General features: G+C 62.8%; 68 protein-coding genes (1 of these 68 cut by a window edge). 35 read left to right on the top strand and 33 right to left on the bottom strand.

The window, feature by feature from the left end; translation table 11 throughout:
- Positions 1-813: the 3' portion of an ATP phosphoribosyltransferase gene (gene hisG, locus BRA49_RS05380; RefSeq protein WP_292384163.1), read on the top strand. 60 nt of this gene lie to the left of the window's left edge; only the last 813 of its 873 coding nucleotides appear in the window; its start codon lies beyond the left edge, outside the window; the stop codon is at positions 811-813.
- Between the two features lie 12 nt (positions 814-825).
- Here hisG and BRA49_RS05375 read toward each other — a convergent pair whose 3' ends face one another.
- A complete protein-coding gene (locus BRA49_RS05375; RefSeq protein ID WP_292384161.1) occupies positions 826-1,467 on the bottom strand; it encodes an FmdE family protein in 642 nt (213 codons plus the stop codon).
- A 299-nt stretch (positions 1,468-1,766) separates the two neighbouring features.
- Here BRA49_RS05375 and BRA49_RS05370 point away from each other — a divergent pair, with 299 nt between their 5' ends.
- Genes BRA49_RS05370 through BRA49_RS05345 form a run of 6 tightly spaced genes read left to right on the top strand, consistent with a single transcriptional unit; the run spans position 1,767 to position 5,579 of the window.
- Positions 1,767-2,414: a hypothetical protein gene (locus BRA49_RS05370; protein ID WP_292384159.1), complete on the top strand. Its 648-nt coding sequence runs from the start codon at positions 1,767-1,769 to the stop codon at positions 2,412-2,414.
- A gap of 17 nt (positions 2,415-2,431) precedes the next feature.
- The gene (locus BRA49_RS05365) at positions 2,432-3,460 is read left to right on the top strand and encodes a DUF7287 family protein (protein ID WP_292384157.1); all 1,029 of its coding nucleotides are present in this window, start codon (positions 2,432-2,434) and stop codon (positions 3,458-3,460) included.
- Complete coding sequence (locus tag BRA49_RS05360; RefSeq protein WP_292384155.1) at positions 3,454-3,984, top strand: DUF7288 family protein; 531 nt, start codon at positions 3,454-3,456, stop codon at positions 3,982-3,984. The genes BRA49_RS05365 and BRA49_RS05360 overlap by 7 nt, the downstream gene beginning before the upstream one ends.
- A complete protein-coding gene (locus tag BRA49_RS05355; protein ID WP_292384153.1) occupies positions 3,972-4,355 on the top strand; it encodes a hypothetical protein in 384 nt (127 codons plus the stop codon). The genes BRA49_RS05360 and BRA49_RS05355 overlap by 13 nt, the downstream gene beginning before the upstream one ends.
- Positions 4,336-4,788 (top strand): hypothetical protein, encoded by a 453-nt coding sequence (locus tag BRA49_RS05350; RefSeq protein ID WP_292384151.1) that lies wholly within the window; start codon positions 4,336-4,338, stop codon positions 4,786-4,788. The genes BRA49_RS05355 and BRA49_RS05350 overlap by 20 nt, the downstream gene beginning before the upstream one ends.
- A 29-nt stretch (positions 4,789-4,817) precedes the next feature.
- Positions 4,818-5,579 carry a DUF7289 family protein gene (locus tag BRA49_RS05345; protein WP_292384150.1) on the top strand — a complete coding sequence of 254 codons (762 nt, stop codon included), beginning with the start codon at positions 4,818-4,820 and terminating at the stop codon, positions 5,577-5,579.
- Between the two features lie 95 nt (positions 5,580-5,674).
- On the opposite strand, the gene eif1A is transcribed toward BRA49_RS05345, so the two are convergent.
- Entirely contained in the window at positions 5,675-6,001 is a 327-nt protein-coding gene (eif1A, locus tag BRA49_RS05340; RefSeq protein ID WP_292384175.1) for a translation initiation factor eIF-1A, read from the bottom strand.
- Between the two features lie 214 nt (positions 6,002-6,215).
- On the opposite strand from eif1A, the gene BRA49_RS05335 reads away from it, so the two are divergent.
- Together BRA49_RS05335 and BRA49_RS05330 are read left to right on the top strand one after the other, a co-directional pair.
- The gene (locus BRA49_RS05335; protein ID WP_292384148.1) at positions 6,216-6,881 is read left to right on the top strand and encodes a hypothetical protein; all 666 of its coding nucleotides are present in this window, start codon (positions 6,216-6,218) and stop codon (positions 6,879-6,881) included.
- Between the two features lie 58 nt (positions 6,882-6,939).
- Positions 6,940-7,851: a metallophosphoesterase gene (locus BRA49_RS05330; RefSeq protein ID WP_292384146.1), complete on the top strand. Its 912-nt coding sequence runs from the start codon at positions 6,940-6,942 to the stop codon at positions 7,849-7,851.
- A gap of 4 nt (positions 7,852-7,855) precedes the next feature.
- Here BRA49_RS05330 and BRA49_RS05325 read toward each other — a convergent pair whose 3' ends face one another.
- The gene (locus BRA49_RS05325; RefSeq protein ID WP_292384143.1) at positions 7,856-8,686 is read right to left on the bottom strand and encodes a restriction endonuclease; all 831 of its coding nucleotides are present in this window, start codon (positions 8,684-8,686) and stop codon (positions 7,856-7,858) included.
- A 185-nt stretch (positions 8,687-8,871) separates the two neighbouring features.
- Here BRA49_RS05325 and BRA49_RS05320 point away from each other — a divergent pair, with 185 nt between their 5' ends.
- A complete protein-coding gene (locus BRA49_RS05320; protein WP_292384142.1) occupies positions 8,872-9,900 on the top strand; it encodes a ketopantoate reductase family protein in 1,029 nt (342 codons plus the stop codon).
- Positions 9,901-9,907: 7 nt separating this feature from the next.
- Here BRA49_RS05320 and BRA49_RS05315 read toward each other — a convergent pair whose 3' ends face one another.
- Positions 9,908-10,087 (bottom strand): hypothetical protein, encoded by a 180-nt coding sequence (locus BRA49_RS05315; protein WP_292384141.1) that lies wholly within the window; start codon positions 10,085-10,087, stop codon positions 9,908-9,910.
- Positions 10,088-10,184: 97 nt separating this feature from the next.
- Between BRA49_RS05315 and BRA49_RS05310 the strand changes: the two genes are divergently transcribed.
- The gene (locus tag BRA49_RS05310) at positions 10,185-10,670 is read left to right on the top strand and encodes a flavodoxin family protein (RefSeq protein ID WP_292384140.1); all 486 of its coding nucleotides are present in this window, start codon (positions 10,185-10,187) and stop codon (positions 10,668-10,670) included.
- A gap of 17 nt (positions 10,671-10,687) precedes the next feature.
- Here BRA49_RS05310 and BRA49_RS05305 read toward each other — a convergent pair whose 3' ends face one another.
- The 3 genes from BRA49_RS05305 to BRA49_RS05295 all read right to left on the bottom strand — a co-directional run bounded on the left by BRA49_RS05305 (position 10,688) and on the right by BRA49_RS05295 (position 12,980).
- The gene (locus BRA49_RS05305) at positions 10,688-10,963 is read right to left on the bottom strand and encodes a pro-sigmaK processing inhibitor BofA family protein (protein ID WP_292384139.1); all 276 of its coding nucleotides are present in this window, start codon (positions 10,961-10,963) and stop codon (positions 10,688-10,690) included.
- 50 nt (positions 10,964-11,013) lie between these two features.
- Positions 11,014-11,562 (bottom strand): transglutaminase-like domain-containing protein, encoded by a 549-nt coding sequence (locus BRA49_RS05300; protein ID WP_292384138.1) that lies wholly within the window; start codon positions 11,560-11,562, stop codon positions 11,014-11,016.
- Positions 11,563-11,747: 185 nt separating this feature from the next.
- Positions 11,748-12,980, bottom strand: a complete 1,233-nt coding sequence (locus tag BRA49_RS05295; protein ID WP_292384137.1) for an NAD(P)/FAD-dependent oxidoreductase — start codon at positions 12,978-12,980, stop codon at positions 11,748-11,750.
- An 81-nt stretch (positions 12,981-13,061) separates the two neighbouring features.
- Here BRA49_RS05295 and BRA49_RS05290 point away from each other — a divergent pair, with 81 nt between their 5' ends.
- Together BRA49_RS05290 and BRA49_RS05285 are read left to right on the top strand one after the other, a co-directional pair.
- Positions 13,062-14,090, top strand: a complete 1,029-nt coding sequence (locus BRA49_RS05290; protein WP_292384136.1) for a DUF2341 domain-containing protein — start codon at positions 13,062-13,064, stop codon at positions 14,088-14,090.
- 14 nt (positions 14,091-14,104) lie between these two features.
- Positions 14,105-14,557, top strand: a complete 453-nt coding sequence (locus BRA49_RS05285; protein ID WP_292384134.1) for an LEA type 2 family protein — start codon at positions 14,105-14,107, stop codon at positions 14,555-14,557.
- Here BRA49_RS05285 and BRA49_RS05280 read toward each other — a convergent pair whose 3' ends face one another.
- On the bottom strand, positions 14,558-15,142 hold the full coding sequence (locus BRA49_RS05280) for a CDP-alcohol phosphatidyltransferase family protein (protein WP_292384133.1): 585 nt from the start codon (positions 15,140-15,142) through the stop codon (positions 14,558-14,560). It lies immediately after the preceding gene.
- Between the two features lie 140 nt (positions 15,143-15,282).
- Here BRA49_RS05280 and BRA49_RS05275 point away from each other — a divergent pair, with 140 nt between their 5' ends.
- Positions 15,283-16,665, top strand: coding sequence for an ATP-binding protein (locus BRA49_RS05275; RefSeq protein ID WP_292384132.1), 1,383 nt, complete (start codon positions 15,283-15,285; stop codon positions 16,663-16,665).
- 49 nt (positions 16,666-16,714) lie between these two features.
- Here the strand turns inward: BRA49_RS05275 and BRA49_RS05270 are convergent, their stop codons facing one another.
- From BRA49_RS05270 to BRA49_RS05255, 4 genes are all read right to left on the bottom strand, one after another.
- Positions 16,715-17,569, bottom strand: a complete 855-nt coding sequence (locus BRA49_RS05270) for an arsenite methyltransferase (protein WP_292384130.1) — start codon at positions 17,567-17,569, stop codon at positions 16,715-16,717.
- 15 nt (positions 17,570-17,584) lie between these two features.
- Positions 17,585-17,866, bottom strand: coding sequence for an HgcAB-associated protein HgcC (hgcC, locus tag BRA49_RS05265; protein ID WP_292384128.1), 282 nt, complete (start codon positions 17,864-17,866; stop codon positions 17,585-17,587).
- Between the two features lie 124 nt (positions 17,867-17,990).
- On the bottom strand, positions 17,991-19,166 hold the full coding sequence (locus tag BRA49_RS05260) for an FAD-dependent oxidoreductase (RefSeq protein WP_292384127.1): 1,176 nt from the start codon (positions 19,164-19,166) through the stop codon (positions 17,991-17,993).
- An 89-nt stretch (positions 19,167-19,255) separates the two neighbouring features.
- Complete coding sequence (locus BRA49_RS05255) at positions 19,256-19,756, bottom strand: rubrerythrin family protein (RefSeq protein ID WP_292384125.1); 501 nt, start codon at positions 19,754-19,756, stop codon at positions 19,256-19,258.
- 88 nt (positions 19,757-19,844) lie between these two features.
- Between BRA49_RS05255 and BRA49_RS05250 the strand changes: the two genes are divergently transcribed.
- On the top strand, positions 19,845-20,711 hold the full coding sequence (locus BRA49_RS05250; RefSeq protein WP_292384123.1) for a cation diffusion facilitator family transporter: 867 nt from the start codon (positions 19,845-19,847) through the stop codon (positions 20,709-20,711).
- On the opposite strand, the gene BRA49_RS05245 is transcribed toward BRA49_RS05250, so the two are convergent.
- On the bottom strand, positions 20,703-21,311 hold the full coding sequence (locus BRA49_RS05245; protein ID WP_292384122.1) for a flavodoxin family protein: 609 nt from the start codon (positions 21,309-21,311) through the stop codon (positions 20,703-20,705). The genes BRA49_RS05250 and BRA49_RS05245 overlap by 9 nt on opposite strands.
- 147 nt (positions 21,312-21,458) lie before the next feature.
- Here BRA49_RS05245 and BRA49_RS05240 point away from each other — a divergent pair, with 147 nt between their 5' ends.
- The 7 genes from BRA49_RS05240 to BRA49_RS05210 all read left to right on the top strand — a co-directional run bounded on the left by BRA49_RS05240 (position 21,459) and on the right by BRA49_RS05210 (position 28,346).
- A complete protein-coding gene (locus tag BRA49_RS05240; RefSeq protein ID WP_292384121.1) occupies positions 21,459-21,689 on the top strand; it encodes a hypothetical protein in 231 nt (76 codons plus the stop codon).
- Positions 21,690-21,711: 22 nt separating this feature from the next.
- Positions 21,712-21,837 carry a desulfoferrodoxin FeS4 iron-binding domain-containing protein gene (locus tag BRA49_RS05235; RefSeq protein ID WP_292384119.1) on the top strand — a complete coding sequence of 42 codons (126 nt, stop codon included), beginning with the start codon at positions 21,712-21,714 and terminating at the stop codon, positions 21,835-21,837.
- A gap of 5 nt (positions 21,838-21,842) precedes the next feature.
- Positions 21,843-22,193, top strand: coding sequence for a carboxymuconolactone decarboxylase family protein (locus BRA49_RS05230; protein WP_292384118.1), 351 nt, complete (start codon positions 21,843-21,845; stop codon positions 22,191-22,193).
- A 2-nt stretch (positions 22,194-22,195) separates the two neighbouring features.
- Positions 22,196-22,840: a peroxiredoxin gene (locus tag BRA49_RS05225; RefSeq protein ID WP_292384116.1), complete on the top strand. Its 645-nt coding sequence runs from the start codon at positions 22,196-22,198 to the stop codon at positions 22,838-22,840.
- Between the two features lie 39 nt (positions 22,841-22,879).
- Complete coding sequence (locus tag BRA49_RS05220) at positions 22,880-23,491, top strand: flavodoxin family protein (protein WP_292384114.1); 612 nt, start codon at positions 22,880-22,882, stop codon at positions 23,489-23,491.
- The gene (locus tag BRA49_RS05215; RefSeq protein ID WP_292384113.1) at positions 23,488-24,114 is read left to right on the top strand and encodes a flavodoxin family protein; all 627 of its coding nucleotides are present in this window, start codon (positions 23,488-23,490) and stop codon (positions 24,112-24,114) included. The genes BRA49_RS05220 and BRA49_RS05215 overlap by 4 nt, the downstream gene beginning before the upstream one ends.
- A 197-nt stretch (positions 24,115-24,311) precedes the next feature.
- Positions 24,312-28,346: a PAS domain S-box protein gene (locus tag BRA49_RS05210; RefSeq protein WP_292384111.1), complete on the top strand. Its 4,035-nt coding sequence runs from the start codon at positions 24,312-24,314 to the stop codon at positions 28,344-28,346.
- Between the two features lie 19 nt (positions 28,347-28,365).
- Here BRA49_RS05210 and BRA49_RS05205 read toward each other — a convergent pair whose 3' ends face one another.
- Complete coding sequence (locus BRA49_RS05205; RefSeq protein WP_292384109.1) at positions 28,366-28,956, bottom strand: site-2 protease family protein; 591 nt, start codon at positions 28,954-28,956, stop codon at positions 28,366-28,368.
- A gap of 87 nt (positions 28,957-29,043) precedes the next feature.
- Between BRA49_RS05205 and BRA49_RS05200 the strand changes: the two genes are divergently transcribed.
- Complete coding sequence (locus BRA49_RS05200) at positions 29,044-29,328, top strand: chorismate mutase (RefSeq protein WP_292384107.1); 285 nt, start codon at positions 29,044-29,046, stop codon at positions 29,326-29,328.
- Positions 29,329-29,338: 10 nt separating this feature from the next.
- Here BRA49_RS05200 and argB read toward each other — a convergent pair whose 3' ends face one another.
- The 5 genes from argB to BRA49_RS05175 are packed head-to-tail and all read right to left on the bottom strand — an operon-like array spanning position 29,339 to position 33,752.
- Positions 29,339-30,208 (bottom strand): acetylglutamate kinase, encoded by an 870-nt coding sequence (gene argB, locus BRA49_RS05195; protein ID WP_292384105.1) that lies wholly within the window; start codon positions 30,206-30,208, stop codon positions 29,339-29,341.
- Positions 30,205-31,344, bottom strand: coding sequence for a bifunctional glutamate N-acetyltransferase/amino-acid acetyltransferase ArgJ (gene argJ, locus BRA49_RS05190; RefSeq protein ID WP_292384103.1), 1,140 nt, complete (start codon positions 31,342-31,344; stop codon positions 30,205-30,207). The genes argB and argJ overlap by 4 nt, the downstream gene beginning before the upstream one ends.
- Complete coding sequence (locus tag BRA49_RS05185; RefSeq protein ID WP_292384102.1) at positions 31,341-31,823, bottom strand: CBS domain-containing protein; 483 nt, start codon at positions 31,821-31,823, stop codon at positions 31,341-31,343. The genes argJ and BRA49_RS05185 overlap by 4 nt, the downstream gene beginning before the upstream one ends.
- 10 nt (positions 31,824-31,833) lie before the next feature.
- Positions 31,834-32,820 carry an N-acetyl-gamma-glutamyl-phosphate reductase gene (argC, locus tag BRA49_RS05180; RefSeq protein WP_292384100.1) on the bottom strand — a complete coding sequence of 329 codons (987 nt, stop codon included), beginning with the start codon at positions 32,818-32,820 and terminating at the stop codon, positions 31,834-31,836.
- Positions 32,821-32,846: 26 nt separating this feature from the next.
- On the bottom strand, positions 32,847-33,752 hold the full coding sequence (locus BRA49_RS05175) for an ADP-ribosylglycohydrolase family protein (protein WP_292384099.1): 906 nt from the start codon (positions 33,750-33,752) through the stop codon (positions 32,847-32,849).
- 273 nt (positions 33,753-34,025) lie between these two features.
- On the opposite strand from BRA49_RS05175, the gene BRA49_RS05170 reads away from it, so the two are divergent.
- From BRA49_RS05170 to BRA49_RS05150, 5 genes are all read left to right on the top strand, one after another.
- The gene (locus BRA49_RS05170; RefSeq protein WP_292384097.1) at positions 34,026-34,202 is read left to right on the top strand and encodes a hypothetical protein; all 177 of its coding nucleotides are present in this window, start codon (positions 34,026-34,028) and stop codon (positions 34,200-34,202) included.
- 46 nt (positions 34,203-34,248) lie between these two features.
- A complete protein-coding gene (locus BRA49_RS05165; RefSeq protein WP_292384173.1) occupies positions 34,249-35,349 on the top strand; it encodes an RNA-guided endonuclease InsQ/TnpB family protein in 1,101 nt (366 codons plus the stop codon).
- Complete coding sequence (gene hepT / locus BRA49_RS05160) at positions 35,274-35,687, top strand: type VII toxin-antitoxin system HepT family RNase toxin (protein ID WP_292384095.1); 414 nt, start codon at positions 35,274-35,276, stop codon at positions 35,685-35,687. Before BRA49_RS05165 ends, hepT (BRA49_RS05160) begins: the two co-directional genes overlap by 76 nt.
- A complete protein-coding gene (locus BRA49_RS05155) occupies positions 35,663-35,986 on the top strand; it encodes a nucleotidyltransferase domain-containing protein (RefSeq protein ID WP_292384093.1) in 324 nt (107 codons plus the stop codon). Before hepT (BRA49_RS05160) ends, BRA49_RS05155 begins: the two co-directional genes overlap by 25 nt.
- 122 nt (positions 35,987-36,108) lie before the next feature.
- Complete coding sequence (locus tag BRA49_RS05150) at positions 36,109-36,327, top strand: hypothetical protein (RefSeq protein ID WP_292384091.1); 219 nt, start codon at positions 36,109-36,111, stop codon at positions 36,325-36,327.
- 548 nt (positions 36,328-36,875) lie between these two features.
- Here the strand turns inward: BRA49_RS05150 and ablB are convergent.
- From ablB to BRA49_RS05115, 7 genes are all read right to left on the bottom strand, one after another.
- Positions 36,876-37,712, bottom strand: a complete 837-nt coding sequence (ablB, locus tag BRA49_RS05145) for a putative beta-lysine N-acetyltransferase (protein ID WP_292384089.1) — start codon at positions 37,710-37,712, stop codon at positions 36,876-36,878.
- A complete protein-coding gene (gene ablA / locus BRA49_RS05140; protein ID WP_292384087.1) occupies positions 37,702-39,015 on the bottom strand; it encodes a lysine 2,3-aminomutase in 1,314 nt (437 codons plus the stop codon). The genes ablB and ablA overlap by 11 nt, the downstream gene beginning before the upstream one ends.
- 523 nt (positions 39,016-39,538) lie before the next feature.
- The gene (locus BRA49_RS05135) at positions 39,539-40,099 is read right to left on the bottom strand and encodes an acylphosphatase (RefSeq protein ID WP_292384086.1); all 561 of its coding nucleotides are present in this window, start codon (positions 40,097-40,099) and stop codon (positions 39,539-39,541) included.
- 123 nt (positions 40,100-40,222) lie between these two features.
- Positions 40,223-40,657 carry a type VII toxin-antitoxin system HepT family RNase toxin gene (gene hepT, locus BRA49_RS05130; protein WP_292384084.1) on the bottom strand — a complete coding sequence of 145 codons (435 nt, stop codon included), beginning with the start codon at positions 40,655-40,657 and terminating at the stop codon, positions 40,223-40,225.
- Between the two features lie 2 nt (positions 40,658-40,659).
- The gene (locus BRA49_RS05125) at positions 40,660-41,109 is read right to left on the bottom strand and encodes a nucleotidyltransferase domain-containing protein (protein ID WP_292384082.1); all 450 of its coding nucleotides are present in this window, start codon (positions 41,107-41,109) and stop codon (positions 40,660-40,662) included.
- 20 nt (positions 41,110-41,129) lie between these two features.
- On the bottom strand, positions 41,130-41,408 hold the full coding sequence (locus BRA49_RS05120; RefSeq protein ID WP_292384080.1) for a hypothetical protein: 279 nt from the start codon (positions 41,406-41,408) through the stop codon (positions 41,130-41,132).
- A 133-nt stretch (positions 41,409-41,541) separates the two neighbouring features.
- Positions 41,542-42,699 carry an RNA-guided endonuclease InsQ/TnpB family protein gene (locus BRA49_RS05115; protein WP_292384079.1) on the bottom strand — a complete coding sequence of 386 codons (1,158 nt, stop codon included), beginning with the start codon at positions 42,697-42,699 and terminating at the stop codon, positions 41,542-41,544.
- Positions 42,700-43,150: 451 nt separating this feature from the next.
- On the opposite strand from BRA49_RS05115, the gene BRA49_RS05110 reads away from it, so the two are divergent.
- Positions 43,151-43,369, top strand: a complete 219-nt coding sequence (locus BRA49_RS05110; RefSeq protein WP_082070489.1) for a hypothetical protein — start codon at positions 43,151-43,153, stop codon at positions 43,367-43,369.
- Here the strand turns inward: BRA49_RS05110 and BRA49_RS05105 are convergent.
- Positions 43,356-43,649, bottom strand: coding sequence for a type II toxin-antitoxin system mRNA interferase toxin, RelE/StbE family (locus BRA49_RS05105; protein ID WP_292384076.1), 294 nt, complete (start codon positions 43,647-43,649; stop codon positions 43,356-43,358). The two genes, BRA49_RS05110 and BRA49_RS05105, sit on opposite strands and share 14 nt — an antisense overlap.
- A 322-nt stretch (positions 43,650-43,971) precedes the next feature.
- Here BRA49_RS05105 and BRA49_RS05100 point away from each other — a divergent pair, with 322 nt between their 5' ends.
- From BRA49_RS05100 to BRA49_RS05085, 4 genes are all read left to right on the top strand, one after another.
- Positions 43,972-44,178, top strand: a complete 207-nt coding sequence (locus BRA49_RS05100; RefSeq protein ID WP_292384075.1) for a hypothetical protein — start codon at positions 43,972-43,974, stop codon at positions 44,176-44,178.
- A gap of 262 nt (positions 44,179-44,440) precedes the next feature.
- The gene (locus BRA49_RS05095) at positions 44,441-44,737 is read left to right on the top strand and encodes a glucose-6-phosphate isomerase family protein (RefSeq protein ID WP_292384074.1); all 297 of its coding nucleotides are present in this window, start codon (positions 44,441-44,443) and stop codon (positions 44,735-44,737) included.
- Between the two features lie 29 nt (positions 44,738-44,766).
- Entirely contained in the window at positions 44,767-46,200 is a 1,434-nt protein-coding gene (locus BRA49_RS05090) for an ATP-binding protein (RefSeq protein ID WP_292384071.1), read from the top strand.
- Positions 46,201-46,298: 98 nt separating this feature from the next.
- Entirely contained in the window at positions 46,299-47,210 is a 912-nt protein-coding gene (locus BRA49_RS05085; protein WP_214076871.1) for a hypothetical protein, read from the top strand.
- 221 nt (positions 47,211-47,431) lie between these two features.
- On the opposite strand, the gene BRA49_RS05080 is transcribed toward BRA49_RS05085, so the two are convergent.
- Entirely contained in the window at positions 47,432-48,397 is a 966-nt protein-coding gene (locus BRA49_RS05080) for a hypothetical protein (protein ID WP_292384069.1), read from the bottom strand.
- Positions 48,398-48,528: 131 nt separating this feature from the next.
- Between BRA49_RS05080 and BRA49_RS05075 the strand changes: the two genes are divergently transcribed.
- Positions 48,529-49,077, top strand: coding sequence for a hypothetical protein (locus BRA49_RS05075; protein WP_214076873.1), 549 nt, complete (start codon positions 48,529-48,531; stop codon positions 49,075-49,077).
- A 146-nt stretch (positions 49,078-49,223) separates the two neighbouring features.
- Here BRA49_RS05075 and BRA49_RS05070 read toward each other — a convergent pair whose 3' ends face one another.
- Complete coding sequence (locus BRA49_RS05070; protein WP_214076874.1) at positions 49,224-50,852, bottom strand: IS1096 element passenger TnpR family protein; 1,629 nt, start codon at positions 50,850-50,852, stop codon at positions 49,224-49,226.
- Between BRA49_RS05070 and BRA49_RS05065 the strand changes: the two genes are divergently transcribed.
- Positions 50,766-51,398, top strand: a complete 633-nt coding sequence (locus BRA49_RS05065) for a reverse transcriptase N-terminal domain-containing protein (protein ID WP_349680900.1) — start codon at positions 50,766-50,768, stop codon at positions 51,396-51,398. The genes BRA49_RS05070 and BRA49_RS05065 overlap by 87 nt on opposite strands.
- On the opposite strand, the gene BRA49_RS05060 is transcribed toward BRA49_RS05065, so the two are convergent.
- From BRA49_RS05060 to BRA49_RS05045, 4 genes are all read right to left on the bottom strand, one after another.
- The gene (locus tag BRA49_RS05060; RefSeq protein WP_214076875.1) at positions 51,311-51,700 is read right to left on the bottom strand and encodes a type II toxin-antitoxin system VapC family toxin; all 390 of its coding nucleotides are present in this window, start codon (positions 51,698-51,700) and stop codon (positions 51,311-51,313) included. The genes BRA49_RS05065 and BRA49_RS05060 overlap by 88 nt on opposite strands.
- Positions 51,697-52,029 (bottom strand): hypothetical protein, encoded by a 333-nt coding sequence (locus tag BRA49_RS05055; RefSeq protein ID WP_214076876.1) that lies wholly within the window; start codon positions 52,027-52,029, stop codon positions 51,697-51,699. Before BRA49_RS05055 ends, BRA49_RS05060 begins: the two co-directional genes overlap by 4 nt.
- Positions 52,030-52,124: 95 nt before the next feature.
- Positions 52,125-52,358, bottom strand: coding sequence for a hypothetical protein (locus BRA49_RS05050; RefSeq protein ID WP_292384064.1), 234 nt, complete (start codon positions 52,356-52,358; stop codon positions 52,125-52,127).
- A 355-nt stretch (positions 52,359-52,713) separates the two neighbouring features.
- A partial coding sequence (locus BRA49_RS05045) for a type II toxin-antitoxin system HicB family antitoxin (protein ID WP_292384062.1) occupies positions 52,714-52,982 on the bottom strand: 269 nt, incomplete at its 5' end.

Genomic DNA, 52,982 nt, shown 5'->3' with positions numbered 1-52,982 from the left:
GAGGCGGATCTCGAGGTCAGGCGAACCGACCGCGACTACAACCCCCGGATCAACGACCCCCGGATCGGGAAGGTAAAGATCCTCCGGCCGCAGGAGATCCCGCTCTACGTCCAGATGGGTTACTTCGACCTCGGGATATCGGGGCTCGACTGGGTGCAGGAGAGCGGCGCCGATGTCACAGAGGTCGCGAACCTCTCCTACAGCAAGACCGGGGACGGGAACGTGAAGATCGTGGTGGCGGTCCACCGCGACGAGCCTATCGACGAGGTCGCCGCCATCCGGCCGGAGAGCCGGGTGACGACCGAGTATCCCCGGCTCACGGAGCGGTTCTTTACAGACATCGGGGTCCCCGTCAGGCTCTTCCCCTCCTACGGCGCCTCGGAGGCGAAGGTCCCCGACCTGATGGACATCGTCGTCGACCTCACCGAGACCGGGAGCACGCTCAGGAAGAACGGGTTGAAGATCATCGGACAGATCATGGAGTCGCACACCGCGCTCCTTGCAAACCACGAGTCACTCCGGGATCCGGAGAAGCGTCGGGAGATCGAGGAGATCGCGACCCTCCTCCTCGGGGTGATCGAGGCCCGCCACCAGGTGCTCCTGACGATGAACGTGCCCTCGAGCGCGCTCGACCGCGTCATCGAGGTCCTCCCGGCCATGAAGAAGCCTACCGTCGGCAGGCTGCACGGCATCGACTACTTCAGCATCCAGACGGTGGTCCAGAAAGGGCTCGTCAACGGCCTCATACCGCCGCTCAAGGCCGCGGGCGCCGAGGACATCCTCGAGATCCCGATCGCAAAAATAGTGCGGTGAGGAGGAGATCCCTCACCCACGCCGGGAGTACTCCGTCGAGCAGGCGTAACAGACGAGTTCGCCGTCTTCGACCCGGACCCGGGACTCGGCGGTCATCTCGCCGCATTTTGCGCACGGCACCGACCGGAAGATCCGGGCCCGCTCCGGGATCTCGACGTCGACGTTTTGGATGGAGAAGAGCTCCTCTGCGGGCATATGAAGGAGAGCCTCAACGATGCGACCTGTCCGCTCATGGAACTCGGCGTGCTCCTTGTCGGAGGCCCGCCCCTGCATCACCCGCGCCCGGAGCGGCGCGAGGCCGGGGTCGAGTGAGTCGATGTTAAACGACGGGTTTGCCGCCACCCGAACCGCATCGCCGGTTCGGCGGTTGATGAACGTGAAGGCGTGCTTCCCGTAGTCCTTGAAGAAGAGGTTTCCTTTTCCAGCGGTGCATCCCGTCAGGACCTGGATGGCGTCGACGCCGCAGGCGTCGGTCTCGGCGATGGTGACGAGTTCCTCGTCCTCAGCCCGGCCGGAGCGGAGTCGCTCGAGGGCGGTCTCGGCCGCCCGGTATCCCAGCGCGAGGCCGGGGCAGACGTGACCATGGAAGGCGGCCGCTTCGGCGAACCGTCCGTGTCCTTCTCCCGGTGTGCCAGGGGATGTGATAGTACTCATTTGCTTACCCTGCACAGTCTGTTGTTACGAACTGGGGGATAAATCTTACGACACCGCGGCGGAGGCCGCAGACCGGCCCCTCCAGTATATATAGACCGGGGCGTTCCGGGCTGAAAAAGCGCACCTCCGGCGAAATGTTTTTGCCGCGGGATACCTGCACATTTCCCATATCCGGCCCGAACGGCAGAATGTTGACGGGGCATGTGAGATGGTTATATATACACCATCGCGTATAATGACTGCTCTACCTCAACAGCCGTCGGTCGAACCCGGCGGCTCGCGGCATGGAGGAGTCCTGGATGCCCCCACGATGGTCCGATGCAGTTCGAACGAAGGTCGACGATATCAGCCTTACCCGTACCGGTCGGGAGTCCCCGTGCTTTGAAAAGATACGAACCTCCGGGGGCGTTCTGGCACTTCTTGCCGCACTCTGCATCTTCTGTACCGTCTGCGGCTGCCTCGGTGCGTCCCCACCACCGCCGGGCGGCGGCATCACCCCCATCGATCTGCCGGAACCCTCGGAGGGCACGACCCTCACTGCGGCCCTTGCGGAACTCGACCTGCTCGGGGCTGAGGGCGGCCTCGACGTCACCGGCGCCAAGGTGCACCTGGTGCTCGGGACCGGCGCGGACCCGGACGGCCGGGCGACCTCCTGGGCGCTCGGCCTCCGGGACGGGGAGGAGGTCCGCTGGGTCACGTTCGGTATCGCGGGCTGGAAGGAGATCTCGCTCCCGGCCCCCCTGCCCGCGGAAGAGGTGAACCTCACCGCGGTTCTCCCCCCGGAGGAGCTTCTCGCGAATGAGACGCTCTCGGCCGCGATGACGGAACTCGGTGCCGACACGGTCGATATTGCGCTCGCCGAGGGGGTCTACACCGTCACCATCCGTTCGGACGCGGGGATGGAGACCCTCGTGTTCCGCTCGGACACCGGGGAGGTGGTCGTATAAGAACGGCGGACGACGGGGTGCTGTCGCTTGACTTCCTCGTGGGGTTCACGATCTTCATGCTCGCCCTGATCATGGTGGTGAGCATGGTGCCGGGGCTCCTTGCAGGCCTCGAGAGCAGCGGGATCGACTACGACGCAGTCGCCTACCGGACGGGGGTGATCCTCGTCGAGGACCCCGGCTGGCCGGTCTATCCCCCCTGGGAGATGAACGATCCGGATCATAAGGACGAGATTCAGCGGATGGGGCTTGCGGTCTCCAAGGAGACCCCGAACATCCTCCTCTCGGCGAAGGTGGAGAGGTTCTTTGAAGCGGGGTTCTTCGCCCCGGAGGACTACCGCAGCAAGGCGATCTTCGGCGACATTCCTTACTCCTACAATTTTTCGCTCAACATCTCAAACCCGGATGGGAGCTACGAGCTCAATCAGACCGGCGATCCCCTCCCCCCCGGCTACGGCTACATCCGCCGGGTGGTGAAGATCAAGGAGCCCGGGGTGGCGGAGATCGGTTATGACGACGACTACAATGATACCACACTTAACCCTTCGATCCCCCCGATGTTCACCGTCCGGCTCAACTTCAGCCAGCTGCTGAACCAGTCCGTCAGCGCCGCCTACCGGATCGATCCGAGGACCGATCCGGTGACGGTCAATATCAATATGACCGGGTATCTCATCGATTCCAACACGGGAGCGACGCTCCAGAACGTGACGTTCTGGAAGATGGACCCGACGAGGCCGAACCCGCGGTTCACCCGCATCCCGTTCTCGTACGACACGACGGACCCGGACCTCTACACCCTGCGCATCGACGGCACCCAGACCCCGCACTCGCTCAAACCGGACGTGCCGGTCAACTCCAATATCTCTCTGGTCCTGAACCCGGCGGCGACCTCGCTCTTCACCCTGGACCAGAACAGCATCCTGGATATCCGGTTCGTCTTCGATGACAGCCCTGATCAGCGGACCACGCTGAACGGCACCTACGACTATGATGACGATATCCTCCCCGTTCTCTCGACCGGGGTCCTGGAGGTGGCGATATGGTGAACGACGCGGGGCAGCTCTACACGATGGAGGGGATTGCGGCCGGGGTCATCATGCTCCTGACGGCGTATATCGTCGTCAGCACGACGAGCGTCTACACCGCGGGGGATACGCACATACCGGATATGCAGCTTGAGCAGCTCGGGAGCGACGTGCTGGCGATGATGGATACGCCGGATACCAACAGAGGTACGAGCGAGCTGGTCGGGTTTGTCAAGAACGGAACCAGAGTCATGATGGGAGGTAACACTCTCCGGGACAGGTTCCTCGCCGGCTGTAAGATGCGATCCGGAGACCCGGATGATAACCTCCGGGCCCAGGTCTACCTCTCCTACAGAACAACGGGCGGCAGCGTAAACACGACTCCGCTCTCCTCGCCGGACCCGGAGTTCACCGGGCGCGAGAACACGGTCCGGGTGACCCGGTGGGTGCAGTTGCCAACTGAGAAGCCCCCCGGCATACCTATTGATATGTCAAACACCCGCTCTAAAGCCGTCCTCGTGGAGGTGCTGTTATGGCGTGCATGAACGAAGACGGCCAGTGGATCGTCCTGATGGGCCTCCTCGTCGCGGTCGGGATGTTCTTCCTCGCGCTGATCATCAACCAGTCGGCGCTCGTCGGGCAGACGACCGCAGAGGGAGTGCTCGAGTTCTCGAAGAACGATATCCGGGACCTGCGGGAGGCGGTCTTCGACTACGTCAATGCCTCCACGACCCTGGCCCCCGGACAGTGTGCAGACATTCAGAAAGACATCGTCGCGATTTCCCTCGAGCGGAAGAACGCCGTGGTGAGTTTCTCGGCGGGCGACCCGCAGCACGTCTCCGGCCGCTGGCTCCACCCGGTCAAGATCCATTACAACAACGGGGTGACGGTATACAATGAGACCGTGTATTACTGAGCCGGCGAACGAGGATGGCGTCACCCGGCTTCTGGAGTATATCATCATCAGCGGCGTCTTGCTCGTGCTGATGATCGTGATGATGTTCACCGTCAACGCCGTCTTCATGGAGGGGCCGGCGGACAAGCTCCGCTACCACGCCTTCGTGGACATCGGGAACGGGGTCAGCACCCGGATCGTGGACCTCTACGTGATCGCGCCCGGCAACGGGACCATCGAGACGAAGTTCGACATCCCCGACAACGTCGCCGGGAAGGGTTACTTCGTGGACGTCGCGATGAACGGGACCAGCCAGGCGATCCAGGTCCAGGGCGGCAGCATCAGAAGCAAAGTCGCCATCGGCGGCATCGGGGCGACGAAGGGCGTCGTCGGCAACACCACCGGTGCAGGATGGAACGTGATTCAGTACGACTCAGGAGGGTTTCCCACATGACACTGAGAGTCTTAAGGAGGCGAATATCCGTGAAGATAAACGAGAAGGCGGTCTCCGAGGCGATCGGGTTTATCCTGATCCTCGGGATCGTCATCAGCGGCATCGGCCTGGTCACGCTCTACGGCTACCCGGTGCTCGTCAAGGAGCAGAGCAACACCGACGTGAAGAATATGGAGCGGGCGATGATCGTCATCCAGAACGATATGAAGAGCCTCTGCTTCAAGAACGTCCCCTACAAGGAGACGTCGCTCCAGGTGAGCGGGGGGACGCTCGCGGTGATCGGCGCCGACCCGTCGACGCCGGGATTCAGTATCTCCGCTAAGGATTTCGGGCCTATTGAGTTCCATCCCGGTGCATTAGTCTACCGCTCCGACCGCGGGACCGAGGTGATCACCCTCGAGAACGGTGCGGTGATGACGCGCCAGGAGGATGCGAGAGGTTCGGCTATGCTCGCCGAGCCACGATGGTTCTATGACGTCGACACGACAACGACCCCACCCACAACGACGTTCGTCGTCTACATCATGAACATCAGCACCGACGAACCGATGGCGAAGTCCGGGATGACGACGGTGAGGATGAGCCTGGAGAACATGACCATACACAAGCCTCCCGGTGATGCCGAAAGCGTCATAGTAGAGTACCCGGATGATGCCGATAACTCTGTAGCGTGGAAGAACTACCTGACCGGCAGTTCGCTGAAGATGGACGATTCGGGCGGCACCTACACCCGGTCGGATGTTATGAAACTCGTCGTAAAAGAGTACGAGATCAAGATCCACGGCATCTAACCTTTTTTGAACCCTCACTCACGCAGAAGAGGATACCCGCTCTCCGTCCTGCTTTTGCTGTACGAGATGAGAGGCGACGTTGCAAAAAAAGAATGTCAGAGATACCGGTTCTTCCGGAGCCACTCCACCTGGGGCCTCGTGTAGCGGTAGACGATATCGCACTTCTCGTCCTGGAAACTCCACGGGACGACGATCAGAACATCCCCCTCCCGGATCCAGACCTTCTTCTTGATCTTACCCTTGATCCGCCCGGTGCGGGTCACCCCGTCGAAACAGCGGATCTTGATATGGTTTGCCCCGAGCATCAGCTCGGCGCTTGCGAACATCTCCCGGTTCCTCTTGTTCGGCAGGCGCACGCGGACGATCTCCTCTCCCGCCGGCCCTCCATTGGATTCGGGTTTACGCTTCGTGGCATCCGTCAGATCATCAACCCCATATTCCAGAGTGTTTGGTCCCTTGCGTGTCCAATTTATACACCTGCTGACCTTATCAACTATTCTCCCGGGAATGTGGAGGCGACCGCAACGGCCGGTGGTCCTGCCTGTTCGGTCCGGTATCCGGGGACGATCGCCCGACACCCGGGACCACCACCGGGACGGTTATGTATGATGCCCGGGATCACTTCTCAGAAGACCCATGGCGTGCTCGGACCCGCCGCGCGGGATCTACCTCACCTACTTCATCCAGGGGCTCATCCTCCTCGCCGCAGCCTCCAGCATCACCGCAGGCGAATACTTCCTCGGGTTCTCGGCCGGCTTTGCCTTCCTCCTGACGATGGCGCCGACCCTCATGACGCGGAACCTGCGCCTCTGCCTGCCCTGGGAAGTCAACCTTTTCGTCGCCGTCTCCCTCTACCTCCACGTCATGGGGCACGTCGCGGGCTACTACATCAGCCTCGCGCCCTACTACGACAAACTGACCCACCTCGTCTCCTCGGCCACCATCGCGCTCATCGCCTTCTTCATCGTGGCCCTCGCCGACCGCCGGGGGGAGGTGCGGCTGACGATACCGGTCGCCGTCGTCTTCATCCTGATCACGACGCTGGCAGCGGGGGCGGCATGGGAGATCTACGAGTTCGTGGCCGACGAGGTCTTCGATACGGGCCTCCAGCACGGGAACACGGATACCATGGTCGACCTGATCATGGACCTCGTCGGTGCGGCGATCGTGGCCGTCTTCGCCGCTATTGCTCTTTCGCGGGCAGAGGGACAGCAGTTTATCCGGTTCTTCGCCGAACTGCCCCCCGATGTGATGCCGGCCGACGTCGTGAGCGATCCGGTCGATCAGGTTCATGGCCGGTGATCCGCCCGGCGCCGACCGGCCGGATTCTATTTATATTCATGAGGGCGAATAAAATATAGTGACCCTGAAGGCCCCGGACACACGACACCTGGCGTTGTTCATGCTCATCCTGCTCCCGTCCATGACCGGCTACATGGCCTGGGAAGCACGCGCCGTCGACGTGACCGTACTTGAGATCGACGGGGCGCCCGAAGGCATCGTCTATATCACCGACCCCCACGTCCGGCCTTCGAACATCGACCACGTCCGGGAGGTGATCGCCGAGGTCAACCGGCTAGACCCGTCGATCGTCCTGATCGGCGGCGACTTCGTCACCGGCGAGGAGTCGGACTTCGCCGCCCAGGAGGTGTGGCGGTCGCTCGATGCACCGACCTACGCCGTCCTCGGGAACCATGACTACCGTGTGGGGACCGACGGCACGGCGGGCATTGAGAAGATGCTTGCCGTCCGGACCCTGGTCAACGCCCCTGTCGCCGGGTATGATCTCTCCGCCTTGAACGACGGCTCCGCCGATACCGCGTTTGCCGACGGGCTCGCGGGGACGCTCGAAGAGAATGGCGTCCACGTCCTCAGGAACGACTACGTTCAGGTCTCCGCCGGGGGCGAAGAGGTCGTCATCGTCGGGGTCGACGATGGCTGGGCCGGGATGGCGGACCCGCCCGACGTCCCGGCGACCGACACGTTCACCATCTACCTTGTTCACGAACCGTCCTGCCGGGCCGACTGGGGCGCCGACCTCATCCTCGCCGGCCACACCCACGGCGGGCAGTTCCTCTTCCCGGTCGTGGCGCAGTTGAACGACTACGGCGTCGTCGAGCTCGCGGGGATGTTCGAGACGAACGGGACGCCGACCTACATCTCCCGCGGGGTCTGCAGCGCGGACGTCGCCGGGGTGGACCTCCGGTTCAACTGCCCGCCCGAGATCGTCCTGATCAACCCGACCGACGAGCAGCTCCAGGCCATCGCCTGACCGCCTACGGTTCGAGGATCGCACGCGCCCGTTCGGCGATCAGCAGCGTCTCCCGGAGGGAGAGGCCCGCATCGTGGGCGATCGTTGCAGCATCACCGTAGGCGACCTGTTTTGCCGTGAGGATCCCGGCGGCGGCGAGCCGGGTGGAGACCGACGGGCTCACCCCGCTGACGATGGTGACCGGGTAGGACCCGGTATCCTCGATCATCGTCCGGAGGTTCTTCTCCTCGGGGTAATCCCACCCGATATGCCCGATCCCCCGGCAGGTCGCGTAGCGTTTTGCGTGTTCAGAGAGTTTGGTGTTGCAGACGATCAGGGCACCGTCGATCGAGACGGAGCACCTCCCTGACCGGAACCCCTCCTGGAGGTCCTCGACGATCGCCCGGGCGATCCGCCCTTCGTCGAGGCCGGTCATCCGGTGATGGTTCGCGTGGTGCTTCACCTCGACGAAGAACGTGATGGCGTCCCGGTAGGCGATGGCGTCCACTTCGTGCTCCCCGCACCGGCCGGCAAGGATGCACCCGGTCTCCACGCGGTAGCCGTGCTCCCGGAGGAGGACCCGCACGAACTCCTCGAACTCCGGTTTCGGGCGGAGGAGGGCGAGCGCTCTCCGGAGGTTGGTGCGGTGGGCAACGGCAGGGCGGACAGCCCTTGCGCGGGCGCGGATCATCCGGAGGACCGCCGCGGTCCTGACCCCGTCCAGCACCTCCTCCTCGATTTCGCCGGCGATCCGGTCGGCATCCTCCTCGCCAAGGCCCATGTTGCGGAGTGTCCGCCGCACCCTCCCGGAGTCGAACGGCTGCAGGGTGCCGTCGGCCTTCGTGACATGCTTCATCAGGTACGAATACTTGGCACCGGATAAGAAAAGCGTTCGCTCCTGTCCTTCCGAGAAACGGCGCCCACCAGGCGATCGAGGTGACCCGGAGCCTGTCGATCGACGATAGCCCCGGGACGGAGGTCCGCAAGGTCGATGAAGAGCAGGGCGACCCGGTTGCCGCCCCGGGGGCGTAAGGTAGGGAGATGGTTGAGCACGTCCGCCCCATACCACCGGTTCCGGCCGGGCTTGCTCTTATCGTCTCCCGCGTCAAAGAGGTATTTGAGAGAATGGAAACGTTACAACGCCCGGTCATCCTGATCCTCGGCGCAGGGGCCGTCGGCCTCGCGGTCGCCGGGAGGCTCTCGGGAGTGGCGGGGGTCTACGCGGCCTGCCGGCCGGTGCACGCCGGCGCGATCCGGGACCGGGGCCTCGTCATGGAAGGGATCTGGGGAGACGGCACCGTCAGGGGGGTCATCCCCGTCTCCGCGCCGGAAGAGGTCCCCCCCGCGGTCGACTTCGTCGTCATCACCGCGAAGGGCACCGACACCCGGGCGGTCTGCGAGGAGTATGCCGGTATCATCCGTGGCCGGCCGACGGCAAGCCTCCAGAACGGCATCGGAAACGAGGAGATCATTGCAGACTACACCGACACCGTCATCGGCGGGACCGTGACGACGAACTTCGCGGTCGTGGGCCCGGGACACGTCCGGGTCTCAAGCGAGAGCGCCCCGATGCGCCTCGGGGCCTGGTCCGCCGGGGCTGGCGAGGCTCCCGGCCGCCTGATCGAGATCGTCCGGTCCGCCGGCATCCCGGTCGAGGCGGACGCCGATATCCGGTCGGGAAAATGGGCGAAGGCTCTCCTCAACATCGCGGTGAACCCGCTCTGCGCCCTCCTCGCGGCCCCGGTCGAGGTGGCCGCCGACGGGAACATCCGCGAGACCGTCGCCGCCCTCATCCGCGAGACTTTCGCCGTCGCCGGCGCCGAAGGGGTGCGGCTTCCCTGGGCAACCGCCGACGACTACCTCGCTCACCTCTTCTCGGTGCAGGTGCCCGACTTCGCCGCGGTCTACCCCTCCATGTACTACGACCTCCGGCTGGGCCGCCGAACGGAGATCGACCTCTTGAACGGCTACGTCGCGCGCCTCGGGGAGCGGCACGGCATCGCGACGCCGCACAACCGGTGCATCGCCGGCCTCGTCCGCTACGCTGAGGCGCACCCGGTGACCCGGTGAGGGGCGCTCACTCCCCGGCCAGTTTCGCCGCGAGCCGCCGGGCCGCCTCCCGCGCCTTCGCCTCGGTCCTCCAGAGCCCGGTTTTGCCGACGGGTCTTCCTTCCCGGTCGTAGAGCTGCACATAGTAGCCGCCGTCCTGGCGGGCGAACCGGACCTCGCCGAGGATCCCCGGGCCGTACTCCTGCATGCCCTGATCTTCTCGACGCTGGAGATATGAACGTTCCGCGCCCCGGTCACCAGGCCTATATGGGAGGAGTGTAGACAACCCGTGCGGGGTGAACGTGATGATACTCATCGTGTACTACTCCTGGCAGGGGCATACGGAGAAGGTGGCGGCGACCCTCGCGAAGCGGGTGGGGGCCGGGCTTGCCGAGATCAGGCCGGTCGCTGAGGTAGGGATGTTCAGGAAGGGAATGATGTCGATGCTTGGAATGCGGGCGCCGATTCAGCCGGTGCAGGCGGACCTGGCCGACGTCGATCTCCTGGTCGTCGCAACCCCGGTCTGGTCGCGGAAGATCCCGCCCTACGTCAACGAGTACCTCTCCCGGGTCACGAACGGCCGGGGAAAACCTTTCTCGGTCCTCGCTGAGATGGGGGGATCGGGGGGCGAGAACGCCATCGCGATCGTGAGGAAAGCGCTCGAAGCAAAGGGGATGCGGTTCGTCTCCTCAACTGTGACACTGGAGAGCGACGTCGATGCCGGGCGTATCGACCGGACGATCGAGGAGTTCGCCCGGACGATCGCGAAGGCTCCCGTGCCGGCCGTGTAAGCGGGGCCCGGCGCCCCTCACAGCGTCAGCGGTATCCCGAGGAGGTGCAGCACCACCGTGATCAAGACGCCGAAGACACCGCCGATTGCGCAGATGAGGACGGTGATCAGGTTGATCGGGATATCGGGCCGGCCGACGAGGCTCATCAGGTTGAGGAGGTTGATGAGCCAGAGCAGGATCACGCCCACGACGGCGTTGATGATGAGGCCCGTTACGCTCTTGACCAGCTTATAGAGGACATACGCGACGACGATGACCAGGATCAGGGCAAGGAGCGCGGTGAACAAGCTCATACTGCCCGTTTGGTGCGCCCGGTATTGAATCTTTCCGGGGGCGGCGGCACTCAGAGGTAACCGAGCGCTTCAAAGACCGGCTGGAGGCAGACCCCGTTGCCGGTCTTGACGCACCGGATCCCCGGGACGCCTTCATAGGCGCCCATCGTCCGGCCGTCGCCGAGCTCGACCCAGTCGTGGACGGCGATACCCTTCCCGAAGACCTCTACGTGGAGGGCGTCGGTCCGGAACGTCCCTGCGTCCCAGACCATCAGACCGTGGACCGGCCGGGCCGGGATGCCGTTGGAGCGGAGGACCTCCGCCCTGAGGAGCGCAAGGTCGGTGCAGTCTCCCGCCCTGCTGGTGAGGGTCGCGTTGAGGCCCACCGGGAAGAGGCGGGGGGTGCCGTCGACACAGGCGAACGTCGCCCGGTCCACCCGGTCGATGAGAGCGTCGGGGGAGGGATCCGCCGTGGGTGTAGAGAGAGCCGCAAACCGCTCGACCGAAGCCTCCGGGGCGGCACTGAGACCGGGGTCACCGGATCCGCCGTCGTAGACCAGGTGCCCCTGGGCGAGGAGGACGGAGAGGAGAAAGATCGCATGAATAGTGCTCCAAATCACGCTGTTGACTCAATATATTTTAATGCAACACAAAATATATCAGAGTATCTATTTTGTCACGGGCGGTTCCCGGGGAGATATGCCGTATCGCCGCGGCACCGGGAGGGAGCACCGCAAGGAGCCTCCGGGAAAGAGAGATCGTGGTAAGAAACCGGGGTCCCGGAAGGGATGCAGAACGAGCCCGGTCACCGTGACGTACGGGGGCCGGCGATATGCCGCGCGGCGAGCGCCGCGGTGGAGAACGCGGCCTGGATGTTGTAGCCCCCGGTATCGCCGTCGATATCGAGCACCTCGCCGATGCAGTAGAGCCCTTCGACGGTCTTCGACGCCATCGTTTTTGGGTTGATCCCCTCGAGGGCGACCCCGCCCCTCGTCGCCATCGCCTCATCGAACCCCCCGAGCCGGGCCACGGTGAACGGGAACTCCGCAAGGGAGGCGGCGATGGCGTTCCGGGCCTTCTTCGGGAGCCGGGCGCAGGTCTCTCCCGGCAGGACCCCGACGATCTCGAGCAGCCGCCGGACGAACCGCTCCGGGAGGGAGAGGTCGGCGAGGACGGTCTTCACCTGCCGGGCCCCGCCCGCCGCGACCGCGTCGGCGACGCGCTTTCGCACCTCCTCCGCGTTCATCCCGGGAAGGAACGTGACCCGGAGTTCGTCGCCCGGGAGGAGGGAGCGGGAGAGGTCGAGTATCCCCGGGCCCGAGAGGCCGGTATGCGTCAGCAGGAGGTCGCCGGTCTGCCGGCGGACACGCTTCCCGCCCCGGTAGACGGCGAGGGCGATATTCGCAAAGGATATCCCGGCCAGGTCGGCGAACGGATAGGCCCCGACGTAGACCGGGGCAAGCGCCGGGGCAACCTCCGTGACCGGCTGCCCGAGGGCCCGGGCGAAGGCGTAGCCGTCCCCGGTCGAGCCGGTGGCGGGGTAAGAGGCTCCCCCGGTGGCGATGACGAGCACCCCGGCCCGGACGGCCGCCTTCTCCGTCCGGACGATGAATTCATCGCTCTCCCGTTCCACGGTCCGAACCGGTTCGCCGCACCGGAGGTCCACCCCGCGGGCGGCGCACTCCGCGAGGAGGACGGCGAGGACGTCGGCGGACCGCCGGGTCTCCGGGAAGACCTTCCCCCCGGGCTCGGCCTTCATCGGAAGGCCGCGAGCGGCAAAGAAGGCGATGAGGTCCCGGTTCGTGAAGTTCATCAGCGCGGGCCGGAGGAACGCCCCGTGGTCGCCGTAGTGGGTGAGGAAGCCGGCGATCTCCCCGTCGTGGGTGATGTTGCACTGCCCCGACCCCGCGAGCAGGAGTTTTCGCCCCGGTGCAGGTTTCTTCTCGAAGAGGACCACGTTCCGCCCTTCCTCTGTGGCCCGGAGGGCGCAGAAGAGCCCGGCGGGGCCTCCCCCGATGATTACGACGGTGCTGCTCACGGTATACCGTGCTTCCTCCGGGAGCATCAGCATTGGGGTGCGCTACATGGATATAGGTCGGGGATGTAAGGGAACGCCACCATGGATAACGGCTGGATCGTTCTCATCGGGGGAGCCGTCGTGCTGCTCCTCATCGCCCCCGCGGGGGCCGTCCCGGCGCCCGCCGACGTCCTCGTCACGGATGCCTCCGGCATCACGACGACCGTCGAGACCTCCGCCCGGGAGCAGGAGATCTCGGTCGCGAACCCCTCCGGGGTCGACGGGCTTGCGGTCGCCTTCAACGCCACCTACCTCCCGGGGATGCGGCCGGACTTCGCCGACATCCGGTTCGTGGACAGGAGCGGGACCGCCATCCCCCACTGGACCGAGAACGTCACTGACGGCGCTCACGCCCGCGTCTGGCTCGCCCTCCCGGCGAACGCGACCGCGATCACCATGCTCTACGGCAACCCGGCAGCCCGGGACGCGAGCGATCCCGACGCCGTCTTCCTCTTCTTTGAGGACTACGAGCGGGGCAACCTCTCGCGGTGGTCGTTCTGCGGTTCCAGCGCCATTGTCCAGTCGGGGGTCGTCCGCGACGGCGCATACGCCGGAGATATCAACGTCTCCGAGCCCGACCTCCGGCACCTCGCGAACAACCGGGTCTGCCTTGCGAACATCTCCTCCGGGCCCATCGTCATCGAGGGCGACTTCCGGGTCAGCGAGTTCGGGCGGTGGTGCGGCTCGGGCTACCTCCAGGCCTGGAACGAGACCGACCGGCTCTACGCCTTCCACCTCCGGAACGGCTCCATGCAGCACTACGACGGCACCCACCGGAACTTCTCCGCCGATGCCCGGGCAGAGACCGATACCTGGTACCACGTCAAAGTCATCCTGGACCCCCAGAACGCCACCGAAGACGCGTGGGTGGACGGCGAGCACCTCGGGCAGGCGCCGCTCCGGTTCGCCGACGGAGCGCCGGTCCCGGCCGGGACGGTCTTCACCGACGTCGCGCTGATCGGGTCGTCCGCATGGGCCTCCGGCGACCCGCACCACTTCTACGCCGACAACATCGTTGTTGGGAGGTTTTCCCCCGTCGAACCGGTGCTCTCCTATGGAGGGAGCTCATAAAGGGGGCGAAAGGCATGCGATCTCTCGCCGTCATCGTCGCCGTCCTGCTCTGCAGCGCCGGGTGTGCGGCCCCCCCGCTCCAGGAGCCGACCGTCACCGTCGAGAACGTCACAGTCGAGAACGTCACCCTGCAGAGCGTCGACCTCTCGCTGCAGGTCACCATCGAGAACCCCAACCCCATCGGCGCCACCCTGAACCGGGTCGCGTTCAACGTCTCCTTCCTCGACGATGGGCAATGGGTCTTCCTCGCGCACGGGGAGCGGGGAGGGTTCTCCGTCCGGCCGCGGGGGACGACCACCGTCTCGATCCCGGTGACCGTCGATAACCTGCGGCTTGTCCAGGCGCTCCTCCAGGGTCTCTCGAATGGGGCGATCACGCTCCGGGTGAGCGGAACGGGCGTCTTCGACTACGGCATCGCGACCTTCGAGGTCCCCTTCGACCGGACGACGGAGGTGCAAGTGGCCTGATCAGGGGCCTGGACCTGCCGCCCCCCGGACAGCGAGGAGCCTTCGCACCGCGGTGGCGTTCGTGCCGACCGCGAGGAGGATGAGCGCCGGGAGGATGAAGCCGGTGACGAGGCCGGCGATGATGACCGCGAGCCGTTCCGGCCGGGCGAAGAGGCCGGCCCGGCACGCGATCCCAAGCCCCTCAGCCCGGGCCCGTGCATAACTGACCATCAGCGACCCGATCGCGGCGGCGAAGGCGGCCTCGATGCCCCAGGGGGTTCCTGCTCCCGCGTAGTAGACGAGGAGCCCGGCGTAGACCGCCGCCTCGGCGTAGCGGTCCAGGAACGAGTCGAAGAACGCGCCGAAGATTGAAGTGGCGCCGGTCACCCGGGCGAGCGCCCCATCGAGCGCGTCAAAGATGCACGACGCGGCAACAGTGACTCCGGCAAGAAAGAACGATCCTGAGGCGCAGAGGATGCCGGCACCGGCCATCCCGAAGAACCCGAGCAGGGTGAGGGTGTTCGGGGTCGCCCCGGTCCAGGCGACGAGGCCTGCCACCCGAGCGAGCATCCCGTTCGTCCTCGCCCGGAGATGCTCCTCGATCACCCGGCCCGCTCCCCGGGGAGGAGAACCGCAAGTGCCCCCGACCGATCCATGGCGGGGAATCGTCGTTCTCAGAGATAAGGGTGTCTCCGGGCGACGGCACCATAATGATTATATTTATAATAATTATATCAATAATCACTATGAAGTTTTATGGCAGGGAGCGGGAACTCCAGCTGATGGAGCACCTCTACGCCCGGGCCCCCTCCTTTCTCGTCGTCACCGGCAGACGAAGGGTTGGCAAGACCGAGCTGATCAGGGAGTTCTGCAGGGGAAAACCGGCCCTCTACTTCTATGTCGATGCGAACAAGAGTATCGAAGCCCTCATGGAGGAGTTCTGGAGGTTGACGGCAGAGGCGCTCGACCTCCCCGCCTACATCAGGGCCGACACTCCAGAAGCACTTCTGGAGTTCCTCTTCTCCTACGATCAGCCCCTGATCGTCGTCTTCGATGAGTTTCAGCGGTTCCTCAAGATCCACCCCTCGTTTATCTCCCAGATGCAGCGGTTCTGGGACACAAAGAGGCAGAACGCGTACCTCTTCATCATCGTCTCGGGTTCGTCGGTCGGGATGATCCGGGAGATCTTTCTCGAAGGAAACGCCCCCCTCTTCCGGCGGGCCGACAACATCCTGACGCTTCGTCCGTTCGGCCCCCGGGAGTGCCTTACGATCCTCGACGACCTGGGTGTCCGGGACCCGGCAGAGCAACTCGACCTCTACCTCCTCTTCGGCGGGACGATCTACTATTACACCTTCCTTGAGAAGTATGAGTGCACCGACCTCGATAGCGCCCTCGATCGACTCATCCTGAACGACCTCGCTCCCCTCCGCCGGGAGATGAGTGATGTTGTGATCGAGGAGTTCGGGCGGGAGCACGCGACCTACTACGAGATCCTCGCTGCTATCGCCATGGGGAAGAGAACCCAGAAGGAGATTGCCGACGTTGTTCGCCTCCCCCCGACCTCGCTCCCCCCGTACCTGCACGACCTTGTCGACCTCCTCGGGGTCGTCGATTACCGGGTCCCGGTCACCGAGCGGGGAAAACGCTCGAAGATGGGCAGGTACGTCTTTGCGGACAACTTCTTCCGGTTCTATGCGCACTACATCTATCGGAACATGAGCCTGTACGAGAGCGGCCGCTTCGACCTCTTAAAGGACCGAATCCTCCGGGAGTGGCGGGGTTTCTCAGGCCTGGCCTTCGAGGAGATGTTGCGAATCCTCCTCGCCCGTGACCTCGAGAAGGGGTACGAGGAGATCGGCCCCTGGTGGAATCGCCGGGGGGACGAGATCGACCTTCTCGCCCTTGGCCCGGAGGGGAACCTCGCCGTCGAGATCAAGAACCGCGACCTCTCGCTTTCCGAGGCGCACGGCATCCTTGCCACCCTGGAGGAGAAGATACCTCTCGTGAAGGCCCTTGTCCGGCCGACGACCACCGGCATCGCTGCCCGCACCATCGAGGGCAAGGCAGCGCTTCGGGCCGAAGGATTCTACGTTGCGGACCTCGAAGACCTCGGGATCGAGAGGTAGCCCCCCTCTCCCGGGGGACCGGGAGAGGCCCGCGTAAAAACGGAGCGGGTTACCGCGTCCCGCCGCAGGTGCAGGTGCAGCCCGCCGGTTTCCTGGCGGCGACCTTGATGCTCACGATGCTCTTCTCAAGCGACGCCCTCCCGCCCTCATTGAGGGCCACGCCCTCGAGGATCGCGGCGAGGTCCGGCTCGCTCACGATATGCTCGAGCGGGAAGACCGTCTCACCCTGGACCGTGACCTCCGTAAAGCCCGCACCGGCGATATGGCCGAGGTATTCGGTCTTGAGCAATGCTCCTGCAACGCAGCTGTTGTAGAGGAGCGCCGAGTCCCGGACCTCTGCCGGGAGCGGTGCCGCGAGCACGATGTCGGAGACCATGAGCCTCCCGCCGGGGCGGAGGGCCCGGAACGCCTCTCGAAAGACCTGCGGTTTATCGGGGGAGAGGTTGATGACGCAGTTCGAGATGACCACGTCGACCGAGGCGTCCGCCACCGGCAGGTGCTCGATCTCGCCGAGGCGGAACTCCACGTTCGTGCGGCCGCCGCGCTTCGCGTTTTCCCGCGCCTTATCAAGCATATCGTGCGTCATGTCGACCCCGATGACCCGGCCCGCCGGGCCGACCCGTTCCGCCGCAAGGAAGGAGTCGAACCCCGCCCCCGACCCCAGGTCGAGGACGACCTCCCCCTCCCGGAGAGAGGCGAGCGCCACCGGGTTGCCGCACCCGAGCCCCAGGTTCGCGCCCTCCGGCACCTGTGCGAGGTCTTCCTCCGAGTAGCCGAGCCCGAGACTCACCGAATCTGCCGTCATACCGGTGCCGCAGCACCCGGTGCTGCACCCGCACCCGCCCTGCCGGGCAACCTGCCCATAGGCGGTGCGCACCTGTTTGTGAATGTCTTCCTTCTTCATATCGATACCTCCCGGTCAGTCCTGTTCTCCTCTGCCTGCGAGATCTTCCGCCATGGGAGAGAGCAGCGTCGTCACCATGCCGTTGAAGTGGCTCGCCTTGATCAGCGTGATGCAGCAGACGTCCCCTTCCTTCTCCCAGAAGACGACCGCAAGCCGGTCGCCGGGTGCGATCCCCGCACGGTCGCGGATCTCCTTCGGGAGTACCACCTGCCCCCGTGCGTCGACGCTCACGACCGCCTCGATCGTGCAGGCCCCGGCGCAGGAGGACCTTCGCTCAACGTTTGGAGTATCTTCCATACTGCTCACGGATCAGGGTTGGCACCCTGAGCATATAGACATTCTGAATATTCAGAAATTTCTGAAAATACTGATGGCGGTGGCCACCGCCGGGGTGAAGCGGGGGGATGGACCCCCGCGGCCTTCACGCACAGACGGTCTGTTCTTCTCCCCGTTCGCTCTCGAGATACTCGTGTGCCGAGAGCGCCGCCTTCGCCCCATCCCCGGCGGCGACGATGATCTGTTTGGCCTTGACGCAGGTCGCGTCCCCGGCCGCAAAGATCCCGGGAACGTTCGTGTGACCGTTCTCGTCGATGAGGATCTCGTTGCGCTCATTCAGGGCCACGAGGTCTCCCAGGAACCGCGTGTTCGGCACAAGCCCGATCGCGAGGAAGAGCCCGTCCACGTCAAGGGCCGTCTCCTCCCCGGTCTCGTGGTCGCGGATCGTGATCCCGGTCAGGGCCGCCTCACCGTGGAGCTCCGTCACCTCATGGTTGAGGAAGGTCCGGATACCCGCCTCCTCGGCCCGGGCAACGTAAACCTCGTCGCACCGGAGGGCGCTCCGGGCGACCAGAACCACGGACCTCGCGAACTTCTTCATCTCGATGGCGGTCTGGAGTGCCGCGTTGCCGCCGCCGACGACGGCGACGGGCTTATCACGGAAGAGCGGGGCATCGCAGATCGCACAGATGGAGACGCCCCTCCCCATCAGCCGGTCCTCACCCGGGAGCCCCAGTCTCCGGGGTTCCTTCCCCGAGGCAAGAATGACCGTCCGGCAGCGGTAGACGTTCTCCGTGACCATCCGGACGACGAAGGAGTCGTCCTCTCGCTCGATGCTCCGGACGCTGTCGAGCTCGAGACGGACGTCGAGCCCCCGGACCTGCTCCTCGAACTTGTGGAGGAGTTCCCCTCCCGAGATCGTCGAGAACCCCATGTAGTTCTCGATCGCCCAGCTCCAGGCTGCCTGGCCGCCGATGTTCTCCGCTATGACGACGGTCTTCAAGAGTTTCCGGGCGGAGTAGACCGCGGCGGTCAGCCCGGCAGGTCCTGCGCCCACGATGGCGACATCGTAGACCGCCTTCCCGATCGGCGTTCCGAAGAGTTCCTTGAGCCTCTTCGTATCGAACCCGACGATCACCTCGTCGCCGAAGACGGTGACCGGCACCCCCCGCTGTCCCGAAACCCGGATCATCTCCCGGGCCGCCTCGCGGTCCTTCCCGACGTCGACGTGCTCGTACTCGACGCCGTGCTTCCGGAAGAACGTCTCGACCATCCGGCAGTAGGGGCAGCTCTCCGTTGTGTAGACCTTCACGCCTGCCATGGAAGTTGAGTATCTCAGGAGCCCTATTTATGTTATGAGGGTGACCGGCCCGCAAAACCCGGGCGCAACGGGGAAGACGAAAAAGAGAGTTACTGGATCTCGCGGAACATCCGTGCCGGAACCCCGCAGATCGGGCACTTCTCCGGTGCCGCCCCGATCTCGATGTTGCCGCAGACCGGGCAGAGGTAGATCGCCCCCACGTCGAGGTCGTTTCCTTCCCGGACGGCCTCGAGCGCCTGGAGGTAGAGGTTCGCGTGCACCTCTTCGGCCTTCATGGCGTGGGTGAAGACGATCGCGGCCTCGTTCTTCCGCTCCTTCTTCGCCTCGGCGACGAACGGGGGATACATCTCCATGAACTCGTGGTTCTCCCCCTCCATCGCACCTTTGAGGTTCTCCTCGGTGCTCCCGACGGCGTTCAAGATGAAGAGGAGGCGCTTTGCGTGGATGGCTTCCGCCTCGCTCGCCGCCCGGAAGAGTTTTCCTACCGTGGGGTAGCCCTCGGCGGCTGCTTTCTCGGCAAAGACCGAGTATTTCCTGTTCGCCTGGGACTCCCCGGCATACGCGTTCTGAGCGTTCTCATCAGTCGGCATAGATGGATCATTTCGAAAAGGGTCCTATTAAACCTTTCACCACTATCGCCGGAAACCCTATCCCGGGGGAGCGCCACTACCGGGAGGCATGCAAGGTAACCGGGTGCAGCGAGTCTTCATCCTCGTCCTCGCGCTGAATCTTGCCGTTGCACTCGCAAAAGCGATCTTCGGCCTGCTCGCCGGATCGGTGAGCATGGTGGCCGATGCCTTCCACTCGGGGTTCGACTCGTTCTCAAACGTCGTCGGGATCGTCGCCCTCTACTTTGCAGGGAGGCCTCCCGACCCGGAGCATCCCTACGGCCACGGCAAGATCGAGACGCTCGGGACGCTCGTCATCGGGGCGATGCTCCTCCTGACCGCGGCAGGGATCCTCTATGAGGGGTACCGGCGCCTCATCGTCCCGGTCACGCCCGATATCACCGCGGTCACCGTCGGGGTGATGCTCGCGACGCTCGCGATCAACATCGCCGTCTCCACCTACGAACGTCGGCGCGGCGAAGAGTACCAGAGCCAGATCCTGGTCGCCGACTCCCAGCACACCAGAAGCGACGTCTTCGTCTCCGTCGCGGTCATCGGGGGATTTATAGCCGTCAGGCTCGGGTTCCCGGCGGCCGACCCGCTCATCGCGTTTGCCATCGGCCTCCTCATCGCGAGGATGGGGCTTTCGATCCTCTACGACGCCGCACAGGTCCTCACCGACACGATGAACCTCCCCTGCGACCCGGCCCTCATCCGGGCGGTGGTGACGGACACTCCCGGGGTTGCCGGGTACCACGAGTTCCGGTGCCGGGGCAAACCGGGGGAAATCTTTGCCGATATTCATATCGTCGTTGATCCGGGCCTCCCGGTCTCCCGCGCCCACGATATATCCGAGGAGGTGGAGCGGCGGCTCAAAGAGACGGTGCCGGGGCTCGCTGAGGTCGTCGTCCACATCGAGCCCGACACCTCACGGTGAGGGGTTGCCGCCGGCAAGGAGGTGCCCGAGTTCACGCCCCTTCCGGTAGGCGGCTTCCATCACATCCGGCCGCGTGGTGATATCCTGGATAGTGTCCATATCGTTCTGGAGCACCTTGCCCCAGAGGGGGCAGTCGATGATCTCCCCGAACGCATGAGCGGTCATCAGGACCCCATCAAAGACGTTCGGGATGTTCATCCCCGCGATCGATATGAAGAGCATTTTGCGCTCTTTTCGCCGTTCGGGGGAGATGAAAGAGTGATTCCGGTGGTATTTGGCCATGTAGAAGACCTGGAACCGGTCGATGAAGGACTTGAGCCTGCCGGGGATGCCCATCGTCATCACCGGCGTCGCGACGATCAGGCCGTCCATCTCCCGGAACTTCCGGAAGATCTCCGTCATCTCGTCCTGGATCAGGCAGGTCTCGCTCCCCTTGCACTGGAAGAACTCCATGCAGGGCAGGACATCCATCTGCGCGACCTCGATCTTCTCGACCTCGCACCCGGCGTCCCCGGCACCCCGGATAGCCTCCTCGAGGAGGCGAGCGGTGTTTCCGTCGAGGATCGGGCTCCCGAGCAGCGCGATAACCTTCTTGGGCATGGTGCAGGGTTATGCACGACCCTATTAATAAGATGCGGGCTCCCCGGGTACGGGCCCGGATAACCGGACACCCCCCCCGATCCGGTGCTTGTCAGGTTGACAACTGCTAAATACCTTGAAATAATAGTAACAGTTCGGTGATTTTCTGTGGTTGAACCAGGAACCAGCAAAACAGCGAAGGCAGGAGAGAAGCCGGGCCCCGGCCGCTACATCTGTATCGACTGCGGGCGAGAAGTCCGTGTCGACAGCACCGATGCGGACCTCGTCAAGTGCCCGACCTGCGCCTGCGAAATGTATAACTGCTTCCCGATGACCCACATCCGGCCGGATATCAAGACCCCGGAAGACGTCATGAACCCCCCGGAAAGGAAGAAATAATCAGAACTATGAGGTGAGAAGGATGGTGAATGTCTCGGCAAAAGGACAGGTCTACCATTGCGAGATCTGCGGAAATGTGGTCCAGGTGATGGAGGCCGGCGGCGGAGAACTGGTCTGCTGCGGCGAGCCGATGGTGCTTGAGGAGTGATCGGCATGGAAGAGAAGAGACTCGAAGAGAAGATCGGGAAGGTTCCCGAGATCTTCAAGGAGCTGAAGCAGACCGACCCCGACCTCTATGGGAAGGTCATGGGGCTCGACCAGGTGATCTGGGCCGACGGCGCCCTCTCGAGACAGACGAAGAAAGTCATCGCGATCGCAATCGCCGCAGCACTCCGGGACGGACACGCCGTCCGGGCGCAGATGGCCGGTGCCGCGAACCTCGGCGTATCGAAGGAAGAGATCGAGGAGGGGCTTCGGGTTGCGTTCCTGCTCGCGGGGATGCCGGCCTATGTCCACGGCAAGACCGCTCTCGAGGAGTACCTGGGCAACCGCCCGAGGAGATAGTCATGGAACCCGAAGCAGTACTCCAGATGCCGGTTATCGGGGAGAAAGCACCGGAGTTCGACGCGCTGACCACCCAGGGACGCCTGAAACTCTCCGATCTCAAGGGAAAGTGGGTCATCCTCTTCTCCCACCCGGCCGACTTCACGCCGGTCTGCACGACGGAGTTCATGGCGTTTGCCGGGATCGCCGACGAACTCAAGGGACTGAACGTCCAGCTCGTCGGCCTCTCGATCGACAGCGTCCACTCGCACCTTGCCTGGACGAGGAACATCAAGGAGAAGATGGGCGTCGAGATACCCTTCCCGATCATCGCCGACCTCGACATGAAGGTCGCCAAGACCTACGGGATGCTCCACCCCGGCCAGAGCAGCACCTCGACGATCAGGACGGTCTTCTTCATCGACGACAAAGGGATCATGCGTGCCATGCTCTACTACCCGATGTCCAACGGCCGTTCCATGCCCGAGATCCTGCGGCTCACGAAGGCCCTCCAGACCTCGGACGCGCACGGCATCGCGACGCCGGCAAACTGGGAACCCGGCGAGAAGGTGATCGTCCCGGCCCCGACGACTCCCGAGGGGATCGAGAAGCGGATGAAAGAAGGCTACGAGTGCAAAGACTGGTACCTCTGCTTCAAGAAACTCTAACCTGTACTTTTTTTGCCTTCGGGCCGACATACTCAGTATATGACCATTGACGTCCTCGCGTTTGCGACTTCCCCCCGCCGCCACGGGAACTCCGAGATCCTCCTCGACTGGGTGCTCGCGGCGATGGAGGAGCAAGGGGCTGCGGTTGAAAAGATCGTCGTCGCCGAGGCCGACATCAGGCCCTGCCGCGGGTGCAACGTCTGCGAGACGCTCAACCGGTGCGTCCAGCGGGACTACATGGACTACCTCCACGACCGGATCATCGCGGCCGACTGCATCATCCTCGCATCCCCCATCTACTGCATGGGGCTTTGCGCCCAGGCGAAGGCGCTGGTCGACCGGGCCCAGGTCTTCCGCTCCCGGAAGTACGTTCTCCACCTCCCGATCGTCCCGCCGGAGCGGAAGGGGAAGCGAGTCGGGATCTTCCTATCGACCGCCGGACAGAACTGGGATTACGTCTTTGACGCAGCGATCCCATCGGTGAAGTGCCTCTTTCACGTCGTCGATATCAGGAATACGGATATCCGGTACCTGATGGTGAACGGCGTCGACGAGAAGGGCGCGATTGAGCGCCACCCGACCGCGAAGGCCGACGCAGCGGCTCTGGCTCGGGAGGTCGTCAGACACCTGCGGGAAGTGGGCGTGGCATGAGCGAGACCGTAAAAGTCCTCGGGATCTCCGGGAGCCCCCGGCGGCACGGGAACACCGAGACCCTGCTTGACGCCGTCCTCGAGGGTGCCCGCGAGGCGGGAGGCGATGTCGAGAAGGTCGTCCTCCGGCAGCTCGACTTCACCTCGTGCCGGGGGTGCAACGCCTGTCACCGGACCGGGGTCTGCGTCATCAGCGACGACCTCACGGCGGTCCTGGAGAAGATAACCGCCGTCGACGTCCTGGTCCTCGCGTCGCCCATCTACTCGATGGGGATCACGGCGGAGGCGAAGGGGCTGATCGACCGGGCCCAGTACTTCTGGGCGCGCAAGTTCATCCTGAAGAACCTCTACTTCACGGACGAACACATCCGCCACCACAAGGGGATCTTCGTATCGACCGCAGGGCTCGGGTGGGAGAACGTCTTCGACGCGGCGTTTCCGGCACTCACGGCGTTCTTCAACACCACCGGGTTCGAGTACTGGGACAACGTCATCGCAAACGACATGGACCGCTACGGCGGGGTTGGGGGGCATCCCACCGCGCTCGCCGAGGCGCGGGAGAAAGGGCGGAGTGTGGTCGTCCTCATCAGGAAAATGCAGATCGCGGAGGAGCCCGGGGCCTGATCGTTTCCTCTCCGGGGAGCAACTATCAATAACCTTTCCCGCACGCCGATCAGGGTCGGGGGTTCAGGACAGCGTGTAATAAACGAATCAAGTAGATCTTTCCCCGATAAGAAACCGGAACCATTTAATAAAACCCCATTGAATTCACCTCCAGTAGCAGTATATAATGCTCTCGAGGAGAAGGGAAGGACCTGTATGTGACCCCCGTCGAGCCACCACAAGATCCCTGCAGTATATTGCCGGAGTACCGGATACTCGACGCGATCGACCTCGGGATCCTCCTCGTCGGTGAAGACCTCACCGTCATCCTGGCGAACGCGGCCTTCCGCCGGCTCACCGGGGGCGAACCGGAACAGGTTGTCGACGAGGTCGCCGGGCGGGTCCGGAGCGCGACCGGGGACGGGATCCCGGAGTTCGAGTGCCGGCTCCGCGCCCCGGACGGAAGGGGGGAGCGGTACCGCTGCTCGGGCCGAAGGGCGCCGTCCGGCGAGGGCTGGCTGCTCTTCTTTCGCAAAACACCGGACGACTACGAGAAGATCGTCGAGTATACCGGGACGGCAACGATCCTGATCGAAGGCGACGGCACCATAACGCTCGCGAACACGGAGTTCGAGCGGCTCTCCGGGTATTCGCGGGATGAGATCGTCGGGGTAAAGCGGCTGACCGAGTTCATCGCCTCCGACGACGAGCGAGAACGGATCGCAGGGTATCACGCCCTCCGCCGACAGGAACCCGGAACCACGCCGATGAACTACTCCTTCTCGTTCGTCGACCGTTCCGGCACCATCCACGTCGTCGAGGTCACCATCGGCCTGATACCGGGAACGAACCGCTCGGTGATGTCGCTCCTCGACGCGACCGGGCGGAGACGCGCGGAGCGGGCGCTGCAGGAGAGCGAGGAGCGGCTGAACCTCGCGCTCTCGGCGACAAACGACGGGCTGGTCGACTGGGACGTCGGTTCCGGCGCAATATTTTACAGTCCCCGGGGTTTCACGATGCTCGGCTACGCGCCGGGGGCGTTCGTGCCCACGATCCCCACGATTCTCGCGCTCGTTCATCCGGAGGACCGCGACCGCGTGGAGGCGGCGCTCGCCGGGATGGCCGCAGGAGTTCGCGACCGCTGCGAGATGGAGTTCCGGATGAAGTCCGCATCGGGGGAATGGGTCTACGTGCTCGACCGGCTCCAGGTGGTCACGCGCGACGAGAGCGGGACGCCGCTCCGGATCGCCGGGACGCACTCCGATATCACGGAGAGGAAGGAAGCGGAGAAGGAACTCCTGATCGGGAAGGTGTCGCTTGAGTCGTCGTTTGCCGCGATCGCCATCGCCGACCTCGACGGCACTATCACCCATGTCAACCCATCACTGCTCGCGATGGGCGGGCTGACCGACCCTGGAGAGGTTCTCGGCCGGCATCTCACGGAGTTCTGGGTAGAGCCGGCGAAGGTCGAGCGGGCGCTTGCGACGTTTGCGGAGCGCGGCAGGTGTACCGGGAAACTGACCGGCAAAAAAGCCGACGGAACGGAATTTACCGCCCATATTACCGCGACCATTCTCAAGGATGACTCGGGAACCCCGATCTGCATCATGGCCACCGCCGTCGATATCACCGAGGAGACGCGCATGGCGCAGGCGCTCAGGGAGAGCGAGGAGCGCTACCGGACGCTTGCGGAACTGGCGCCGGACGTCATCTTCCTCGTCGATAGTGACGGGATCGTCCACTACGTGAACAGTGCCGGCGGCCGCCTGCTCGGCACGGATCCGGAGAAACTGCAGGGAAAAAACATCAGGGAACTGTTTCCGCCCGACGTCGCGGAGAGGTGGATCGCGGCGCTCCTGGCCGCAGCAGAGCAAGGAGGGGGGCCTTTCAGCGATGAGACCCTGATCCCGGGGGAGGCGGGAGGTTTCTGGCTCGAGACACGCCTCATCCCGACGCCGGGAAGCGACGGGACCGTCCGGCGCCTGCTGGGGATCAGCCGCGACGTCACCGGCCGGAAGCGGGCCGAAGAGCAACTCCGGTTCCAGGCCCGGGTGCTCTCGCAGGTGGAGGACGCCGTGATCGCGGCCGACGCAGAGGGGCGGATCATCTTCATGAACCGGGCAGCAGAACGGCTTTACGACGTTCCTTCTGGCGAGGCTCTCGGCCGGCACACCTCGGAACTCTTCACTATCGAGTGGGCCCGCCCGGACGACGAGGAGGCGGCGAAAAACGCTCTCCAATCATCCGGAACCTGGCGCGGCGTCGTCAGCCACCACAAGAGGGGCGGAGAGGTCATATTCGTCGACGAGACGCTCAGCACCCTGAACGACGATTCCGGGTGGATTACCGGGAGGCTCTATTTCCTCCGCGATGTGACCCGGCAACGGCAGGCCGAACTCGAACTCTGGATCAAGGATATGGCGATAGCGTCGGCGCTCGAAGGGATCTCTCTTTCCGACCACGACGGGAAGATCATCTACGCCAACCGCGCCTCCCTCGCCATACACGGGTGGGAGGAGGAGGAGATCGTCGGGCAGCCGGTCTCGGTGCTCTGGGGGGACCCGGGAGAGATGAACCGGATCAGAGAGGAACTCGTCCGGAACGGCGCCTGGTCCGGGGAGGTGAAATCGCGACGAAAAGACGGATCGACCTTCCCCATGCAGCTCGCCCTCTCCGTCGTCACCGATGAAGCGGGCAGGCCGATCTGCACGATGGGGTCGGGGATCGATATCACCAGGCGGAAAGAGGCCGAGCGGGAACTCAGGATCCGGGATATGGCAATCGCGTCATCTTCAAGCGCGTTCACCATCGCCGATCCTGACGGCCGCCTGACCTACGTCAACCAGGCGTTTCTCACCATGTGGGGCTACGACTCTCCAGCCGAGGTTCTCGGCAAGCGGGTCACGGAACTCTGGCAGAACGAGGAGAACGCCATAAACGCACTCCGGAAGATCGTCCGCACCGGCCGGCACACCGGCGAACGGATCGGCAGGAGGCGGGACGGGACGACGTTCTATGCCATGTTCTCCGGGACCCTGGTCCGGGACAGCGACGGAGTTCCCATCTGCATCACGGCCTCGCTCACCGATATCACCGGCCAGAAAGAGGTCGAAGCGAAGATCAAGGGCCATAACCGGGCGCTTTCGGTCTTAAACCAGATCATCGGGGTATCGACGTCCGCGACGGATATCGACGAGATGCTGGAGAGCGTACTTGCGGCGACCCTCGCCCTCCTCGACCTTGCGGGCGGCGGCATCTATCTGGTCGAGCCCGGAAGGCAGAGGGCAAGGCTCGTCTGCACGTACGGGCTGCCGGAAGGCTTCCCCGCGCGGCCGTGCATCCCGGACATCGCCGCTCCGCCCTATGCGGATGTGCTGGTTGCAGGAGAGCCCCGGTTCTACGACGATCACCCGGGGGAGGGCGGCGAGACACCGCACCCTTACGCCAGCATCCCGATCATGGCGCACGACAGGATCATCGGGGCCCTGAACGTGGTCTCCGAGAGCGGCGGCCGGTTCACGGACGCCGACCGTTCTCTTCTTACGGCCATAGGGAGGGAGATCGGCACCTCCGTCGAGCGCACCATGCTGATCCGGCAGCTCGAGATGGCCGAACGGGAGGCAAACCTCTACCTCGATATCCTCAGCCACGACATCAGGAACGCCGAGAACGTCTCAGGCCTCTACACCGATCTCCTCGTCGAGACGCTTGACGGGGAGACGAAGGGGTATGCCCAGAAACTCCAGGCCAGCATCCGGAAGAGCATCGAGATCTTGCGAAACGTCTCGACGATCCGCCGGATTCACCAGGAGTCGACCGTACTCGGGCCGGTCGACCTTGATCGGGTGATCCGCGAGGAGATCGGGATGTTCCCGGAGATCCGCTTCTGTTATGACGGCACGGATCTTGCGGTCATGGCCGATGCACTCCTCTCCGAGGTCTTCACGAACCTGATCGGGAACGCCATCAAGTTCGGGGGCCCGGCGGTCGAGATCACGATCCGGGTGGAGGCGCGGGACGGCGAGGTCCAGGTCTCCGTCGAGGATACCGGGCCGGGGGTGCCCGACGCGATGAAAGAGTCCATATTCATGCGGTTCGGGCAGAGCAAGCACCGGAAGAGCGGGCAGGGTCTCGGTCTCTATATCACCCGGATGCTGGTATCACGCTACGGCGGCCGGGTCCGGGTCGGCGACCGGGTGCCGGGCCGGCCGGAATGCGGTGCGGCGTTCCGGTTTTCGCTGAGACGATCCTGAAAACAGGTGGGCCGATCCCTCAGAGGAGGAGGGACCAGAAGAGGAGCCCGGCGGAGGCGACGATGAGGACGGCAAAGACGGCCGGGCTCCAGGCGAGGACCTTGCGCCCGTCGAGGACGCTGATCGGGAGCATGTTGAACGTGGCGATCATGGCGTTGACCCGGAGCCCGACGAGGCCCACGAGGCCGAGGAGCCCGCCGCCGGAGAGCAGCACGAGAGCCGCGAAGGGTATGCAGAGGACGAGATTCGTGATCGGCCCCGCCGCCGATATCCGCCCGTTCTCCCCCTTCGTCGCGTTCCCGTAGACATACGTCGCTCCCGGCGCCGCAAAGACGACCCCGACGAGCGCCGCCATCACCACGGCGATGAGGAGCATCTGGTTGTCCTTCTTGAACTCGGCCCAGTAGCCGTAGCGCATGGCGGCGAACTTGTGCGCCAGCTCGTGGAGGACGAAGGCGACCCCCACCGTGACGAGCGACATCACGAAGAGGAGGAGGAAGGTATTGACGTCCACTCCGCCCCGAACGTAGAGCAGGGTGAAGGCGATCGATATGGCAAGCCACGCGATCAGGAGGTCCCGGCGCTCGCGTGGCGGTAGACGTTGCAGCATCCGGTACCAGGTTTGTGCCGGCACGATAATACCTTTCGCTTCCCCGGGCCGTCAGGTTTATTCCCCGGCCGCGGCCAACCATGGAGTATGTCCCTTGACGCCGTCAGGAACGATATCCGCGAGATCGATGAGAAGATCGTCGATCTGGTTGCAAAGCGGCAGAGACTCGCGGCCGAGGTCGCCCGGATCAAGCAGGAGAAGAGCCTTCCCATCCACGACGGCCCGCAGCGCAAGGCGGTCCTCGACCGGGTCTTCACCTACGCCGTCGAGAGCCGGATCGACCCGGTCGCCGTGCGGCGGATCTTTGAGATCCTGGTCGATATGAGCGAGGAGCGGCAGCGGGAGTGCAGCGGCGACGGCAACCTGCCGTGAGAAAAAAGGGTTATTGGGTGAGCATCGTCCCGACACCCTGGTCGGTGAAGAGCTCGAGGAGCAGGTTGTGTTCTTTGTTGCCGTTCACGACGTGGGCGCTCGTAACACCGTTTCTGACCGCCTTCATACAGCCTTCGAGTTTCGGGATCATCCCCCCGGCGATGACCCCCTCGCCGATCATCGCCTCCGCTTCAGTGAGCGCGAGCCGGTGGTAGACCATCGTCCGGCCGGCATCCATCACGCCGTCGACGTCGGTGAGGTTGACCAGCTTGAACGCGCGAAGAGCGATCGCGATCTCGGCCGCCGCCGTATCGGCGTTGATGTTCAGGCTCCGGCCCTGCCGGTCGATGGCGATCGGGGCCACGACCGGGATGTAGTTCTGGGCGAGGAGGCAGTGGAGCACCTCGGGGTCGACCTCCTCGATCTCGCCGACCTGGCCGAGGTCCACCTCCTGCATGACCTCCCCGACCTTCACCCGCTGGGGCTCCATCTTCCGGGCGATGAGGAGGTTGCCGTCGTTGCCGGAGATCCCGACCGCCCGGGTGCCGCAGTTGGCGATGAGAGAGACGATCCCGTCGTTGATCTTCCCCACCAGGACCATCTGGGCGATCTCGAGGGTCTCGGCGTCCGTGATCCGCAGGCCGCCGACGAACTTCGGCTCCTTGCCCAGCGCCTGCATCTTCGCGGTGATCTCGGGGCCGCCGCCGTGGACCAGGACGACCTTCATCCCCACGTAGCGGAGGAGGACGGCGTCGCGGATCACCGTCTCGAGAATGTTCTGGTCGACCATCGCGTGGCCGCCGAGCTTGATCACGATCGTCTTGCCGTAAAACTTCTGGATGTAGGGGAGTGCCTCCATCAGCACGTCTTCGCGTTTCATGTCGTGTACTTCCCGTTGATCTCTACGTACTTCTCGGTGAGGTCGCATCCCCACGCCGTCGCCTTCCCGTCGCCCGCGGCAAGGTCGAGGTCGAACGCGACGGTATCGCCGCGCATCGCGGCCTTCGCCTGCACGAGGTCGGCGACGATCTCGCCGCGGAGGACGAGCGGCGTCCCCCCGACCCGGAGGGAGACCGCGTAGGGGTCGAACGCCACGCCGGCCCTCCCGGCCGCCGCGACCACCCGGCCCCAGTTCGGGTCTTCGCCGTAGACGGCGGTCTTGACGAGCGGGGAGGCGACGATCGTCCGCGCCACCTCCGCGGCCGCGTCCTCGTCGGGAGCGCCGCGGACGGTCACCGCGAGGAGTTTCGTCGCGCCTTCGCCGTCGCGGGCGATCTGGACGGCAAGGTCGCGGCAGACAGCCTCGATCGCCTTCGCGAGTTCGTCCCGATCCACGTTCCCTGCGGCACCGGTCGCGGTGCAGAGGGCGACGTCGTTCGTGCTCGTGTCCCCGTCGACGACGACCCGGTTGAAGGACCGCCGGGTTGCCTGCCGGAGGATCTCCTGGAGGACCGGTCCCTCGACCTCCGCATCGGTGTAGAGGAACGCAAGCATCGTCCCCATGTTGGGGGCGATCATCCCGCTCCCCTTGGTGATCCCGCCGACGGTAAACGACTCCGTCTCGACGAGGGCGTGCTTTGCGAAGGTATCGGTGGTCATGATCGCCTTCGCCGCCGCGTCCTCGGCGTCACCGCTCCGGGCAAGCAGCGGGGCGACCCGCCCGCACTGGTCCCGGATCAGGGGGAGATCGAGGTAGCGGCCGATCACCCCGGTGCTCGCGACACCGACCGACGCCGGGTCGAGGCCGAGGGCTCCGGCCGCGATGGTGCACATCTCCACCGCGTCGCGGTATCCCCGCTCGCCGGTGTAGGCGTTCGCGCACCCGCTGTTCACGACGACGGCGTCAAGAGTGCCTCGCTCCATCCGTTCCATCATCACCTCGACCGGGGCCGCCCGGACCTTGTTCGACGTGAAGACCCCGGCCGCCGTCCCGCTCGCCCGGATCAGGGCGAGCCCGAACTTTCCTTCCTTGATCCCCCAGGCACCGACGCCTTCGACTCCACAGATACTCTTCATGCTTCTTCTCCCGATGACACCCCGATACCCCGGACGATGTCGGCCCGGGTGACGATCCCGACGAGTCTTCCGTCGCGGAGCACCGGGAGGCGTGCGATCCCCTCGTGGAGCATCTGAGACGCCGCGTCGACGATATCGGCATCCTCGTCGATGGCGACGACCGGGCTGCTCATCACCCGCCGCACTTCCATCTCCCCGATATCGGCAAGCGCCCGCTTCGTCTTCTCCCAGTTGATGAACTCCCGGACCGGGACCTCGATCACCTCGAGCGGCGAGGGGAGCCAGAGGTCGTCGGAGAGGTCGCCGACATCCAGGAGCGAGAGGATATCGGTCTCGGTGACGATTCCCGCCACCCGGTCGCCGTCCATCACGGGGAGCCCGCCGATATGGTACTTCCGGAGCAGTCCCGCCGCCTCGCGCACCGTTGAAGCGACCCGGACGGTCACGGGGTCCGGGGTCATGATCTCCCTGACCTTCATCGCCATCACCTCACGGGAGCATCCCGGCGCTGCGGAGACCGTCGTTCTCCGCAAACCCGCACATCAGGTTCATGTTCTGGATCGCCTGACCACTCGCGCCTTTGACCAGGTTGTCGATCGCCGAGACCGCGACGACCCGGTCGCCCTCGCTCTCGACGGCCACGTCGCAGAAGTTCGTCCCCCGGACGGCGGCGAGCGTGGGTTTCTGGTAGCGGACGAAGAACTCGTCTGCATAGAACTTCTTGTAGAGCGCCTCGACCTCGGCCTGCTCCATCGGCTCGTTGAGGAGGATGTGGGCCGTCGTGAGGATCCCGCGGTTCACCGGGAGGAGGTGGGGCGTGAAGTAGCACCGGGCGGTCGAGCCGAGCCGGGCGGCCTCCTGCTTCATCTCGGCAAGGTGGCGGTGGCTCGTCCACTTGTAGGCGCTGAAGGTGTCGCCGACGTTTCCGTAGTGGGTGGTCGCGGAGGGCGTGTTCCCCGCCCCGGAAACCCCGGTCTTTGAGTCGTAGATGATGGTGTGGGCGTATTTGGCAAGCGGGGCCGCGGCAAGGGTCGCTCCCGTCGGGAAGCAACCGGGGTTCGCGACGAAGGAGGCGCCGCGGACCTCGTCCCGGTGGAGCTCGCAGAGGCCGTACGGGGCCTCGAAGTAGGCTTCGTGGACCACGCCGTAGGTCTTCTCGTAGACGTCTTTCGCCAGCCGGTAGTCGGCCGAGAGGTCGACGGTCTTGATCCCCCGTTCCGCAAGCGTCCCGGCAACCTTCATCGCCGCCGTGTGCGGCACGGCGAGGAAGGCGAAGTCGGCATCGATATCGCCGGCCTCGGTGTTCCGGAAGACGAGATCGGTCAGCCCCCGGAGATGGGGGTGGACCGAGGCGACGGGGGTGCCGTCCAGCTTCCGGGACGTCGCCGCGACGACATCCGCGGACGAGTGGTGCAGCAAAAGCCGCATTAACTCGCCGCCGGTATATCCGGATGCACCGATGATCGCAATTTCCATACGAAAGAGGTGTCTTTTCTAGAATCTTAAGGCTTTGTGGTAGAGCGCTCGTAAAGCCGGGCGGCCGTCGCCTCGATCTCGTCGCGCCCCTCGAGCCCGTCGAGGAGGTCCTGCGGGAGGGCGGACTTCCCGCGGGTCGCGCCCGTGTAGGCGCCGCAGATGAGCGCGATGGTGTCGGTGTTCCCCCCGACGTGCGCGGCGGTGGTGAGGAGGGCGGTGGCCTCCTTGATGCGGTTGATCAGGAAGAAGGCGAGCGGGACAGTCTGGTAGACGGTCACGCCGCTCCCGATCACGGATAACGCACTCTCGAGGCTGATCCCCTCGTTCGCGAGCCGGACGGCGTCGCGGATCTTGCTGCCGAGGGCGAGGTCCTCGAGGCCGGCGACCTTCGCGGCGATATCGAGGGCGTCGGGGCGGCCGCGGACGGCGTGGTGGACGAGGATCGCCACGGTGACGGCTCCCGCGTGTGCGGCCGGGTGGGTGTGGGTGACGCTGCAGGCCTGGACCACCCGTTCGGTGACGTCGACCGGGTCGCCGTAGGCGAGCCCGAACGGGACGGCGATGCCGGTGCAGCCGGCGGTGTTGGAGGCGACGCCGCCCGGTCGCTCGCCCGAGAGGAGGAGGTGCCGGCACGCGGCGTCCACGGCGGCATCGGGGAACCGGAGGTCCTCGTTCATGTACATCCGGACGAGGGCGGCGGCATACTCCCCCTCCGAGTAACTGCCGTCGGCGAGCATCCCGGCCACCAGGAGCATCATCTGGGTGTCGTCGGTGAACTGCCCGGGTTTCAGTCCCGCGTTCGGGTGCCCCCGCCACGCGCGGCGGTATCCTTCATGGAGGCGCTGGAAGTCGGGCGGTGTGCTCTCCCGCGCCATGCCGAGCGCATCCCCGATGGCGGCCCCGAGCAGGCAGCCTTTGAACTGATCGAGCATCGTTGAGTAGTATCTCTCGTAAGGTTCCTCTTAAGGGTTGTCATACGGGGGCAGCAGGGATCCGGCCGGGTCTCCCGTGTTCGGGCGCGAAGTCCTCGATGGAGGCCCGGGGCGGATCTCCACGGCATACTTCCGCGTGGACCGCGATATCCTGATACTCAAGGAGGAGGTCGTTGATGCGGGATGGAGAGTTGTTCAGACCTGGATGCCTGCCCGGAAGGCCCGAGGTAGTTCACAAGAAGGTTTATCGAGGCGACGGATGAATAATCTCCAATGGAGGCCCACGATATCCGGATCAGGGAGCGGATATTGCAGAAGACGGAGGTGCTCATCGATCGGATCGAGTTTATCGAGCGCCACCTGTCCGATGCTGTCGTGAGCGACCGCATCCTGCGCAAGGCACTCTACGATCAAACAGGCAGGGAGCCCACGACTTCAGTCGTGGGATGAATGCCGCCGACAACCATATCTAAGCATAAGTCAATAGAGTGTTACAATCCGTAGAACGTATCGTTACCGGATCTATCCGACGAAATCTCAGGTCACTCAGTTAGAGCGGACACTTGAGATTTGCCGGTGGATTTACAACGACACGCTCGCATTGCGAAAGACCGCCTGGGAACAGGAACAGCGTTCGGTTTCCTTGTATGAAACAAACAAGATCCTGACTCAGTGGAAACGCGAACGGCCTGAACTGAAGGAGGTCTATGCTCAGACCCTCCAGAACGTCCAGGTTCGGGTGGATCTCGCGCTCAAAGCCTTCTTCCGGCGAGCGAAAGCCGGGGAGAAACCCGGCTATCCTCGGTTCAAAGGGAAGGGGCGGTATGACAGTTTTACGTATCCGCAGGCTGAGAAAGGCGGGTTCAAGTTCGTTGGGAACCGGATCAATCTCTCGAAGATCGGGGATGTGAAGGTCGTCCTTCACCGCCCGATCAAAGGGACGATCAAGACCCTCACGATCCGGCGGTCGGCAACCGGGAAGTGGTATGCCTGCTTCTCGGTCGAGTATGATCCCGCACCTGCTCCGCAGAAGGAAACCACGGTAGGGATCGATGTCGGGTTGGAGTCTTTCGCCACGCTCTCGAATGGGGAGAAGATCGAGAACCCTCGGTTCTTCCGCACCGACGATAAGGCTCTTGCCAAGGTGCAGAGGAGACTCTCGAAGGCCGAGAAGGGCACTCCAGAGCGGAAGAAGGCCCGGAAGATCGTCGCGCACGTTCACGAACGGATTGCTAACAGACGGCTCAATTTTGCTCATCAAACCTCCCGGAAGGTGGTGAACAGGTTCGGGACGATTGTGTTCGAGGATCTGAATATCAGAGATATGCAAAAGAACCCCTATCTGGCGAAAAGCATAGCCGATGTGGCCTGGAATCAGTTTGTCACGATCACAACGAGCAAAGCGGAGGATGCTGGCTCGCAGGTGATCGTGGTGAACCCCAGAAACACCTCGCAGATGTGCTCCCGATGTGGCCTGATCGTCGTCAAGAACCTTTCTGACCGAGTTCACTCCTGCCCGCATTGCGGGTTGGAACTGGATCGGGACCAGAACGCGGCGATCAATATCTTGAGATTGGGGCTGCAATCTCTCGGATAACATCCGTAGATGCCCACGAATTTAGTCGTGGGAGCAGTCACAAAGAGTTTCAAGAGGCCGTGGAGGCGGTTACGGATATATCTGCGCTCATCCGCCGGATGCTCTACTCCTCCGCACAGGACGATTACACCAATCTCGACTATCTGGTGACCGAAGGGATCATCGATCCGGAGACCGGGAGAGATATGAAATCTGCGAACGGGCTGAGAAACCGTCTGGTTCACGAATATGACAGTGTCAACGACCAGATCGCGTATGCCGCGCTGCAGCGGCTCATGCCTCGCCTGCGCAGGTTCTCAGAGGAGGTGCTGGTATGGCTGGATGCGGACAGGACCTGATCCTGGACCACTTCCGGGAGGTCCTCCCCTCGATCAGGGCCATTCTGCTCTTTGGCTCGCGTGTCATGGGCTACGCGGGCCCCAAGTCCGATATCGACCTCTGCCTGATCCTGGACGAGGGGGCGGACAGGACTGCGGTGCATGAGAGGATGCTCCTCGCCCCGGAGGGATACGATATCGTCGTATACGACGAGATCCCCTGGTATCTCCGGGGAGGGATACTCGAGCGGCACTGCATCGTATACGCGGAGGACCCCGGCGACCTTGACTTCTGGCTCTACAAGCAACGCCGGATCTGATCGGATATGAAGCGGCGTCAGCAGAAGGCGTCCGCCCGGGACCTTCTGAAGCGCATCGGGCACTCCTGACCGGTTCGCAGGCATCCCGTTATGGCGGGCAAGACGACTTCGATCGGTATGCGATGTCCAGGGCGAAGAGAGTACAGTTTGACGACATCCGGTTCTTCGTATCGCCCATCGAGCTGCAGATCCCCTATAAACTCAATCTCGGGAGCGACAAGGATATCGAGGATGCGGTCTATCTCTGGATGTTGTTCCGGGAGATGCTCGATGGCGATCTCCTGCGAATGTTCATGGAGCGCCTGCAGGTCGGGGGGGAGCCGTATGGAATTGAGGTTTGATCGCGAGAAGAACCGGCAGGAGCGGCTGGCTTTTGTCCGGAGACATGCCCTCCGGGTCAGGGAAGTCCCGAACGAGGTCTGGAGCGCAGAGAGGTCGACCTGATCGACGCGTTCTTTGAGAATGCCGAAAACTTCGCTCTTTCCCGGTCCGAGTACCTCCGGATGCACCGGGCCCGGCGGGACCGTCCTAAACCGGTGCACGGTGACGGGTAGTTTCAGAACAGGTGAAAGAGGGGGGACCCGACTGCATGGTGAGTGTATCCATTCCGGATCGGAGCATGCGCCTTCCTCGCGAGCGTGCTGTTCCACGGGCACGCCGAGGGGATATCCGCTCCAAAAGCGGCATACCCTGGAGGACAGAATCGTTTCCAGCCATTGGTTCAAATTTGTTCCACATGGAACAGAATGCATCCATGCAGATCGCTGCTCTCCTGACCGGGGTGACCTGCACCTCCGAAAACCGGCAAACGAGCGTGTGTGACCTGAAGCCGGCACGACTTCCGTTCTTTCACCTGAGGCAGTACGACCCCGCCGGGAGGTCCGCCCTGTCACCGGCCCAATGAGTGGTACCAGACGTTCATGCTCTCGAACCCGCCGCAGATGTTGGTGTTGTTGACGAGGGTCCCGGCCCAGGCGTAGCCGGCCCGGGCGAACGTGGCGTTAATGGGGTAGGAGAGCGCCCGGGCGATGGTGAAGGCGGTCTTGAGGCCGGCCGCCCGCATCTCCTCTTCCATCCGGGCGAGGAGGAGGAGGGAGAGGTTCCTGCCCCGGAAATCCGGGTGGACGGCGAAGTCGGTCATCTCGACGTTCCCGTCCTCGGGGTAGACCTCCGCCGAGGAGGCCGCTGCGATCGTGCCGTCGTCTGTGCGGACGACGAAGTAGCGGTAGTCCCCGGCCATCGTCTCCCGCAGGTAGCCGGGGTCATCGATGGGGAACGGGTAGGTAGCAAAGACCCCGCCGTAGAGCGCGGCGAGGTCGTCCGCATCGTCTTCGGCCGCCAGGGTGCACGTCCAGCCCGGCTGCAGCGCGGACGGGGGGCGCCGGCCGGTGTTTCTAGTGGTCGCAAGGACCGCATCGGGGTCGCCCCGCTCCCGCCGGCGCTCCGGGTCGAGGAACTTCGCCACGAAGCAGCCGTCCTCCCTGCCCCGGAAGAACCCCGGCACCCGCGCCTCGACGGCGTAGCCGCGGGCGAGAAAGAGGGAGAGGGCGGAGGCGGGGACCTTCGCGAAGATCTTGGAGTAGCCTTCGGCCTCTGCGAGCGCATCAAGGCCGTCGAGTATGCCGGGGAGGTCAGCGGGCGCGAGGTGCATCACGTAGACCCGGTCGCTCACCTTCCCGTGCTGGACGCGGGTACGCCCGATCGTCGTGACGGTGTCAGTTGTCATTTCTCCGCTCGAAACGCTCGGTGTTCTCCGGGACGAGCGCGGTCGTCGGGTCCTCGTCGGAGAGGAGCTTGACGATCCCGACCGCCTTGGACTCATCTGCTCCCTCAAGTTTCAGGTACTGCCCGCAGGTCGCGCACTTGCGGTCGCACCAGACCGGCTCGTAGGAGTCGGGCTCGCGGTAGGTGGTGATCACGCCCTCGAAGTTCCGGAGCACCACCCGGTTCGTGGACCAGGAGATGAGGTACTGGGGCATCACCGGGATCTTCCCCCCGCCGCCGGGGGCGTCGATGACGTAGGTCGGGACCGCGAACCCGCTGGTGTGGCCGACAAGGTTCTCGATGATCTCGATCCCCTTGGAGACCGGGGTGCGGAAGTGGGCGAGCCCCTCGGCGAGGTCGCACTGGTAGAGGTAGTAGGGGCGGACACGGTTCCTGACGAGTTTCTGGACCAGGGTCTTCATGATCCGGGGGCAGTCGTTCACCCCCGCGAGGAGGACGGTCTGGTTGCCGAGCGGGATCCCGGCGTCGGCGAGCCGGGCGAGGGCCTTCTCCGACGAGGCGGTGATCTCGGCCGGGTGGTTGAAGTGGGTGTTCACCCAGATCGGGTGGTGGCGGGCGAGCATCGTCACAAGATCCTCCGTGATCCGGTAGGGGAGGACGACCGGGACCCGGCTGCCGATCCGGACGACCTCGACGTGCTCGATCGCGTCGAGCTCGGTCAGGATCCAGTCGAGGTAGTCGTCGGGGAGCATGAACGGGTCGCCCCCGGAGAGGAGGACGTCGCGGATGCAGGGGTTCTCGCGGATGTAGTCGAGGCCCGCCAGGATCTCGGCCTCTGAGGGGACGGAGTCGACGTCCCCGACCTTCCGCTTCCGGGTGCAGTGCCGGCAGTACATGGCGCAGACGTTGCTGACTAAAAAGAGCACCCGGTCGGGGTAGCGGTGGGTGATGCAGGGGGCGGGGTGGTCGGCGTCCTCGGCGAGCGGGTCCTCCATGTCCTCGGCCTCGACCTGCAGCTCCGCCGGCGATGGGAAGCACTGCATGAAGACCGGGTCGTTTGCGAGGTCGTCCGCGTCGATGAGCGAGAGGTAGTAGGGGGTTATCCGCAGGGGGAACCGGTTCACGGTCTCTTCCAGCGCCCGCCGTTCGTCCGCGCCGAACGAGACGCCGAGCAGCCGCTCGAACGTGGAGATATCGGTGACCGCGTGGCGGACCTGCCACCGCCAGTCCCGCCAGACTTCGGCGGCGGTGCCGGCGTCGATCCGTTCTGCTATCTCCTGCTGGTTGGTTGATAAAATGGCCATTTCCAGTTCCTCCGGGTCAGAACTGTACCGCCAACCATATATAAGTGGATCGATCTCCCCGTAAAAGGCCGGGAAATCGGAACTGAGGCTGTAAAATGGGGATTTAAGGGAGGAGCGTCCGGCCCTCCCGGGGAGCGGGAGCACTGGCAGGTGCGACTTGCGATGGTCCGAAGGACCGGATCTTGAGAAAACGCGAAGCGTTTTCGGGGCCGGAGCTTGAGCACCATCAGGTGCGAACGGGGTTCGAGCACCGGGGGTGCGAGTCGCGACTCGCGATGGGCCGCAGGGCCTGAGCGGGAGCACCGGCAGGAACGACGTTCCACGGGAATGCGATGGTCCGAAGGACCGGAGCTTGAGCACCATCAGGTGCGAACGGAGTTCGAGCACCGCAAGGTGCGAGTTGCGACTCCTTCCCGGGCACGGGCGGCATCTTCGGCGGTCAATTGTCCCGGTCAGCCAGGAGTCGTGCCCTGGGACGGCCACATGCATGGCCCGGGGTAGTTGACGCGGGATGGAGAGTTATTCAGACCTGGATGCCTGCCCGGGCAAGCGCATCCTTGATGGAGACGAGCTCCTTCCGGATCTCTGCAAATTCGTCGTCAAGGTGCTTCCTGGTATCGCTTCTGAGTCCCGCTATCTCTTCTTTCGTCTCTCGCGCGATCTGGAGCATCTGGTCCTGCTTATCCAGCATCGTGTGCTGCAACTGGAGGTTCTGGTCCCGTTTGTCCAGCATCAGGTCAAATTTAGTATCCATGCTGTGCAGTAGATTCCCGGCGTAATCCATCCGCTCAAACGTCTCCTCCTGGATGTCTCCCCGGAGGATCTCAAAATCGGCGTACTTCCCTGTTGCTTCTTCCCATCTGACAGTGAACGATCTGACTGCAATGGGTCTTCGTATGATATTGATCTCGTTGATGAAATCCCGGAGATCCTTCTCGTTCCCCTCTGCAACGATCTCGACCTCCCCGGTATCGAGGTTCTTCACGTACCCCGAGATATTCCGTTCGAACGTCTCGTTGTACACGTACTCCCGATAGCCGACCCGCTGGACACGCCCCCGTGCAGTGGCCACAAAGCGTTTCATTCAATTTCACTCTGTATGGCGGGCATAAATAGTTTCTCCGGACCTGCATTTTGCCCGGCGAAGTCCTCCCCGATCCTGCCGGGACCCGAAGAGCGGCAGCGGAAGGACATGTATGACGTACAGTCACTCCGGGAGGAGGCGGTCCCGGAGCATCGCCCGAACCAGATCCCGGTACCGGTTCACGACTAAAAGGTCGTCCTGGAGCACTCCATAGACCTCGTCCAGGTCCAGCCGGCAGTAGAGGTGGACCAGAACATTCCGAAAGCCCGCGAGGTCGGAGAGCCGGACCCCGAGATCTTCCGGGATCACCCCCTCATCACAGAGGATCATGAAACTCTCCCGGTAGGTTTCGGGCCGCCGGGAGCTGGAGGCCGCGACCAGGTGGTTCGCGACATCGATCGATGCCTGGATGCTGACGAGGAGCGCATGCAACACCATATTCCTCTTATCGCGATCGGCCCTCAGGTCTTCGAGGGTGATGGACCGGTAGCGTTCCCAGTCTCGAGCTGCCTCGTCCAGTTCCCGGAGGTGAGCGAGGACCCCTTCGTCCCTGACCATTTTCAGGCCCTCGTGAGCAGAACCCGGTCGAACCAGTCGAGCGTGTCTGCATAGTCGAGGTACAGGGAGAGCACGCCCGCCTCGTACCGGATCCTCCGCTCTCTGTCGCGCAGGAATACGGGTCGGCCGCTCTTGATGACTTCGTACTGGAACGAGACCGGGACGGTGTTGAGGATCTTCACGTCGGCCTCAAAACGGTAACAGAACCCTCGCTCAAGTTCTCGCTCGATCTTCCGCGCCAACCGCATCGCCTGGTAGGGGGTGGGCTCGCCGGTGACGAGGATTGCCACGTCCACGTCGCCGAAATCCCCCTGCGAGAACGTTCCGAAAACATATCCCACCTCGATCTCGTCAAATCCGGCGAGGACCGTGCGGATGGTGCGGAGAACTGCTTCTCTCTCCTCCGCATCCAGCAGGTGGCGTCGTCTCATATCGTTGTATCTCTTCCGCATCGCATATCATTCTTTCCCGCTTACCGGCAGATCCCCCCCTTCCCGTCGCAGGAGAGGGGCCGGCAGTTGACGTAGACCGGGACGACCTGCCGGGTCTCCTCCCTGAACGCGGAAAAGACCCGGCGGACGGTGGTGGTCTTCCCGGCCCCCGGCGGGCCGCGGAGGACGGCGCCCCGGAGGAGGAAGGCGAGTTCCTTGACCTGGGCGTCGCGGTGGTGGAGGTGGTCGGGCATGGAGGCGAAGTCAAAGACATCAGGATCTCTGAAAAGGGTCTGCTCGACGCGGAGGAGACGTTTCATAGGAGAGACTGGAGAAGAGGGGATTGGTGAACTACCCCCCGCTTGCGCAGGGGGCTTCCTGCGAGTGTCCGGGGACCACGGGGATCCTCGGGCCTGTTTGTCGCAGATTACCGGCGAACTGCCGGTAGCCCGTCTACAGGGCATCTTGTGATAGGAACCGCACCATGATATTGACCGCACTGTTTTGGTCGCGATCCATGCAGTTCCCACATTCACAGTTCATAACTCGTTTCCCGAGCGGCATATCGTGAACCGCTCCGCAGACACAGCAGGTCTTCGTCGTGTACCGTTCATCGACTGTTATTACTCTCTTACCTGCAAGGGCTGCCTTGTAGGTCAACAATCCGATGAACCGTGAGAGGTGTCCGGCGTTCTGGGTGGCGCGGTTGAGCCCGGGCGTAGCCTGCTTCGACTTCGGCATCTGCTTGACGGAGAGGTCACCGACCAGGATTGTGGCGGCCCGGGTGTTCTCGATGAGTTTCCTGCTCAGTTTGTGCTGGAAGTCTCTGAGCTGGTTGCTCCGCTTCCGCTCCATCGTCCGCTTGGCACGGTTGAGTCTCTTCCACTTCCGGCTCTTCTTCTTGCAGTGGTCCCGCCGCGACTGCACGGCATCGATCTTTGGGTTCCAGTACCTGTCGGGCCGGGCATTCCTGACTTCCAGAAACTTGCCGGAGGTGTTGACCGCGACATGCTTCGTGACCCCAAGATCCCAGGCCTGGTAGAGACCGTTGTCAGCATACCTCTGATCCGGCTGAACCTCGTGGACGATGGAGATGTAGTACGCTTCCTGCAGATCGTCGTAGAAGAGATCCACCTGCTTGACGTTGACGAACGCCTGCCCTTCGGGCAGATCGAACTCCAGCGGAACCTCGTTGTAGAAGTGCGAGAACCGGATCCGGCCCCCGGCGATCGCAAACCCGCTCTGGTTGTAGCGCAGCGTGCAGAAGTGGTCTTTGCCCTTGAACCCCGGGGGGTTGGCATCCTCATCCCCGTTCTGTCGGAGCGCGAAGAACGACTTGAAGTTGTCGTCCAGCGATTTGAGGGTGGTCTGCAGAACTTTGGAGTAGACCCACCGGTACTCGGGGTACTTCTTCTTCAGTTCCGGAAGGGCATTGGCCTGCTGGACGTACCTGATAGACTGCTTATCGGGCCGATCCTTGTTCTCCTGGTAGTTCTGGTTTCGTTCGGCAAGAGCGAAGTTGTAGAGTAACCGACACTTTTCAGAGAGGTGCCAGAGCACATCGGCCTGTTCAGACGTCACCTGAATCTTGACGTTCGTGGCAAGGTGCATCTGAAAACTCTCCTGCAGGTTCTCTCATTCAGGATATGCGGCCCTCTGGCATAGAGATATGGGATGAGGGGGCAGGGGGAGCGCCGGACGAAGGGGCTCCGCTCCCATCCCCCAGCTTGCGCAGGGGGTCTTCCCGCTCTGCCCCTTCAACCCCGCAGAGATAAAGAGTGTCTGTGTTGCGAGAACCAGGCAACCGGAACACGCAATCTGCTGTAGGGTCGGAACGGCCCGAACAGGGTAATCAACGCCTGTGGAGATCGGGTACGTCCCTCCGGGGCGGGGTAGTTCACCCTAGAAGGAATCCAGTCTCCCGGAGATCGTCCGGTATACGCAATCTACAGGGACATTTTCCGGCTGAATTCCACCGGGATGAGTGAATGGTGCATGGGAATGAGAGGGTCTCACGCCTACCTCACAAAGTATATCCCCTTGAAGGGCAGACACCATGTGTATGCAGACGATAGAAGTATCCGATACGATTTATCAGGAAATTCTCTCGCGTAGAAAAGGGAGAGAATCAATAAGCAAGACCCTTGAGCGCGAGTTAAAGCCCGTTAAAAAATGTGCGAGAGTTGCCGAGTTGGAGAGGTTAAGGAACCAGCCGGGATCTGATATATCGGTTGTTGAAGAAAGATTGGCGTCTAAAAGATTGGTATCTAACAAGATTTAAGCCAATTGTGATACTTTTTTTCGGTCATGATCTTTAGAACTGCTGCATACCTATTCGGCTCGGCCCCTTCAATGACATAGATCACAACATGGTCGTGGGGAACATGCAGCCGCCAAAATCCCTTACAATTCCCTTTTAACTCGTATTTATTGCATGAATTTATATTCACAAACAGATATTCGCCAAGACATTTTTTGATTTTATCAATAATATCCTCCGCAATGGAGAGGTTCTTTTCAAGATACCTCTCCACATCTCGTTTTATCTCAATCCTTGTCATAGTATTTTTCTCCAGAAAATCTTTGTAACCAGTATACTACCGTATCCCGTGTCTCCCATAGAATACCGTCGGTTTTGTATTCGGAAAAACGTTCTTGGAATCCCGCGATGACGATTCAGACGCAAGCCAGGCAAGCGGGAAAGACAACCTGGAACCCCACTCATTATCGAGCGCCATGGCACATCCGAGGGCTGAACGGACTGTCTCGCTGGCACCATTCAGAAAGCCCTAAACCACCCCACCGCCATACCCTCTTCATGCGCTCCACCGTCACCGGCGGGGCCGGCTTCATCGGCTCCAATCTTGCAGACACAGTCGCACCTTGACGGTGCTCCTGCTCCGTTCCTGCGGAACATCGCATCTGGCACAGCACCACGACGTCGTGATCATCGACAACCTCGCCACCGGGCGGCAGGAAAACATCGAGCACCGCCTCGACCACCCCCGGGTGACGTTTGTCGAGGGGAGCATCTCCCTAGAAGTTCCAGCACTTCGCCTCCAGAACCGTAAAAGCCCGCTCCACCGGTAACAGGCCTACTTCAGAGTTCCCATTTTCATTGAAGCCCCCCCTCGTGATGACGGTGTTAGGATCGCATCGCGTAAATTATCACCAGTTACAGCAGAACATGAATTAATGAACAGTTACTGGCCCGGCCCCCTCCCTGAACCCTCCGTCCGGACCCTCGACGATATGCGATGCGTGCTCGCCGACCCAGACCAGTCCGGGAGCATGCCCCTATACTACATGTACCGCGACCTCGCCCTCACTGCCGGGGATCGCGCGTATCTTCGTGAGCAGAACCTCGGTTCGAGATCACCGTCATTCTTCCGGGGAGTACGTCAGGACCAGGGGGCACTACCACCCGCTCAGCCCCTCGGGCATCGGCTACCCCGAGTTCTACTACCAGGTGCTCGCCGGGGAGGTGCTCTCCCTCCTCCAGCGGAGCGACCTCGCCGATATCGTCGCCGCGAAAGCGGGGGAGTTCGTCCTCATCCTGCCCGGCTACGACCATCAACCCGGAAAGGGGGTGCCCGTCTGCGCAGCGGCCATCTCCGGTCCGGCTACCGGCGCTTACCGATTATCTTAAGTTGTTGTTGACTATAAAGTAGTATACTTATGATTCAACATTCTTTTGTAGACCGGGAAAGTGAACTGCAGTTCCTCACCGATCGATATCGTTCCCCGGTTCCGGAGTGCCTGATCCTGTATGGGAGGCGGCGCGTGGGCAAGACGACGCTTCTTGCCCAATTCCTGCAGACTGTCCCGGGCTTTTACTTCCTGGCCTCAGAAGAAGGGACGGCAAGGAATGTCCAGGATTTCTCCCACTACGCAGGGGAGTACCTGAACGATCCGGACTTCGAGCGGAGTCGGTATCCCGACTGGGAGACCGTCATTAAGGCGCTGGTCAGGCACCGGAATTTTTCCCCTTCCCAGGGGGAGAAAGTGGTGATCGTCATCGACGAGTTCCCCTACCTCATCGCACGCGACCGGGCCACGCCTTCCGTCTTTCAGAAGGTGTGGGATACGGTGCTCTCCCGGGAGCCGGTGATGCTCGTGATATCGGGTTCATCGGTCAGCACGATGGAGACCGAGGTGCTGGGGTACACAAGCCCGCTCTACGGCAGGAGGACGGGGCAGTGGCAGCTCGAGCCTCTCTCCTACCCCTACCTTCGCCGGTTCCTCCCCTACGACGAGGAGGAACTCGTCATGACATGGTGCGCGATCGGTGGAGTTCCCGCCTATCTCCGTCTGTTTCGCCCCGACCGAACATTCTGGGAGAACGTGGAGGAGCAGATTCTCCGCAAAGGTGCATACCTGTACTCCGAAGCCGAGATCCTGATGCAGTATGAGTTCCGCGAAGCAGGGAACTACATGGCCATTCTCCGCGCTCTCGCCGCGGGGTATACCACGAGCGCATCCCTCTGCCAGGGGACCGGGCTTGATAAAGGGTTGGTCTCCAAGTACCTTGCCGTCCTCTCGCGTATGCACCTGATCAGAGATGAGGTTCCGGTGACCGCCCATGCCGGCTACCGGAGAAGGCATTACCGGCTGACCGATCCCTACCTCAGGTTCTGGTTCCGCTTCGTGTATCCCCGGAGGGCGGAGACCGAGACGGGACAGAGCGGGGAGGTGCTCGCCTCCATCAGGGAAGAGATCGCGCCGTATTGCGGAGAGATGTTCGAGCAACTCGCTCTCGACCTCGTTCGCAGGGGGATTCTGTTTGGCTCCTCGTACTCGCGGCTGGGGCGATGGTGGCAGAAGGAGACGGAGATCGATCTCGTAGGCCTGAACGAGGTCTCCGGGGATGCCCTCTTCTGCGAATGCAAGTGGTCCGTTCTCAACCGCCGCCAGGCCCGCGGTATCCTTGCGGCACTCCGGGAGAAGGCCTCCATGGTGAGATGGCGAAACGAGAGCAGGAACGAACGTTTTGCCCTGGTAGCAAAGAGCATAGAGGGCAAAGAAGATCTAAGAGAAGACGGGTACCTGGTCTGCGACCTGGAGGATATCGCCCGGCTTTCGCGGGAGTACCTGGCTGGAGCGGGCGGGTGAGAGAGGGGTCTCTCTCGCCGCAAGCCTCGCTTGAAGCGTTCCCACCCAGATACTGACACGCTGATTTCCGTTTGATGTGAAGATGAGAGTGCGCACCCATGACCGACGGATCGGAGATTAAAGGGCTCTTGGACTCACTGGAGCGTTTGATCGGCGAGGCCGAAAGACGCAACAGAACGTGGAAAGAGGTATGGAATGAGATAAAGAGTATCAATCAGGCGTTTAAAGGATCGAAGTTTCCAACCGTCCGGGAGAGGCAGGCGGCATGGGATCGCTTTCAAACAATCATTGCAGAGGTAAAAGCGTCCCAGGAGAGGGCAAAGGAAGAATTTACAGCAAGAGTGAGCGAATCGAACTCTCACTTATCGGAAATCCTTTCGCTTGCACGGAGGGCGACTCCGTCATCGGAGTCGGACGATGTGTTTCTTGCGCTCATCACCGGAGGACTCTCGATCGTCATCACTCAGGTCCTCGATGCGATACTTGGCCCGTTCGACGACCGGAAGTTCGAACTTATAGCGTGCAGCAAGACCATGGGAGAGGGATGGGCCTACCTCTCCCGGAACAAGGGCCGGATGTCCGGCAGGGATAAACAGGAGGCGTTTGAAGCCCTGACGAGAGCATCGGAGGCCCTGAATGTAGCGTGGGACGAATGGAAACGTGCAAGGAGCGCGGTGATCGAGCGGTATCATGCCGAGAAGCAAGCCGCATGGGAGACCCGTCAGGCCAGAAGGCGGGAGGCGATAGCCAAGAAAGAAGCGTGGGAGGAGCGGACGAGAGAAAACATTGCGAACCTGACGGATCGCCTCGATAGCCTCGAGTCTGCTCTGGACCGGAGACAGAGGAACCTCTCCAAGTTGGAGGAGATGAGAGACTCGGCATGGTCTGACTCCTACCGCGACCGCGTAGAAGGATGGATTGACGAGGAGAACGAGCGGATTTCCGACATTCAGAGCACGATCGACCGGGTCAAGGGATGGATAGCGGAGATGGAGGCGAAGTTGCGATGAGCGAAGGTTCTCCCGCCGTTGTGCGGGTACGCAGGACGCCCCGCGGAGCGGCGGGAGCAGGAACGGTTTGAGCGGGGTGCAGTCCGGTGACTACTAACTCTGTACCCCTATGTCAGCGACTTACTTCTGGTAGATACTTATTTTGCATGGGTTCGGATGTATTCTGTGGAGAGAGAGGCGGTTTTGGCTGTCGGAAGGATGCCTGTAGGTGCCCGGGTGCGTCACGCCAACCGGTATCCCGCCCCTTTTCTGCGGATCACCCCGATCCTCCGCATATCGTCGAGCAGCCCTTTCACGAAGTCGAGGTCGAGATCCAGGGTGATTTCTTCGATCTTGCCCGGTATTTCAAAGACGTCGCTCTGCAGGACAGCAAAGATCTCCTCGGCCGGAACTGTTCCGCGTCCTTCGAAAATACCTATTACCCTGGAGGCGACCGTTCTTTTTGCATAGACGCTGTCCCGGAACAGATCATATGCGTCGAGATCGATCTCCATCTCGTTGACGAGTTCATCCAGATCCGCGATCTGTATCATACTGATCGCCTCCGGGTTGAATTCCAGGCGGTAATCAGGCTCGGAGATGATCGTCATGCTGGTCTTGACGGCATGTCTTTTCAGGGTTTCGAGTCCGATTTCTTCGATAATCTCCCCGGAAAGCGCGGTAACCAGATCTGCAGGATCGGCATGCCCGTGCAGGATTGCTTCTTCGTCTTTGGTCCATTCGATCAGCCCGTTTCGTTCGAGAAGCGCGAAGATCCTGCGGCTCTTGAGGATCTTCGCGATCTCGCCACTCACCTCTTCCTCACCGGCTCCCTCCGTCCGGAACGCTTGATAGAGTTCGAGCAGGTTTTTCTTCGGCATAACCGGGGTGACTGCTTTGCCGGGAGGATGCTGCTGCAGGAAGGTTGCAATCTCCTCTTCGTCCTCTCCCAGTGAGGCGAGAGTTCTCTTGAGCCGCGGCCTGGCATCGTCGTCCTCCCCAATCTGCGCGATCCCCTCCTCGATTGCGGCTTTGAGGTCCCGGATCCTGCCGATAACGTCGATCGACCGTACCAGGATGTCCTTGCGCACGATGCGGACCGGTATCCCCTTTTTCCGGAGCTCGCCAGCAATCCTCCTGGCTTCGTCCGGATCGTACACCACCAGCGTCTCTTCGAGCACCATGCTTACCCCTTGCTCATCAGTCATTATAAGACTGCAGGTGCCGCTCTCCCCGGAACAGCCCGTCCCGGTGAAAGCTCGTTGCGTTGCAAACCTCACGTCCCTCCCGCCGCTTCGGCTCCGGCAATGCTATCTGTCCTCCGCGGGTACCGATCTGTATGCCGAAACGAAAGAAAACCGCATCCGTGACTCCCCTCCTCGACTCACTCAGCGCCGAACAGGCGCAGGATGTCCTCGCACAGTTCATCCGCGACGACCCTACCCTCGCGTCACGGGCGGAAGGCGTTGCCCGTGACGTCCTCCGGATCGTCGGCAGCGAGGAGATCGCCGACTCGCTCGCGGGCGACCTCGCCGGCATCGAGATCGAGGACGTCTGGAAAACTTCGGGCAGAACCCACGACGGCGGCTACCTCTATCCGTCCGAGCGGGCATGGGAGATGATGGACGAGATTGTTGCGCCCTATAAGGAGGAGATGGCAGCCTACCTCCGGCGCGGCATGGCCGACGAGTCGCGCCTCTTCTGCGCGGGCATTCTCCTCGGGATCCGACGGTTCGAGCAGGATTCGGGTTCCGCGCTCCTCGACGAAGCGCCCGACTACTGCGACGATGCATTCTCCTCCATCCGGGAAGAATGGGAGACGGCCGTCGGCGATCCCGGACAGGTGCGGCTGATCGCCCGGCTCCTCGATGAGAAAGGATTTTTGTAACCGGCCCTCGCCCGGGATCATGCAGACAAAAATCGCGCGGGGACGGCCCTCCAACAGCGCCGGCGCACCCGAAGGGGTTGCCATCGACGGGAACCGGAATCGTACGCCGGTTCGCATCCCGCCTGCGCGTGTGCTCCCGGCACGGCTCAGTCTTCCGCTCCCGGCGTACCCGTGAGATATTTTTTGAGCGCGGCCACCTTGTTCCGAACCGATGACGGTTCGAGATCGAAGAAGGAACCGATCTCCCGGGCCAACGGGGTCCCCCCCTTTCCCGGCCGGATCAGGCCCACGTCCCGGCATGCTGCATAGACGACGGCCGCACTCCAGAGGTCTTCGTCCCCCCGCGAGAGCGGTGCTGCCGGGTGGGCGGCCAGGTCGCCGACGATGGCCCCGCAACGTCCCGGGATCGTGCCGTCTTCAAGCCGGGCACAGAATTCCTCGCACCTGAAGAGGATCGCGGAGACCCGCAGATCCCCGGAATTCGGGGCGATTCCGTCGTCCTTAAATAGATATTCGATTTTTTCGATGAGATCCGCATCGTCCGGGTCCATCCCGGCCATTACTACGACTTCGCGCTGGACGAAGTTCATCAGGGCACGCTCATCCTCCGGGTCGACCCCTGCGTCGAGCGCCCGCTGGAAGATACGACCGGAAAGGTCGCGATACTTCTCCGGGCTCGTGGCCGCGGCCCGGAAGGCGGGTTCCGCCTCTTTGAGTACTGCGATCAGTTCCGCGGCATTCTGCAGCCTGCCGGCCGCCTCCATGGAGGAGAGGAACCGGCAGAGGATCGGGACGGCGTTCTCAAGCCACTCCTCGGGGAAGATCGGGTTCTGCGCCATCTCTTCGATCAGGCACGTGCGTACGAGCCGGGCATCCCACTCCCGGATAGTCTTTCCGCGAAGGCCGTACGTGAAGACGCAGAACTCCATAACGGTCTCTCCCGCCAGCGCACCGTAGAACTCCCCGTGCGCGGCCCGCTCATCGGCGATGAACGCCTCAATCTCCGGGCCGATATCCGCACAGACGGCATCCATCATGGCCTGCACCTCTGCGTCCCCGGGCGGGTCTTCGAAAGTATATATGCAGTCGTCCGGATCGAACTCCGGGAGTTTCTTCAGGATCTCTTCGAGTTCCGGGGATGCGAGATCCTCCGCGTTCCATCCCGGCGGATACCAGTACACCGCGGCATCAGGGTCCTCAACGTAGCCGCAGATACCGGTTCTCGGGGAGTTCTCGATGATCTCCGTGCACTCCGGATCGGGTTCGGCCGAGACGAGGCATTCGCGGCAGAAGAAACGGAGGGTACCGTCTTCATCGTCAAACAGGCTGAATTCCGCCTGATTCCCACAGGCGTCGCAGGGGAACGGCGGGGGGTTGTTCCTCGCGATCAGGCAGATCGGTTTCTCCGGAGGCATTATGGGTATTGCACCGATCACCTTCAGGTCCAGCTCCGTCGTGGAGCCGAAGTCGTATTCGTAGGAGAACGTGCTTCCCGGCGGGACCAACCCGGAGAGGGGGATTGCCATGCTCGTTCCCGGCTCGTCCTCGCCGCTCAGGTAACTCTCTTTGCCGATGGAGAACGCGCTCATGTGCCCGCAGCATTCCACCCATACGTCGCGGATCAGGGAGTCGAGGTCTTCGAGCGTGGCGTCGGGCCGCGCAAGAACCACCAGCCAGTAGGATCTGTCGTGCCGCCCCTGTATCGTGATGATGAGCGACGGCTTTTCCCCTGCAGGCCAGCCCGACGACCGGAGGCAGCCCTCGACGTGCCGCAAAGCCCCCCTCCTGCTCACCGGTTCCCTGCAGAGCATGCAGGTCCCGGGTACGTTCCGTGGTGCCATCCAGAGGATGTTTCACCTGTGACTACATATGATCTGCTTCGACGATCACACCGGAAACATATTGCCGCTCTGTATGCCGAAACGAAAGAAAGTCGCCCCCTCACTCCGTCTCACGACGATCTCGGCGGGGATCGTGAATCCATTGTTAACGGGCTACAAACCCGGATTGCAAAGGCAACGCACGAAGGAAAATGGAATATGGTCAAACGTCTCAGGTATCTGCTGACGCATACCTACTCCGCGAAACTCCTCGCGGTGCGGATCGTCACACAAAACAAAGGCAAGCGAACTCCTGGTGTTGATGGGGTGCTCTGGACATCTGCATCGGACAAGATGCGAGCAGCCCTGAGTCTCACTGACCGCCAGTACCACGCGAAACCACTGCGCCGCATCTACCCGCCGTCGATCGGGTTTACGACCTCAAGCGTGCAGATCCCGGAAAAATCACGTTCATTTCGGGTGACCAGTACACATTCGTGAGCCAGAGCGGTGGCTGCAATGACCGCGTCGGGGAGCTTCATCCCGCAAGTTCGACGCAGGTGGATAGCGCGGTCCGCAATTGTATCGATCAGAGGGTATACTTCCGCAGAACGGATAAAGTCCTCGGCTATCGCATACCCTTCCGGAGTATGCTTCTTCCACCCGAGAAATTCGATCTTTGTGATGATTGAAACACGAAATGAAGAGGTGAGCATCTCTTCGATCTCATTTACTCTCGCCGGCGGAACGGCATCTGCAAGGTAGTAGATGAGGATGTTCGTATCGAGCAGGTACCGACTCATATCCGGTTCCATTCATCCCGCAGGTTCCGGATCTCGGCCTTTAGATCGACGTTTAAGTTTCTGTATATGCCCCGATATTTTCCGGGATCCGGAACCCCAACCCGTTCACCGGCAGGTTTTTCGGCATTCAGGCTGTCCCAGAGGTCGATGGGCACGATAACGCCAGTCTTTCTTCCTTCTGCATCACAGATGTATTGCACTCCCATGCCGCACACTCCAGAATATGGAGATATGAGTGCTCCCGGCAGATGATACTTTTCCCGCTCCGATCCCTTCTTCGCCGGCGAGGGTACTCTCCGGATCTCCTCCTCTCCAGGAACATCCACCACCGCCCGGAAGACAAAACGTCCCCCACAGGTAGGGGAGACGCCCCGGTTGCCAGGCTCCCGGCGCGGGGAAGAGAGTGGGGGCAAAAGACCTCCTCTCACTCCAGCGCGATGACGGCGTCGATGAAGTCCACCTTCGCGGTGTAGTGCTCGCGGTTCCGGATGACTGCCGCGACCGGCTGCCCGTCGGCACCGGTATACCCGACGCACCCGAAGGGGTTGTCGGCGATGACGCTCTCGATGAGGGTGTTCAACGACGTTACGTCGGCGATCGGGACGGCGAGGTCCCGGACCGCCGTCTTGTTGACGGTCTTCTGTACGAAGTCTGCCATGGGTCTTACTCCTTGCCTGCCAGATGCCCCAGATCGGAGATCTGAGGCAGTTGCACTTGCAGTGCAACTCTTCCCGGGAATATGACAGATAACTACAGGGTGGACGGGGGAGGGGATTAGCATGACTTTATCGGGGATAAGACGGAAAAAGGCCACAACATAGGTGTAGGCCATGGAAACGGTCCTCATAACAGGTTACCAGAATGCGGCGATCAATGTTATGAGACTGCAATCTCTGGGTTGAAATACCCTGGATGCCCCCGACTGAAGTCGGGGGAGCAGTCACCTATTCTCACTGTGGAAAAGATTCAACGTTGAGCGTGTGAGAAACCGAGGGTGGAAGCCTCTACAAGGTCTACGCTATTTCCCGTGGTTCGCACGCAACGCCCTTGCCCGCAAGGATCTCCCGCAGCTGCTCCCGGCCGCTCGGCTCCGGGATCTCCCGCTCCTCCTCCCGGGCGGTATCGAGCCAGAGGCCGATAGCCACCTTCACTTCAGAGAGAGCCTCCTCTTCCGTCTCGCCAAACGCGGAACAGCCGGCAAGCTCCGGGACGACGGCGATGAACCCCTCGTCCTCATCGCTGTAGAAGATCTCGATTGCATATTTATGTGGCATCTTCATCC

The organism is Methanoculleus sp. UBA430 (genome assembly GCF_002506585.1).
In the GTDB taxonomy this organism is placed as follows: Archaea; Halobacteriota; Methanomicrobia; order Methanomicrobiales; family Methanoculleaceae; genus Methanoculleus.
The sequence above is the reverse complement of the archived record's forward strand: the minus strand, read 5'-3'. Positions and strand labels throughout refer to the sequence as shown.

Excerpts from the sequence above, each read along its gene's own strand:
- BRA49_RS05110 (WP_082070489.1), top strand. The coding sequence starts at position 43,151 with ATGCAGACGATAGAAGTATCCGATACGATTTATCAGGAAATTCTCTCG.
- hgcC (WP_292384128.1), bottom strand. The coding sequence starts at position 17,866 with ATGGAAGATACTCCAAACGTTGAGCGAAGGTCCTCCTGCGCCGGGGCC.
- argC (WP_292384100.1), bottom strand. The coding sequence starts at position 32,820 with ATGGAAATTGCGATCATCGGTGCATCCGGATATACCGGCGGCGAGTTA.
- BRA49_RS05360 (WP_292384155.1), top strand. The coding sequence starts at position 3,454 with ATGGTGAACGACGCGGGGCAGCTCTACACGATGGAGGGGATTGCGGCC.
- BRA49_RS05235 (WP_292384119.1), top strand. The coding sequence starts at position 21,712 with ATGGTGAATGTCTCGGCAAAAGGACAGGTCTACCATTGCGAGATCTGC.
- BRA49_RS05325 (WP_292384143.1), bottom strand. The coding sequence starts at position 8,686 with ATGAAGCATGTCACGAAGGCCGACGGCACCCTGCAGCCGTTCGACTCC.
- ablA (WP_292384087.1), bottom strand. The coding sequence starts at position 39,015 with ATGGCCATTTTATCAACCAACCAGCAGGAGATAGCAGAACGGATCGAC.
- BRA49_RS05060 (WP_214076875.1), bottom strand. The coding sequence starts at position 51,700 with ATGAGTCGGTACCTGCTCGATACGAACATCCTCATCTACTACCTTGCA.
- BRA49_RS05255 (WP_292384125.1), bottom strand. The coding sequence starts at position 19,756 with ATGCCGACTGATGAGAACGCTCAGAACGCGTATGCCGGGGAGTCCCAG.
- BRA49_RS05120 (WP_292384080.1), bottom strand. The coding sequence starts at position 41,408 with ATGAAACGTCTCCTCCGCGTCGAGCAGACCCTTTTCAGAGATCCTGAT.
- BRA49_RS05085 (WP_214076871.1), top strand. The coding sequence starts at position 46,299 with ATGACCGACGGATCGGAGATTAAAGGGCTCTTGGACTCACTGGAGCGT.
- ablB (WP_292384089.1), bottom strand. The coding sequence starts at position 37,712 with ATGACAACTGACACCGTCACGACGATCGGGCGTACCCGCGTCCAGCAC.
- BRA49_RS05260 (WP_292384127.1), bottom strand. The coding sequence starts at position 19,166 with ATGGCAGGCGTGAAGGTCTACACAACGGAGAGCTGCCCCTACTGCCGG.
- argJ (WP_292384103.1), bottom strand. The coding sequence starts at position 31,344 with ATGAAGAGTATCTGTGGAGTCGAAGGCGTCGGTGCCTGGGGGATCAAG.
- BRA49_RS05315 (WP_292384141.1), bottom strand. The coding sequence starts at position 10,087 with ATGCAGGAGTACGGCCCGGGGATCCTCGGCGAGGTCCGGTTCGCCCGC.
- BRA49_RS05250 (WP_292384123.1), top strand. The coding sequence starts at position 19,845 with ATGCAAGGTAACCGGGTGCAGCGAGTCTTCATCCTCGTCCTCGCGCTG.
- BRA49_RS05285 (WP_292384134.1), top strand. The coding sequence starts at position 14,105 with ATGCGATCTCTCGCCGTCATCGTCGCCGTCCTGCTCTGCAGCGCCGGG.
- BRA49_RS05105 (WP_292384076.1), bottom strand. The coding sequence starts at position 43,649 with ATGACAAGGATTGAGATAAAACGAGATGTGGAGAGGTATCTTGAAAAG.
- BRA49_RS05230 (WP_292384118.1), top strand. The coding sequence starts at position 21,843 with ATGGAAGAGAAGAGACTCGAAGAGAAGATCGGGAAGGTTCCCGAGATC.
- BRA49_RS05215 (WP_292384113.1), top strand. The coding sequence starts at position 23,488 with ATGAGCGAGACCGTAAAAGTCCTCGGGATCTCCGGGAGCCCCCGGCGG.
- BRA49_RS05185 (WP_292384102.1), bottom strand. The coding sequence starts at position 31,823 with ATGAAGGTCAGGGAGATCATGACCCCGGACCCCGTGACCGTCCGGGTC.
- hepT (WP_292384084.1), bottom strand. The coding sequence starts at position 40,657 with ATGGTCAGGGACGAAGGGGTCCTCGCTCACCTCCGGGAACTGGACGAG.
- BRA49_RS05150 (WP_292384091.1), top strand. The coding sequence starts at position 36,109 with ATGTCCAGGGCGAAGAGAGTACAGTTTGACGACATCCGGTTCTTCGTA.
- BRA49_RS05290 (WP_292384136.1), top strand. The coding sequence starts at position 13,062 with ATGGATAACGGCTGGATCGTTCTCATCGGGGGAGCCGTCGTGCTGCTC.
- BRA49_RS05080 (WP_292384069.1), bottom strand. The coding sequence starts at position 48,397 with ATGACTGATGAGCAAGGGGTAAGCATGGTGCTCGAAGAGACGCTGGTG.
- BRA49_RS05205 (WP_292384109.1), bottom strand. The coding sequence starts at position 28,956 with ATGCTGCAACGTCTACCGCCACGCGAGCGCCGGGACCTCCTGATCGCG.
- BRA49_RS05175 (WP_292384099.1), bottom strand. The coding sequence starts at position 33,752 with ATGCTCGATCAGTTCAAAGGCTGCCTGCTCGGGGCCGCCATCGGGGAT.
- BRA49_RS05305 (WP_292384139.1), bottom strand. The coding sequence starts at position 10,963 with ATGAGCTTGTTCACCGCGCTCCTTGCCCTGATCCTGGTCATCGTCGTC.
- BRA49_RS05350 (WP_292384151.1), top strand. The coding sequence starts at position 4,336 with ATGAGACCGTGTATTACTGAGCCGGCGAACGAGGATGGCGTCACCCGG.
- BRA49_RS05270 (WP_292384130.1), bottom strand. The coding sequence starts at position 17,569 with ATGAAGAAGGAAGACATTCACAAACAGGTGCGCACCGCCTATGGGCAG.
- BRA49_RS05335 (WP_292384148.1), top strand. The coding sequence starts at position 6,216 with ATGGCGTGCTCGGACCCGCCGCGCGGGATCTACCTCACCTACTTCATC.
- BRA49_RS05225 (WP_292384116.1), top strand. The coding sequence starts at position 22,196 with ATGGAACCCGAAGCAGTACTCCAGATGCCGGTTATCGGGGAGAAAGCA.
- BRA49_RS05370 (WP_292384159.1), top strand. The coding sequence starts at position 1,767 with ATGCCCCCACGATGGTCCGATGCAGTTCGAACGAAGGTCGACGATATC.
- BRA49_RS05245 (WP_292384122.1), bottom strand. The coding sequence starts at position 21,311 with ATGCCCAAGAAGGTTATCGCGCTGCTCGGGAGCCCGATCCTCGACGGA.
- BRA49_RS05275 (WP_292384132.1), top strand. The coding sequence starts at position 15,283 with ATGAAGTTTTATGGCAGGGAGCGGGAACTCCAGCTGATGGAGCACCTC.
- BRA49_RS05050 (WP_292384064.1), bottom strand. The coding sequence starts at position 52,358 with ATGGCAGACTTCGTACAGAAGACCGTCAACAAGACGGCGGTCCGGGAC.
- BRA49_RS05320 (WP_292384142.1), top strand. The coding sequence starts at position 8,872 with ATGGTTGAGCACGTCCGCCCCATACCACCGGTTCCGGCCGGGCTTGCT.
- BRA49_RS05135 (WP_292384086.1), bottom strand. The coding sequence starts at position 40,099 with ATGAAACGCTTTGTGGCCACTGCACGGGGGCGTGTCCAGCGGGTCGGC.
- BRA49_RS05170 (WP_292384097.1), top strand. The coding sequence starts at position 34,026 with ATGGAGGCCCACGATATCCGGATCAGGGAGCGGATATTGCAGAAGACG.
- BRA49_RS05115 (WP_292384079.1), bottom strand. The coding sequence starts at position 42,699 with ATGCACCTTGCCACGAACGTCAAGATTCAGGTGACGTCTGAACAGGCC.
- BRA49_RS05355 (WP_292384153.1), top strand. The coding sequence starts at position 3,972 with ATGGCGTGCATGAACGAAGACGGCCAGTGGATCGTCCTGATGGGCCTC.
- BRA49_RS05220 (WP_292384114.1), top strand. The coding sequence starts at position 22,880 with ATGACCATTGACGTCCTCGCGTTTGCGACTTCCCCCCGCCGCCACGGG.
- BRA49_RS05375 (WP_292384161.1), bottom strand. The coding sequence starts at position 1,467 with ATGAGTACTATCACATCCCCTGGCACACCGGGAGAAGGACACGGACGG.
- BRA49_RS05310 (WP_292384140.1), top strand. The coding sequence starts at position 10,185 with ATGATACTCATCGTGTACTACTCCTGGCAGGGGCATACGGAGAAGGTG.
- BRA49_RS05075 (WP_214076873.1), top strand. The coding sequence starts at position 48,529 with ATGCCGAAACGAAAGAAAACCGCATCCGTGACTCCCCTCCTCGACTCA.
- BRA49_RS05155 (WP_292384093.1), top strand. The coding sequence starts at position 35,663 with ATGGCTGGATGCGGACAGGACCTGATCCTGGACCACTTCCGGGAGGTC.
- argB (WP_292384105.1), bottom strand. The coding sequence starts at position 30,208 with ATGAAACGCGAAGACGTGCTGATGGAGGCACTCCCCTACATCCAGAAG.
- BRA49_RS05200 (WP_292384107.1), top strand. The coding sequence starts at position 29,044 with ATGTCCCTTGACGCCGTCAGGAACGATATCCGCGAGATCGATGAGAAG.
- BRA49_RS05090 (WP_292384071.1), top strand. The coding sequence starts at position 44,767 with ATGATTCAACATTCTTTTGTAGACCGGGAAAGTGAACTGCAGTTCCTC.
- BRA49_RS05125 (WP_292384082.1), bottom strand. The coding sequence starts at position 41,109 with ATGCGGAAGAGATACAACGATATGAGACGACGCCACCTGCTGGATGCG.